The sequence below is a fragment of the Thermostichus sp. MS-CIW-15 genome (genome assembly GCF_054060575.1).
Genome location: NZ_JBSSDI010000016.1, coordinates 1 through 54785, shown reverse-complemented (window position 1 = coordinate 54785; position 54785 = coordinate 1). Strand labels below are relative to the sequence as shown.

Here is a 54785-nt window from a genome sequence, read left to right as displayed (position 1 = left end):
CCATGAGGTCGGGTTGGCTCATCAGATGGGCCGGGGATCCCTGGGCGCAAATCCGGCCTTGATCTAAGAGGATCACCCGATCGCACACTTCCAGGATCAGTTCCAGATCGTGGGAAGCGAGCAGAAAGGTGTGCGTTGCTTGCAACAAAAAGGCGATTAGCCGGCGACGGGCGCGCAGATCCAGGTTGGCAGTCGGCTCATCGTAGAGTACCAACTGCGGCTGCATTGCCAGGATCCCGGCGATCGCCACCATGCGTTTTTCACCGCCGGAGAGATGATGGGGGGGACAGTTGGCCAAATTCAGGGTGCCGGTCATCGCCAGGGTTGCTTGGACCACAGCCGCGACCTCTGTCTCAGAACGTCCCAGGTTGCGCGGCCCAAAGGCTACATCCTCGGCCACCGAGGCGGCAAACAGTTGATCGTCGGGATCCTGAAACACCAGCCCCACCTCAGGGCGAAACTGGCCAGGCTGGAGCGGCTGCCCAAACAAAGTGATCTGGCCGGAACAGGGGGGCAACAGGCCAGCGAGGGCCAGGAACAGGGTGGTTTTGCCGGCGCCATTGGGGCCAATGATTCCTAGGCGCTGCCCGGCCTCAACCCGTAGATCCAGCCCTTGCAGCACCGGCGGACAACCGGGATAGGCGACCCACAACTGTTTGACCTCCACCGCCGGCGCTGTGTTCATGGCAGCAAGCTCATCCCAGGGCTAGCGCTGCTCCCAATGCTTCCAGCGCTTCTGGGTGGCGGCAGGGGTGAGCTGCAGGGTGGGTACGCTGGGGCTGGTCAGGTCGATCTGGAGAATTTCGTCGGGTGTACACTCGCAGTGGCGGCGCAGATCCCGCATTTGGTTGAGGGTTTGAATTTGCAGAGGCAGGCGGTCAGAAATCGGCCCCAGATAGACGTTGCCCAGCTCAGTGTGGAGCGTGATTCCCTCTCCCGACTGCCAATCTACGGTCTCGATCTGGATCTCAGCCTGTTGCAGGGCTTCGAGCAACAAGGCCCATTGCTCGGGCGCGTGGTTCTCCCAGCCCAGCAACTCCAGCTCAGGCCAGGAAAGGGAGGATCCGCTGTGGCGTCGAAAGGGATCGGGGGGCAGCCAATGGCCTTGCCGATCCACCCAGCCTGTCTGGTCGCCCCGACGGGCGCGCGCGACCAGTTGCCGTTCCCGCACCTGGACGATCACCCCCACCGGCAGCAGCCGCCGCTGTACCTGGACGCTTTCGATGGGAGAAGGGCGGGCCGGGGATGCCAGCAAGGCTCTTTCCAACACAGCCGGCTGCACCTGCCAGAGGTTCATTGGATAGGTCAGAGGCAGTTGCTCCCGGATCCAGTCGGGGTCGACCCAGTAGCTGCCCTTTACCTGAATTTGCTCCGGCCGGCGAATTTGCCAGTAGGGCTGCTGCAGGCCCAACACCAGCAGCGTCAGAACGCCCATCGAGCTGGCCAAGCGCCAGGATCCCTGCCAAAAGCGCTTGCGCCGTTGCTGACGCAAAAGTCGCCTGCGTTGCAGAAGTTGGTCGCGCGTGGGAGAAGCCAGAGGTACCATTAGCCCTCCCTCAAGCCAAAGGGGAGCATTCCATGCTCCTATTCAACTCGCGATCTCCTCGACCTGATCCGCCCGCAGCCAAATTGGAGGGGTGGGAACAGCCCCAAACTTAATCTGGAGGTAGTCGTCCTTGATATCCACCACTTCTCCAGGAGTTTCGAAGACGTAGTTGGGAATCAAAGGGTCGCTGGCCTGGGCTTCCAGGCTGCCTTGCAGTTTCTCGCGGATGGCCCGCACCAAAGTGCCTCGCTTAATCGCCATTGCCCCTCCTTCGATAGCCGTTGTATCCTGTGCCGCCAATAAGCCGGGTCCAGCCTACTTGCGCTTCAGGCTGCGGGCCATGTTGCGAAACATGTCCATGTCAGATCCCCCCTGGCGGCGTGAGCCTGCTCCACTGCTGCTGTTTGAGGTGGAAGAGCTTTGCTCAGGGGCTTTGGCCTGTTCTACGGCCAACTTAACTTTGCTTAGGGAAGAAACCTGCTCCACCACCTCCACCTTCTCCGTAGAGCCGAAATCCTGGAAGGTGTGCTTCACGATCCTAGGAGTGCGCATGTATTCGATGTTGCCAAGGGTTTTGGCCTCATCTGGGTCGAGAAAGAAGGTGTTGTCTTTCTTTTTGGCCGGCTGAGCAGCCGTCCCTGATGAAGGTTTGGAATCTGCCTGACCACGAGAGCCGAAAAAGCGCCTGAAGATGCCCACCATTGGTGTCTTGCCTGCAATGCGAAGAAAGTTGAGCCGGATCCCTAGACGTCGGGTCAGCCAGCCGCAGCTAGAAAGGTGACGGCTGAGCCCGGCTATGAAATCATGTTAAGCCAACTCAGGATAACATGCTCCCTGGCTGCAGGACGGCTTTCTCGGCCACATGTTCAACTCTCGGAGGCTCTGCCAGGGGAGGACCTTCGACCCTAGGCAAGTAGTCTGGCCAAGGGCAGCGAGCACATCCTCAGTCACGGCTCTTTAGTAAGTTTGGGGATCCCAATGACTGGCCAATGTACAGTTTTTTTGCTGGAAAATCCGTGTTGGCTCCCTTTTTGAGCTATGGCTTGACTCTTCACAATCAGTATGGGCAAGCAGTGTTAAGCCCGATCCCAGGAGGGGCAAACTATGACCATTCGATCCATCGTTGAAGAAGTCTTGCAAACTCGCCACTTTACCTCAGAACACGAGAGCCTAATCTACCGCCTGTTGTGCGATCGGTGTTTTGACGAGGCCGATTTGAAGGCATTGGCTTACCTGAGCGACGCTATGGTTCAGGGAATTGTTCAGCACTAGCCTCGGGATCCCTAAATAATTACAGGCGGCACTCCGGATGCCCGTCTTACGGAGAGGGCCCAAAAACTTTTGGGATCCCTTCCTCTGCGAAACCCTTTAGGCTCAAGAAGCTTCTGAGATCATCTCCAGAAGTGCGAGCGAAATTACCTGGCAGGCGTTGGGGAGCAAGCGTTACCCCTCTGCCTGCGAGGTGTAATGTATGGCAACCCTGAGCGGACTGCCTAAATTCAAGGCTGTGCCGATGCAGCGAGCCAAGATTTGAATGTTTTGCTTTTGCTCCGCCGATTCTAAAATCCTGGTAGAGGCCTTGCTCGGGCTGGCGATGGACGAATACCGGCTGTTCATCTTAAGCAAGCTCTCAATTTTGTTCAGCGGGTTGATATCTTATACGCGACTTGGAAAGTAATTGGAGAACAGCAAAAGAAATACCGCATCGTTCTTTGCTTAAAGACTAGAGCGGCTTGTCCCTCTCCCGCATCGGCGACCCTACGGATTTTGGCCGGCAAGGCACTCCCAGTTTTTCAGAGATGGCCGGTTTTCTCTCCGAGATCCCACGGGCGAAGGATCGCCGCCTTGCGGTGAGAGCATGCCTCTAACCCCCAAAACCCTGAACTTTGCTGAATTTACTGAGCTTTAGGCGGTTTGGCAAAAGTCATTGAGAGGGATATAGTAGACCAAGTTTCCCCCTGATCCTTGAGTCCACCGCAACGGTTGCCGGGAAGTGAAGGGGGAAAGCGCTCGGGGGGTATTCCTCAGGGCTTTGCGGGATACCGCCTTCCTGCTCAGAGATAGGCAGGATGCGATCGCTTCTTTCCTGAACCATGTTCAGGAGAGTTCAGCGTGAATGTATCAGGCAACGAGAAAGGTAGAGGCTCGAGGCAATCTCGTCGCCCGATCCCTCCCTGTGGCCTTGCCGTCTGGAACAGCCCCTCGCTCTAGCAAGGGAATGGGTGTTCCTGTTCCGCCTTAAGATCCTAAGATAGGAGTTGAACGTCCCTGCTGGACTGGGTGCCTTTCCTTTACAACTTGGAAAGGGGGGGCCCAGCCGCAGAGGCGGGGGCGACGGCCGTTACGTTTTGAGAGGAATCCATGTTGTTCATTTTTAACCTAGCGAAGCGTCTGCAGCGCATCCTCCTCGCTCTCGTAGTCGGGGTGGCTGCGGTAGCTTTCCTGTCCAACCCTGCTGCTGCTGAAACCTACACGGTCAAGATGGGCTCTGACAAGGCCCAGCTCATTTATGATCCCCCCACCCTCACCATCAATCAGGGAGATACTGTTCGGTGGGTCAACAACAAGGTCTATCCTCACAACGTTGTCTTTGACAAGGTACCTGGTGGCGATGCGGCCCTGGCAGCCAAGCTGTCCCACAAGGCCCTGCTCACTGCTCCCAACCAAGTGGTGGAATCGGCCTTTGTCGATGTCCCTCTGGGTGAGTACACCTACTACTGCACTCCCCACCGGGGGGCTGGCATGGTCGGCAAGATCATCGTCAAGGGCTAGGCTGGCGCTCCAATTCCACTTCTCTGGTTGCTTTTTAAGAGGGAGATTCCGGCTCTGGCTTGCTGGCATGGGATCCCTGCCCGTAGCATAGAAAGTAGCCCTCTCGAGAGTGGGGGGGCTTTTTCGCGAATAGACGTTAGACAGGTTCCCCATGACCACCAGTGTTAAAGGCTACCTGCTCCTGGCCGTTTCCTGCATCAGTGCCATTGCCGCTGTGGGTTCGATTTTCGAGTTGGCTTCCGGTGAGCCGGATTTTGGCGTCGGCCCCACCAGCATTATCTTGATCGTCGCTGCTCCCTTGGCGGTTTGGCTGTTTCAATCGGCAGTTGGGGCGGCACGAGCCAGCGGCGCTGCCGGCAAGGGGGGCAAGAAGCGAAAGTAGGCAGGTAGATACGGGAAAACTGGGGGGAAGGGGATGGAGTCAGCGGGTTTGCTGTAAAGAAACTTGTGATTCTATCTCGGCTTCTGCTGGCTGATGAAACTCCGGCAACAGCTTTCGTTCTTGCACCGTTCCAAGGGCTGCTTCTAGCTCTGCCGTGGCTAGAGTACAACTGGAGCCAGATCCGTTCAATACGGTCTCGGTCACCTGTCCTTTTTTGTCGATCCGATATTCCACCTTGATGTACTCGGGCATCTGCACTCCACTCGCTGCTGCTCAACAACTGACTTTCTCCTACCCATTGTAGTTCTCGCTTTTTCCCCGCTCGATCTGGCTGGGCCGTATGGCTTCTGCTCGTCCCCCGTTTCCTCCTGCCAAAAGGGATCCCGGTATCCAGCGGGATCTGAGTTTGGGAGTAGGGGCGCTGCTGGGCGTTGTCCTGATCGGCACCCTTTGGTACCACGGGGTGGAGCAATGGCCTTGGGTGGAAGCTTTTTACATGAGCGTTATCACCCTAACTACTGTGGGCTTCATGGAGGTGCAGCCGCTGGGGGATCGGGGGCGCTTGTTCACGGTGGCCTTGATCCTGATGGGGGTCTTGAGCATCGGGTTCATGGTGAACCGCTTTACAGAGGCCCTCATCCAGGGGCATTTTCAGGAAGGGATCCGGCAGCGGAAGTGGAAGAAACAGATGGAAGCGCTGAACAACCACTACATCGTCTGCGGTTTTGGGCGCATTGGGCGACAGGTGGCCCAGGAGTTTCAGGCAGAGGGGGTGCCCTTTTTGGTGATCGATCAATCGGCCGAGGCAATTCAGGTGGCCCAAGAGCTGGGATATGTCGCTCTCCAGGGAGACAGCACTCTCGATGCCACCTTGCTGGCGGCGCGGGTGCAGCAGGCCGAGGGGTTGATTGCCGCCCTCTCCAGCGATGCCGAAAACCTCTATGTGGTGCTGTCGGCCCGCACCCTCAACCCTCGTATCCGCACCATTGCCCGCGCCAACACGGAAGAGGCTTTGCAAAAGCTGCAGCGAGCGGGCGTTGCCCACGCCATCTCTCCCTTCATCACCGGTGGAAAACGGATGGCAGCGGCTGCCCTGCGCCCCCGCGTGGTGGACTTTGTGGATGGGATCCTGTCGGGTCGAGATCGCACTTTTTACTTGGAAGAGTACGAGCTGGCGGCGCAAGAATGCCCCTATGTTGGCCAGACCCTGGGGAAAGCCAATCTAAGGGCGCGATCCGGCGCGTTGGTGGTGGCAATTCGGCGAGCCGATGGCCAGCTGATTGGCGGCCCCAGCGGTGACACCCTGTTGCAACCGGGGGATCTGCTGCTGTGTATGGGCACGGCCGAGCAGTTGCGCCGCCTGGGCCAGTTGCTCTATCCCCGCCCCTAGATGGGCTGGACAAGTCGGCTAGATACGCCTGAGGATGCTGGGGCCGTGGGAGTCGGTGCCGCAGGTTTTCAAAAGTCCGTAGGTCTCTGCCAGCTTTTCCCCAATCGCCGCCTCCCCTGGGCTGGGAGCCCAAATGTCGGGGTTTTTGTAGGCGTAGTAGACCTCAAGGCCATCCAGGCCCAACTCCACGGCTGCCGGCACCAGCTCTTCCGCAGGCAGCCAGTAGCGAAAGGGATGGGCCAACACCGCCAGGCCGCCTGCTGCTTGAATGGCCCCAATGGCCTCAGCGGCGGGCAGGCCGGGAACTTGCTCCCCCTGGATGTAGGGATCCAAAACAGGATCCGCCGGATCGAAGCCGTAGCCAAGAATATGCACCTCGCAGCCCAGCAGGTTGGCTGTAATCTCGATCCCCGTCCATAGCAGGGGGTCCTCGGGGCGATCCAGATAGGCTTGCGCTTGCTCGTAGCCCTTCAGGGTGTGGTGATCGGTGATGGCCAGGCCCTTGAGGCCGTGCCGGCGCGCCTGCTCCGCCAAGTCTGCCGGATCCATGCGCCCATCGGAGCAGCAGGTGTGCAGGTGAAAGTTGTACTGCAGCGGGCAGGAGAGAGGGCCGATCCCCTGCAGCACCCGCCGCAGCTCCGCCGCCGAGGCAGTTTGACAGGGATCCCGTTGCAAACTAACCAGCATGTCAACCCTTGGGTTGGGAACAGATAGCTCTCCAGAGCAGTCGACTCTGGAATTTTATCTTTTGTTAAGAACGCTCACCCATTCTAGCCAGGGCAAGGGAGGGGCGCCAGGTGTCAAGAACTACAGAATGGGCAAGGGATCCCTAGGGGCTTGCCAAGATCTCCTCGGCCGCCTTGATGGCCGCTCCAGGAGGGAAGTCGCCATAACCCAGCGTGTGCAGGGTCGACTCCAGGGCAGCCAGCGTGGTGAGAATGTCGCGGTCGCTCACAAAGCCCAGATGGCCGATGCGGAAGATCTTGCCCTTGAGGTGGTCTTGACCGGCAGCAAGGGCGATGTCGAAGCGTTTCTTCAGGGTGCTGCGGAGGGTATCGGCGTTGATCCCTTCAGGCGCCAGCACAGCAGTTACCGAGGGGCTGGCTGCCGACTCCGGGTTGACCAAAAGCTTCAGCCCCAGGGCCTTGACGCCGGCGCGGGTGGCCTGGGCCAAACGGGCGTGGCGGCGGCAGATGGCTTCCAACCCTTCGGCCCGCATCAGGCGCAGGGTTACCTGCAGGGCATAAAACAGGTTCACCGCGGGCGTAAAGGGAGTGGTGCCCTGGCGCAGGGCTTTTTGGGCCAGTTTAAAGCTCCAGTAGTACTTGGGAAAGCGAGAGCGCTCGGCAGCAGCCATGGCCCGCGGGCTCACCGCCACAAACCCCAGCCCGGGCGGGATCATGTAGCCTTTCTGGGATCCGGAGGCCACCACGTCTAGGCCCCACTCGTCCATAGGCACCGGCATGGCCCCCAAACTGGTGACCGCATCCACAATCACCAGGGCTTCTCCGTGCTCGCGGGCAGCAGCCGCGATGGCCTGCACATCGTTGGCTACGCCGCTGGAGGTTTCCGAGTGGGTGAGGATGACCGCCTTGATGGTCTTCTCCCGGTCGGCGGCCAGCTTTTCTTGGAAGACTTCGACAGGATAGGGCACGCCCCAGGGGGTCTCTATCCGCTCGCACTGCAGGCCAAACTGCTCCGACATCTCGGCCCAGCGCTCGCCAAACTTGCCGTTGACCCCCACCAAGACCTGCTCCCCGGGGCTGAGGGTGTTGAGGATCCCGGCTTCCATGGCCCCGGTGCCGCTGCAGGCAAAGACAAACACATCGGAGGTGGTCTGGTGCAGCCAGCGCAACCCCTCCGTCACCTCTTCCAGAATGGCGCTGAACTCTTGGCTGCGGTGCTCGATGGGCCCCCGCGCCATGGCCAGCAGCGCACTCTCGGGAACGGGAGTGGGGCCGGGGATCATCAACATCAACTTGTCTTTCATGCGGGTCCCGCTGGGGATGTCAGGTTTGAGAGGTGGCGGCCAGATTCGAACTGGCGCATAGAGGTTTTGCAGACCTCTGCCTTACCACTTGGCTACGCCACCCTACTCCTCAATCGGACAAAACATTGTATCCGAAAATGGGATCCCGCTTCCACTTGCTGCAGCCAACGGCAACAGCGCTCGGGTTCGCTAGGCATCGACAATAGCTTGGTAGCCCCGTACTTGAGTGCGGGGCGAAAAAGCCCTTGAGCCACTTTAGTTGCTTCATAGTTAGTACAGAGCTTCTCCAGGAAAACAACCTACTGCGGTGCAAAACCCGCGCGGCAATAACTAACCTGGAGGAACTTAAGTCCGAAGTAAGCAGAACTTTGAGGTTATGCCTCAAAGGACTGTCTAGGGGCGTCTTGACAGCGCCTTCGCGAGTCCATCTTGGGCTGCGTAAGAATCCGCTGGGTGGGAGTGTCAACTTCTTCTTGTACCCTCAGCAGGCGGGATCCCAGCAGCCGCTGCAGCCAGGGGGCGAGAAACTCGCGATTGGCCAACTGCTGCTGGGGATCCTGGGTTTCCAGAGGAAAGGGGGCAAGGGCCCGCAGGGCGGCGGTGGTAACACAGAACATGGCCTTTTGGAAGCTGAGGCAGATTTTCACCCGCAGGTCATCTTCCCCGCGCGGCTGGCGGCGGTAGTGCTCCCGCAAATAGCCAGGCAGGTGGCGCATCATATCCTGCATCAAGAGAGTAGGGGGGATCCCGGCGCTCCCCACCGGCAGCGGATCGGCATACAAAGCGCCGTAGGCGAAGTCCGCCTGCTCGGCCGGGATCTGGTGGGCCTGGGCATTGTAGGAGACGGTGCCCATGAAGGGAAAGGAGCGGAAAAACACAGCTTCCACGTAGGGCAGGGCCGTATCGGGCAGGAAGGTCAGCCCCGCCGACAGGGGGATGATCTCGTAGCGGCGGCCCCAGATGCAGGGGGCGTAGGTGATGGGCTTGTTGGCAGCTGCCACCAACCCCTGCTGAATGTGGGCTACTACGTCGGGAAGCGTGAGCTGCGGTTCGCTCTCGCGGCGCTTGGCCAAGGCCAGGAAGATATCGCTCATCACCCGCCAGAACTGGCCCAGGCCGCTGTACATGGCCAGCATGCGCACCTGTTCCAGCGCAAAGTCGGGGCAGAGGAAGTTGAGGCCCTGCAGAAGGGGGTTGAAGCGGAACTTGGCCCGGATGGCCACCTTGGCCCGCTCGACAAATTCGGGAGTATCCAGATAGCGATCGAGGCCTCCCCCTCCATGCCAGAGCATGGCTTTCATGCAGTATTCGGCAAACTCGTAGTTGATGCGGTCATGCCAGAGGTAGCGCAGCCATTTGCCCAGGGTGATTTCGCCGTTGAAGTACTTAAAAACTGGGAAGAGCTCCAAAAATTGGTGGTCGGCTATGAAGATCAAATTCTGGGAGTAGGCATCCAGCACCTGGCCGTAGCTGTGGAGGATGCCGATGACCTCCAGCCGGTTGCTGGAAGAATCCGGCACAAGGGCTCCCCCTGCTTCTAGGCGTTGGACGATGGGAGCCAGTCGCCGTTGCTCTAGAGGATCTAAGCCAGCCAGAAAGAAACAGGAAGGAGCGGGAACAAGGGTGGCCGTCATGGGAGAAGGAGGGGTTGAGACAACAACAAAAACTCAGTCGTATCACTAAATCGTCACAACGAAGAGAACCCAGGCTCGAAAGCAGTGGTCGGCCCGCCTGCTTCGGCAAGATTGAGGGCCGCCGGCTTGGCCAAATGGGCGGCGGTGGACTCCACCCAGTGGGTTGCCCAGGCAGGCTGGAGGCCAAGCACCACCACCAGCGAGGCCAAAACTACAGCAGGCAGGCGTTCTCCCGTGGCGCGTCGTTGCATGGCAATGGCCACTTCCGAGAGGCGCCCGAAAAAGACGCGGTTCACCATCAGCAAAAAGTAGGCCGCCGTCAATCCCGTCCCCACCATGCACAGCAACGTCTGCAGGGGGAAGACGGGGAAGCTGCCCCGAAAGAGGGTGAACTCGGCAATAAAGCCCACCAGGCCGGGCGTGCCGCCGCTGGCCATCACCCCCAACACCATCAAGCTGCCAACAAGTGGCAGGCCGCGTTCCGGGTTGAGCAATCCCCGCAGCCGCTTGAGATCCCGCGTGCCGGTGTTAGCGTAGACAGCACCCACCAGCAAAAACAGCAGCGAGGAAATCAGCCCATGGCTCACCATCTGGAAGACGGATCCCACCAAGGAGAGGGGGGTGGCCGCCGCCGTGCCCAGGAGAATGTAGCCCATGTGGGCAATGGAGCTGTAGGCCACCAGCTTTTTCATGTCTTGCTGCACCAAGGCGTTCAGGGATCCATACAGCACATTGGCCACCGCCCAACTGGCCAGCCACGGCCCGGCTTGCTCCCAGGCATCGGGCAAAAGCTGCAGGCCAAAGCGCACCAGGCCATAGGTGCCCAACTTGAGCAAGAGCCCCGCCAAGAGCACAGAAATGGGGGTGGAAGCCTCCACGTGGGCGTCCGGCAGCCAGGTGTGGAAGGGCACCAAGGGGATCTTGATGGCCAGCCCCAGCAGGATGGGAATGAGGATGAGAATCTGGGGCAGCAGCGGCAAGGGGTGGGCCTGCAAAACGGTGTAGGTAAAACTGTGGGCGTCGCTCAGCCAACTGAGGCCGAAAAAGCCAATCAGCAGAAGCACCCCCGAGAGGGCGGTGTAGACCAAAAACTTGGTGGCGGCATAGGTGCGCCGCGGCCCGCCCCAGATGGCAATCAGCAGATAAAGGGGAATTAGCTCGACTTCGTAGAACAAGAAAAACAGCAGCAAGTTCTGGGCCAGAAAAGCCCCCACAATGGCGGCTGCTAGCAGCAACACCAAGCTGTAGTAGAGGCGGGGCCGCTCCACCGGGCCGCTGGCCCAGAGGGCAATCAATACCAGCAAGCCGGTCATCACCACTAGCGGCAGGGAGATCCCATCCACCCCCAGCTCGTAAACCAGGCCCAACTGCGGGATCCAGGCCATCTGTTCGGCCATCTGGATCCCTTGCGCTTGGGGATCAAACTGCAGCAGCAGCCCCAAGCTCAGCCCCAACCAAGCCAGGCCGAAGCCCAAGGCCAAACTTCGGTGCAGGCCCTTCCCCGCTTGCTCGGGGATCAGCCCCACCAGCAGGCCACCCAATAGGGGGATCCCGATTAGAAGGCTGAGCATGGTTCCTGATACATTTACGCTGAACACTGCTGAACATCACTGTTCAACTATGCAGCGATAGCATTCTGCTTGTTTCCATTCGCGTTAGCGGGACGGAGTCCAAACAGAATGGCGGTATCCCGCAAAGCTTTGAGTAGAATACCCAAAGCGCAGTTTCCGTGTCGTCTTACTACCAATTTTCTGCTTTGCTTTGGCTACCATGTTGGCAGACTCGAAAGTAAACAGAAAGATCAACTGGTAGTAATCCGTACTGAACATATTATACATTATTTTCAGTATAGTTGAGCTTATTATTGACTAGAGTCATGCTCCCGTCTCAATAGGCTAATCCCACCAGGGGCGAGCGCAGCAGCCAAGCGGTAACCACCACGACCCCGATGACAATGAGCAACACGTAGAGCTGCATCCGCCCCGACAGGGTGTACTTGAGGGCTTCGCCGCTAAACCAAAAAGCCAGGCTCACTCCGTTCACCAGGCCATCCACCCCGTTGCGATCCAGCCACTCCAGTCCGCGGGAAAGGGCGCCGACCGGCTGCACCACCAAAGCCTGGTAGAGCTGCCCGGTGTAGAAATCCTGCGCCAACAGATCCTGCAGCTCCGGCCAGGGTAGGCGCAGCCGCCGCCGGCCCCCCCAGTACAGCCAAGCACCAACACCGGCCCCCAGCAAACCCGAGGCCGCCAGCAGAGCCGCCATCTGCTGCAGCTCTGGGATCCAACCGGGATAAAGCCCCCAGCGCCAAAACAGCCAGGGCATGAGCAGGTTCTGCACCGTCAGAATGACCATGGGCAGGGCCATCGGCCAGCCCACCTCAGGGGCACGGCGCGTCTTGGGCTGCGGGGATCCCAAGAAGACCAGGCCAAACACCCGCGCCAGGTTCAAAGCTGTCAGCCCATTCATCAGCAGCAACACCCCCAACAGGGCCGGCTGCAGGGCGCTGTACACCAGCGCCAGGCGGATTAGGATCCAAAAGCACCCCAGGGGCAACAGGGCCACCATCCCCAGGGATCCCACAGCAAAGGCGGCCACCGTAGCCGGCATGCGGCCCCCTAGGCCCCCCAGCTCCGTCAGATCTTGGGTAGAAGTGGTGTAGATGAGGGATCCCACCCCCATAAACAGCAGCGCCTTGGCCAGGCCGTGCAGCAGCAGCAGCTCCAGCGCCAAATCCGGCTGCCCCGTCCCCACCGCCCCAAACACCAGGCCCAGGTAGGCGCTGGTGGAATAGGAGAAGGTGCGCTTGAGATCGATTTGCGCCAAGGCCACCAGGGATCCCCCTACGGCTGTGATGGTGCCGATGGCCACCAGCACCCCATCCGTGAAAGGGGAGAGGGCCAAGACTGGCTGCAGCTTGATGAGGACAAAAGCTCCAGCGGCCACCACTGCCGAGTTGCGCAGGATCGAAGCCGGGTTGGGCGCCTCCATGGCCTCATCCAGCCACAGGTGCAGCGGGAACTGGGCGCACTTGCCCAGCGGCCCGGCAATCAAAGCCAACCCCATCAAGGCCGCCCAAGTTGGATCCAAGCTGGCCGTAGCCGCCCAATCGCGCAGGCCGGAAAAGGTCAAGGAGCCGGAGAAATTGGAAACCGCCACCACCCCCATCAACAGCAGCAGGTCTCCCACCCGTTTGGTGAGAAAAGCATCCCGCGCCGCCGTGACCACCAGCGGCTGGGCGTACCAAAAGCCCACCAATAAGTAGGTGGAAAGCGTGAGCATCTCCAGCAGCGCGTAGCTGAGAAACAGCGAATCGCTGAGGGCGATCCCCGTCATCCCCCCCTCAAAAAAGCCCATCAGGGCGGCAAAGCGGCCCAACCCCCAATCCTTGTCCAGGTACCCCAGGGCGTAGATCTGGGCCAGCAAGCTCAAGCCGCTTACCCAGACCACCGCCCCCAGCGTCAGAGGCGAGACCTCCAAAGCCAGGGACAAGTCCAAATCGGCCACCCGAAACCAGAGGTAGTTCAGGAGCTGGGGATCCCGACCCCAAACTTGTCGCAACAGCCAAAAGCTATGAGCAAGGGCCGCAAAGGTCAGCAGGATATTGAGGTAGGCTGCCGGACGTGGGCCACTGCGCTTGATCCAGCCAGCGGCCCAAGGAAGAGCCAGCGCTGTCCCTACCCAGCCATAAAAGGGGAGACACCAGGCGCTCTCTGGCCCAATTGCCCAGTCTTCAAAACCCGCCATCTGCTGCTTGCAACAAGTAGTTAAGCATTTTTTAATGAACAGCTACAGTCCAATAATATATATATATTAGGAGTTTTCCAGCGGCAGCGTCTCTCCCCACTTGGACACAGCTTCTGCCTCTGCCTAGGCAAGCAGGCGGCGCCCTTAGATTCTTTGAGCTCCCGGTTCTTTTGGACAGAAAATGGCGGCGCTCCGAAATACCTTGCCCAGACCCCGGCTGGGGCTATCGCGGATTGGCGCCAGGGGGAGTGAGACCCCTCACCGATTGATTCTCCTCTTTAGGCTGGGCAGCCCTCCTGACCACAGCCAGGACTATCGCCTGCAAGCCGAGGTGTGGCACGAGGTGGAAGCTTGGGGATCCCCCTGGTGGCTGCAGTTGGATCCCCGCCATCTCACGGTGTTTTGAATCGAAATCCAACGGCCATCAGGTGGGTTCATCACAAGCGGTAGCCGCGGGGAGTGATCAGCCGGCTGCCGTAGCGAAAGGTCTGCGAGCTGCCGATCAAGACCAGGGTAAACATGTCCACCTGCTCAGGATCCAACTCCCCTAGCGTGGTGAGGTGGATGGCCTCGCCGGGACGGTAGAGGTTGCGGGCCACCGCCACCGGGGTGTGGGTGGGGCGGGCCCGGCGAAAGATCTGCAGCGCCTTGAGGAAGGGATCCAACCGCTGCCGCGAGCGGGGGTTATACAGGGCCACCACAAAGTCGGCCTGGGCAGCCGCCTGCAGGCGTTGCTCGATGGCCGGCCAGGGGGTGAGGCGATCCGAGAGGGAAATAGCGCAAAAATCCTGCATGAGAGGGGCTCCTAGGCGAGCGGCAGCAGCTTGAAGGGCGGAGATCCCCGGCAGCACCTCCAGGGAGGGGCGGATCCCATCCCAGCCGCTGCGGGCCAAGTACTCCAGCACCAGGCCGGCCATGCCGTAGATCCCCGCATCCCCCGAAGAGATCACCGCCACCTGCAGCCCCTGCTGGGCCAGGGCGATGGCGCGCTGCGCCCGCTGCACCTCCTGGGTGATGGGAAAGGCTTCGCAAATCTGGCCGGGGTGCAGGAGGGGCGCCACCAAGTCCAGGTAAAGCTGGTAGCCAATCACCACCTCGGCTTGGGCCAGGGCCAGGCGGGCGGCCAAGGTCAATTGGGCGGGATCCCCAGGGCCGATGCCAATTAGCCACAGGTGCCCGGCGCGAGGGGAATACTCGCGGGCGGCGCGGGCAATGGCCAGGGTACAAGCTCCCTCGCTTTCTGAGGTGAAGATCTGCTTGGGGCAGACAAGGGTGGCTCTCCCCTGGGCTGGATTGTCCTCTCCCGACCAGCGCTGGGCCGCCAAAAGAGCAGCCGCCTCCGCCACCGAAGGGGTGCCCACCGCCTGCCGCACCGCCTCTGAAGGGTGGGGAACCGGGATCCCTGCCAGGGCCGCGGCGGAGAAAAACTCAATGGGCCAGCCATGGGCCTGGGCCAGCTCCAAGAGCCCCGCCTCATCCCGTTTCAGCTCCAGAGTGGCCAAGCCGGCAACGGCCTCGAGGGCCAGCCCCTGGTTTTGCAACAGGCGCCGCAGGGATCCCTCCAGCCAGGCGCGGCTGGTGCCCCGCTCGCAGCCCACCCCCACCCACAGCACCCGCGGATGCCAGTGGACGGTGGGGATGTGGGGGCAAGGCGTTGTGTATTCCCCAATCCGGATCTGGGCCACTGCTTGGTCGGGAGCCGTAGTCAAAAGAGGATGATCCGCTGGCCAGGCCCGCCGCCAGAGCTGCGTGCCGCAGGTTTGCTCTACGGCCACCGGCTCTCCCCGCGTCAGGGCAGCAGCTACTCCGTTCCAATCGCCACTGCCCCGCCGCCAGCCGTAGGGATGCCCCAACACATCCACAGGCGGGATCCCCAGCCCTTCGGAGGCAGAGGTGAGGATCGGCTCGGCTCCCAAAGCAGCCGCCACCTGCCGCGCCAGCGCATCGGCCCCGCCCACATGTCCCCCGCAGAGGCTAATGGCCCAGCGGCCTGATTCATCCACCACCACCACCGCCGGATCCCGGTATTTGTCCTGCAAGAGGGGGGCAATTAGCCGCACCACCGACCCAACTGGCAAGATGAAAAGACAGCCCTGCACCTGGGGCCAAGTTTGGGCCACCGCTGCCGCCAGGGATCTGGGCGCTGTGGGATGGCTGGGATCCCCATAGGCTTGCCAGGGCCAAGGCAGCGGCTCTCCCTGTGGATTGGCTTTGCTCCAGCAGATCCACTCCTCTGGCAGCAGCGACAGCAGAGCCTGGGCCAAGCGGCGACCGCGCGGGGTGGGGGCAAACAGGGCAAGCTTCATCAGCCTAGGGATCCTATACTGGACTACAGAGCCACCCGCAAATGGACAAGCGCCAATGCCAACCCCCCTTGGACTGATGCTGCCGCTGATCCCCCTGGAGGTTTTGCTCTCCACGAAGGGGCTGATGTTTTTGCTGCTATCGGCCTACGGCGGGGCCATGTGGACGTTTCTGAGCGGCGCACCGCGGGTTTACACCATCATCGTGCCCGATCTGGAGCAGGCGCGAGGGTTTTACGAAAAGGTCTTGAGGCTGCCGGAGGCGGAGCTGCCGCTGCAGTACTACTACGGCTATGAGCAAAGCATGGTCGGCTCCAGCCTGGGATCTGCCTACTTCCCGGCGGATATTGGCCTCAGCTCCCGCCTTGATGCCAAAGCCCGCTCCACCTCGACACCTCTCGATACCGCTGGCCTCTGGTATCAGCTCTCCGACACCGTGCAACTGCACGTGATCCCCGGTACCACGGATCCCTACGGCAGTCTCTCCAGAACTCCCTTTGTACCTGCCTACGGGGCGGCAGCCGGTCGCAGCAGCGGCGTCCGCTATCGCCACACCACCTACGAACGGGAAGCCCTCAAAGCCCTCCTGAAGCGGATCAACAAGCAAGGGATCCGCAGCAGCGTCCGCTCCGAAAAGCCTTTTGTCTTCTGGGTGCGCGACCATCAAGGGCAGATCGTCGAATTTGCCGAAATAGGATGAGGGGATCCCCTAAGATTGTTGGGGAGGCAAAAAGTCGGCACCGGGGGGACGCCAACGGATGAAACAGATGCTGCTGCTGTTGCTGGGTTTGCTGTGGATTGGGGTGTGGGCTGGACAGCCGGCCATGGCTCTGTCGCGAGCCAAAGATCACCCAGCAGTTACTGTGCAATCTCAAGCCCAGCAATTTATCACCACCGAGTCGGGTCTGCAGTACTACGACCTTGTCGAAGGTACAGGGCCTTCACCTCAGCCGGGGCAAACGGTGGTGGTGAACTACGTGGGCAAGCTGCAGGATGGCACCGTCTTCGATAGCTCCTACAAGCGCAATCAACCTTTTACCTTCACCTACGGGGTAGGGCAGGTGATCCGTGGCTGGGAGGAAGGTCTGGCCACCATGCGGGTGGGTGGCAAGCGGTATTTGCGCATTCCGCCGGAGTTGGCCTATGGCAGCCGCGGCGCCGGCGGCGTGATCCCTCCCAACGCTACTCTCGATTTTGAAGTGGAGCTCCTGGCCATCCAGTAGGTTCTGGATATCCACCCCTAAGCTTGACTGGGGGTGGGGAAAGTCAAGGCAGGGAGATGGCATGGCGCTGCGGCAACTCCCTTCTACGCTACAAACCTGTCTCCGTCTGTGGGGCCCAATTTTCTCCCCAAAGCTCGCTTGCGCCGGCACTTCCGCCAAGTGCGGCAAGGGGTGGATCGCTCTCTGGTCGAGCAGAAGATAGTGGCTCATCTGGCCTCTCAGCCCCGGCTTTTGGCGGCCAAGACCATCCTGGCCTACGTGGCCTTCGGCTCCGAGGTGGACTTGGGATCCCTGTTCGCCCTTTTCCCTGAAAAGCGCTGGGGGATCCCTCGTTGCTTGCCGCAGCGGCAGTTGCGGTGGCACCGCTACCACCCAGCTGAGCTTGTTCCCAACCGCTGGGGGTTGCTGGAGCCCTCTCCCAGCAGCGAAGTCATCGATCCCGCCGAAGCCGAGTTAATCCTTGTGCCCGCCCTGGCCTGCGATCGCTGGGGGAGGCGCCTGGGCTATGGCGGCGGCTATTACGACCGCTTTTTGGCCTCGCTGCCGGATCCCGGCGTGCCCAAGTGGGGCATTGTCCCGCAGGCCTGCCTACTGGAGCAGCCTCTGCCTCAGGATCCCTGGGATCAGCGCTTGGACGGGATCCAGACCGAGGAGGGGTTTTACCGGGCGGGGGATCCCCTAGACTAGGGGAGATGGGCCTTGGAGAAAAAACATGAGCCAAGTTTGGAAGAAGGGGCTTCGCTCCCTCTGCTGGAGCCTGGGTTGTGCAGCTTTGGCGGCGCTCTTGCTGGGTTTTGGAGCCATCCCCCTGCAACTGAAGGATTTGCACCTCACCCCCTGCCCGGATACCCCCGAATACACCAACCTGGTTACCAGCAACGGCAACCCTATACCGGCCAGGTGCCTATTCATTGAAGGCACGGTGGTCAACCGCTCCAGAAATACTGTGCTGAATGCGGATGTCTTCGGTCGCCTTTACGATGCCAACGGCAATGAGGTTCTGCCGGAGCGCACCCGCCTGGGAGCCATCGAGGAGGTTCCCCCCGGCGAAAGCCCCTTCTCCATTCGCATCTCCGTGCCCGTGACCAGCCCGCTGCCTCTGACTATGGAGCAGTTCAAAGCCAGCGGCTTCAGCGGCACCGTGCGCCGTTAAAGCTGGCGGGTGAAGTCCACCTGGGCCGGGCGCCCCGGCAAATGGAGCTGGGCAACCACCGGCGGGGTTTGGGCGATCAGCCGTCCCCGACGGAAAACGTACAGGCAAGCCGGTTGCAGGCGAATGGCTTCGACAGCATCGGCAGCCTGGAGCACCACCAAGTCGGCATAGCAGCCGGGTTCTAGTCCGTAGCCTTCTAACCCCAGAATGCGGGCCGGGTTTTCCGTAACCGCCAAGAAACACTGCCGCATCTGCTCATAGCCTGTCAGTTGGGCAGCGTGGATCCCCATGTGGGCCACCTCCAGCATGTTGCCGCTGCCCAGGGGATACCAGGGATCCATCACACAGTCCTGGCCAAAAGCCACCGTCAGCCCGGCGGCCATCAGCTCCGGCACCCGCGTCAGCCCCCGCCGCTTGGGATAGGTATCGTGGCGGCCCTGCAGCACCAGGTTCACCAGCGGGTTGGCGATCACCCCCAGCTCTGCTTCGGCCATCAGGGGAATGAGTTTGCTCACGTAGGCGTTGTCCATTGAGTGCATCGAGGTGAGGTGGGAGGCGGCCACCCGCCCCTGCAGGCCCAGCCGCAGCGTCTCATAGGCCAAGGTCTCGACGTGGCGGGAGAGGGGGTCGTCTGTTTCGTCGCAGTGCAGATCCACCCGCAGGCCGCGCGCGGCTGCAATCTCGCACAGAGCCTGCACTGAAGCAGCTCCTTCGGCCATCGTCCGCTCAAAGTGGGGGATCCCGCCCACCACCTCCACCCCCAAATCCAGAGCCTTCTCCAAAAGCTGCACCGCCTCCGGCGAGCGGTAGTAGCCATCTTGGGGAAAGGCCACCAGTTGCAAATCCAGGTAGGGGGACACTTTTTGCTTGACCTCCAGCAAGGCCCGCACCGCCACCAGGTTGGGATCGCACACGTCCACATGGGCGCGGATGGCCAGGATCCCGCGCGCCACCGCCCAATCGCAATAGGTCAAGGCCCGCTCCATCACTGCCTCCGGCGTCAGCAGCGGCTTCAACTCCCCCCAAAGGGCGATCCCTTCCAGCAAGGTGCCCGATTGGTTGACGCGCGGGATCCCGTAGGTGAGGGTGGCATCCAGGTGAAAGTGGGCATCCACAAAGGGGGGCGACACCAAGCGGCCGCTCACATCGATCTCCTGGGGAGCAGTAGCCTGCAGATTTGCCTCCAGGGCAACGATGCGCTCCCCCTCGATGCCGATGTCGATTCCCTTACGGCCATCCGGCAAATTGGCCCGGCGCAAGATTAAATCCATCCCCCTCTTCCAAACCCGGCTTGACCATTTTCTCGCCAGCGGTAGCTACCTCAATGGCAAGCTCGATACAGGGATTCCAGCTTGGGCAGGTAAGGCAGGAGTCCAGGAAGCGGCGCACGATGTCTGACCGCCCATGCAGCAACAAAAAGGCCATCACCGGCACGTTGTTGCGGATAAACACCTCGTGATGGTTGAGGTCGGGGCTGGATCCCACCACCTTCAGTTAGCCGTCTACATAGGCACGAGCCTTCTGGGGGATTGCCGCCAACGCGCCGTTCGGCTTGTCCTGGTAGTTAACCTTTGCAGAGGATCTGGGGCCCCGTCGCCACGCCCCCATTGGCCCTGGGCCGGCGGCTCTCCCTCCCAGGCGGCTCGGACAAAGCGTGTATGGTAGATAAAAGCCTGTTTTCGGGTATTTCCTCGTCCCTATGCCCAGGGTTAGCGCCTCTCGCCAGCAGACCGACCTTGGTTTGAGCCTTGCCCAGGCCAAGGGGCTAAAACCCTATCAGCGCAAGCAACTGCAACGTCTTTACCAACTGCGACTGCCTCCCAATCGGCTGGTGACGGTGGAGTTTGCCCAAAGGCTGGGAGCCCTCACTCAAGATCTGGAAAGCCAGCCCATCAGTGTCTACCTCAATCGGCGGGGCCAAGTGATTCGCGTGGGGCTGGGATCCCCTTTTGAAACGCAGATCCCGGCTTGGGAGCTGCCGCGCCAGGGGGCGGAGCGCCTGTCTGGGATCCGCTGCATCACCACCCAGGTGGGCGAGGGCGGCCCCAGCCAAAAGGCGCTGACGGCCATGGCCCTGCAGCGGCTGGACGCCCTCATTCTCCTGTCGGTATCTCCCTCAGGAGGACGGCTGCGCCGCGGCGGAGGGGCCACGGGCTTTGTCAACTACGCTTATCTGGCCCACCTAGTGCCCCAGGGAGAGAGCCGCTGGCAGGTCTCCGAGCCTCTGCCGCTGGCGACCCTGGCAGAGCAGGATCTGCAGGAGCTGGTGGCGGAGTTGGAAGATAGTTTTCGTCGCCAATTCACTGCCCGCCAGGTGGATCCCCAGCAGGAGCGGGCCATCCTCGTGGGACTGCAGGAGCCGGGACAGAGCAGCGAAGACCTCATAGACAGGCTGGCCGAGCTGGGCCGCCTGGTGGAGAGCGCCGGCGGCCAGGTGCTGCAAACCCTTTGGCAGCGGCGGGAGAGTCCCAATTCGGCCACGGCGATCGGCTCCGGTAAGGTGCAGGAGCTGGCCCTGCTGGTGCAGGATCTGGGAGCTAACCTGGTGGTGTTCGACCGCGAGCTCACCCCCAGCCAGGTGCGCACCCTGGAACAGGCAGTAGGGGTGCGGGTGGTGGATCGCAGCGAGGTGATCCTGGATATCTTTGCCCAGCGGGCCAGAACCCGGGCCGGGAAGTTGCAAGTGGAGCTGGCACAACTGCAGTATCTGCTGCCCCGCTTAGCCGGTCGCGGTCCCACCATGTCGCGGTTGGGGGGTGGGATCGGCACCCGCGGCCCTGGGGAAACCCAACTGGAAATGGAGCGGCGGGCCATCCAGCGGCGCATCGCCAAGCTGCGGCAAGAAGTGGAAGAGCTGCGCCGCCACCGGCAACGGCTGCGCCAGCGACGGGAGGGATCCCAAATTCCCGTGGTGGCCCTGGTGGGCTACACCAACGCCGGCAAGTCCACCCTTCTCAACGCCCTCACCCAGGCCCAGGTCTATGTGGCCGATCAACTCTTTGCCACCTTGGATCCCACCACGCGGCGGCTGGAGCTGCCCGGCCAGCAGGCAGTGCTGTTGACCGACACGGTGGGATTCTTAACCGAGCTGCCTGAGCAATTGGTAGAGGCCTTCCAGGCCACGCTGGAGGAGGTGACGGAGGCGGATGCCCTGCTGCACGTGGTGGATCTCTCCCACCCCAACTGGGAAGGGCACATCGAGGCGGTGGAAAAATTGCTGGACGAGATGCCCCTGGCCACCGGCCCGCGACAACTGGTGTTTAACAAAATTGACCGCCTCGATCCCGAATGGGTCGAGGACGTGCGCCTGCTCTACCCCAAGGCCCTGTTTGTGTCCGCCGCCAACGGCCAAAACTTGGATCAACTGCGCCACACCCTGGCCCAGTTTGCCGCAGCTTTTGCTCCCAGACCCTGCGGGGGTCGGCAGTTTGGGGATCCCTGAAGCATTTCATCAGAAAATCAAAACTTGGCGGCTCCTCAACATTTAGTTACATCACGGTTACGATGAGTGCAGAGGGCAGTTAGGTAAAGTTGCCATTTGGCAGAGGGGGAAAACATGGCCGTTACGGCAGTTGCACCGCGTTCAGGCCATCTTACGCTGCAGACGCTGCTCATTGGAGCCGATACCCTTGCCATCCGCTCCCAGGACTGGGATCGGGATCGGTTTGATATCGAGTTCGCCCTGGAAAACGGCACCACCTACAACTCCTTTTTAATTCGCGGGGAGAAGGTGGCCCTCATCGACACCTCCCACGAGAAGTTTCGCCAGTTGTACCTGGATCTGCTGCGAGGCCTCCTGGATCCCGCCACCCTCGACTACCTCGTGGTCAGCCACACCGAGCCGGATCACAGCGGCCTAGTCGGGGATCTGCTGGAGCTGGCGCCCCAAATGACGGTAGTGGCCTCCAAAGTGGCCGTGCAATTTTTGGAAAACCTGGTGCATCGCCCCTTCCGGCACCTGGTGGTCAAGCAGGGGGATCGCCTGGATCTGGGCAAGGGACATGTTCTGGAGTTCATCTCTGCTCCCAACCTGCACTGGCCCGACACCATCCTCACCTACGACCACGGCACGCAGATCCTCTACACCTGCGACGTCTTTGCGATGCACTACTGCGATGACTTTGCCTGGGACGAGCATCCCCACCTGCTACAGGCCGACTTCAAGCTCTACTACGACTGCCTCATGGGGCCCAACGCCCGCTCGGTACTCTCGGCCCTGAAGCGCATGGAGTCCCTGCCCCCCATCGCCGCCATTGCTACCGGCCACGGCCCCCTGCTGCGCCACCACCTGTCTGATTGGGTGGAGCACTACCGCACTTGGAGCCTGGAGCAGGCCAAAGCCGAACGAATGGTGGCGGTGTTCTACCTATCGGGCTATGGCCAGGCGGAAGCATTGGCCCAAGCCATTGCCCGCGGCATCCAAAAAACCGGCGTTGCCGTAGAGCTGGCGGATCTGCGGCTGCTGGATGCCCACGAGGTGCGCGAGCTGATGAGCTTGGCCGCTGGTGTGGTGATAGGCATGCCGCCCCAAGCGGGGCCTGATGCGGCCTCCACCCAGGTGCTGCTGAAAACCCTCCTGGCTGCTGCCCACAGCAAACAAGGCTTTGGCCTGTTCGAGTCGGGGGGAGCAGATGACGAGTCGGTCTACCTCTGCCGCAACACGCTGCAGGAGATGGGCGCCAAAGAAGTGTTCCCTCCTATTCTCCTCAAGCAACCCCTAGACGAAACCCTGCTGCAATTGGCGGAGGAAGCCGGCACCGACCTGGGGCAGTGGCTAACGCGGGATCGCACCATTCAGCAGATGAAAGCCCTGGATGCCGACTTGGATCGCGCCCTAGGCCGCATCAGCAATGGCCTTTACATCCTCACCGCCCGCAAAGGGCAGGCCACCAGCGCCATGCTCGCCTCCTGGGTGGCCCAGGCCAGCAGCGATCCGCCGGGGATCAGCGTTGCCGTGGCCAAAGACCGGGCCATCGAGTCCTTCCTGCAGGTGGGCGATACCTTTGTCCTCAACGTGTTGCAGGAAGGCCATCACCAGTCCCTAATGCGCCACTTCCTGAAGCGCTTCCCGCCGGGAGCCGACCGCTTTGCCGGCATCAAGACCTACCCCGCCGCCAACGGATCCCCCATCTTGGCTGATGCCTTGGCCTACCTGGAGTGCCGCGTGGCCAGCCGCCTAGAAACCAGCGACCACTGGGTGGTCTACAGCACCCTAGAAGCCGGGCGGGTCTCCAACCTGGAGGGCCTCACCGCCGTCCACCACCGCAAGGTGGGGAATCATTACTGATCCCTCACCCCCAGGGAGAGGAGAGGTTCAGCAGGGCTTGAAATAGCCGTCCTGCTAACGCGAAAACCTCCCCGCCTATTTCAATAGGACAGTTGGTAGACCAGCCCGTTGACATGGAGGAAAAAAGGGCTACCCTCTCCCAGAGGGATCCCGGCTGGCCGCAGTGGAAAAGGCAGCCCCTCTGGGCTCTGTTCCGCTTTCTGAGCGAGGCGGTAGAAGACCTCCCCAAACCCAGAAGAGGGAATCTCCGCGGCAGCATGCTGCTGTTGCCAGCGCTGGTAGGGGCTGAGTCGAGCTTCCCTCTGGTCGATGTTCGACGGCACAGGGAGAGAGGGCGATATAGCCGGCTGTCCGGCGGGCAAAAGAGCCGCTACCTCCGCTTGGGCCCATCCTCCCCTGGCCAAGGCCATAGCCAAAAGCCAGCCGCTTCCCCAAACCCAAATGAACTGCTGCATGACCGGATCCCTCGCTCTACCTCGACTAGCCGCTTCTCGGGCTTTTTTGTCCGGCACTGAGAAGATAGCTCCCATCTTCTCGAAGCCAGACCGAGGGAAGCATGACGGAGATCCTGCCAAGCCTGTGATCTGGATCAGAACCATTTAGATCATCAGATCAACGGAGCTCCCCTCTATCCGCTAACTGATTTGCCAGTAGGGCTTGGGCTGCTGGCTCCCACATAGGCCTGCCAAGCCAAATCCAGCAGGCCATCCAAGACCGCCGCCGCCACTGCAGGGCCGCCCTTCCGTCCCTCAGTGCGGATGTGGGGCACCATGGAATCGGCCAGCTCCTGCTTGGCTTTCACCACATCCACAAACCCAGCCGGCGTCGCGATGACCAGGGCAGGGGATACCTCTTTCTCGGCGATCAACTGCACCAGGGTGGAAAGAGCCGTCTGGGATTGGCCAATGACAAAGATTGCCTCAGGGTAGCGCTGAGCTAGGGTTTGCAGGCCCCAGGCAGAGCGGGTCTTGTCCCTCTGGGGGCGGGTGACAGCTTCGCTGCCGCAGTAGATGGGGTTGGAGAAGGTGTTCTGCACGGCCCGCGCGATGCCTACCTGCACCATCGGCTCGTCCACCACAATGGTGGTGCGCGCCGCCAAAGCCGCCGCCCCAGCCTGCAGGGCTTCGTTGCCAAAACGGATGAGGTGGAGATACTCGAAATCTGCAGTAGCGTAAATAACTCGACGAACCACCTCATACTCGGCTGGGGAAAGCTCGTGCTTGCCCACCTCCTGGTCGATGATCATCAGGCTTTCCGCATCGGTAACATGCCACTCCATCGCCTCTAAACCTCGCCTGCCAGCCACCCTCAATGGCAGCATTCTAGCTGTAGAGGCCCCACTTGGCGGCAAAACCCGAAGCTAGCCCGGCGGCCAGCCCATCGCCCGACCGCCCAGAACGTGGATGTGCAGGTGAAAGACGGTTTGACCCCCGTCTTCTCCTTGGTTGATGACCAAGCGATAACCTCTGCTTAGGCCAGCTTCAACAGCCACCCGCTGAGCCGTCAGCAGCAGGTGCCCTAGCAACGCTTCGTGTTCGGGCTTGGCCTGGGCAATGCCGGGGATAGGCTCCTTGGGCACCACCAAGATGTGGACAGGAGCCTGGGGAGCAATGTCTTTGAAGGCGATGGCTCGCTCGTCTTCGTAGACAATCTGGGCCGGGATCTCCCTGCGGATGATCTTGCTGAAAACGGTGTCGCTCATGGGTAGTTACGAAACAATTCTGCCCTTAGCCTACCCGGTTTAGGGATCTCATTGGTTGAGCAGCCACTCAAACTCCTGCTGTAGGGATTGAATGGGCCCCACCCGCGAGATCAGCAGGACATCTTCTCCGGCATCCTGAAAGCGAGACCGCCACAAACTGACCAAGTCGGGATTGTTGCACCAGAAGCGAATAACCGCTTCGATTAGCTGATCCAAATCCCAGCCCCGCCGCGCCGGCACCTCCTCCAAGGATCCCAGCAGCGCATCCAGGGTGCAAGGGCGGGTGCCCAGGTACTCTACCCGACAAGGCCGCTTTGCCAGCTCCTGCTGCTGCCAGAAAAAATCGAGGGCAGGGGCAATGCCGATGATTTCAAAAGTATAAACCATTGGATCTGGTCCTAGTTTTCTTGCCAAAATAGAGACCTTGCAAAAAGAGGTTCAGAAACTCCTCGACCGATTCAAGTTGGGATCCCTTCCCAACCCTCTTCGGCCTGAACCTGAAGGTTAGTGGATGGTAGGCACTGATTATACTCAACTTGAGCCAATTGCCAAGGTAAAGAGCAGGTGGACACAGCTCTTTTGCCGCTGGCCACTACCTGGGAATCGGCTGCTGCGGCAAACAATCTTGTGCAGATAAGGCCGAAAACTGCTAGCAAACCAAAGCAAGGACTGCCAGCACTCCTCGAGATTTTTTGTGAGTTGACTCTGCCGACAAAACAGTTGACGCCCGCCTTTCCTGGAGGCGCCAGAGAGACGGTGGAAACAACGGCTTGGTGAAAGTCTCCGGCCTAGGCCCTTTCTTCTATCCAGGTCGGTATTGGGTTTTGCAGGTTTTGCGCGGCAGGAGAGCTGGGAGCGGGGAGATGAAACTCCAGGCGCGGCTGGCCTACCCCGTAGGTGAGGGTGTAGCTCCAGCTCAGGCAGCGCAACCACAGGCGGGGGTAGCGGGACTCCAGCCAGGGCTGCAGGCGCCGCACCAGCTTGGGAAACCAACTTCCCAGGAGGGCCGAGAGCAAAGCCAGTCCGGTGTAGCTGAAGTAGGTAGGTAGCCACTGGGCAAAGCCTTCCGCTCCTACTGCCTCCCAGATCCACAGCAGCAGCCGCGGGTTCTGCAGAGCCGCTTTGATAGCCATGCGGTTAAAGGCCAGCCAGCCAGCCCGGTCTTTGATAAAGTCGTCCACCACCTCAGGCGGCTCGGTGGCGAGAATACCGAAAAAGCTGTTGAGGATGGCGTTGATGCGCTCGGGCGGCAACACCTTGCCGGTGGGCACCATCATCCCCCGCGAAAACAGCCAAGTGACGGCGGAGTTGCCCTGGTAGGCGCGGATCTGGGCTAGGTCGGCGGCTTTGAGGAGATTATGGCGCAAGGCTGTGTCCAGCAAATCGCACAGGCGAGGGCAGTTGCGCACCAGGGATCCAAACCCCGTAAAGCTCAGGGGCGATTGCAGAGCTGCCGCATCCCCAATTAAAAGGAGGCGGTCGAAGGGCTCTTGGGGAGCTGGCTGCTGGCCAAAGCGTCCGGGGATGTAGCCAAAGGTGGCTTTTTTCCACTGCAGGCGCTCCGGGTCGCAGCGGCGGTATTCCGGCAGGATGGTGAAAAAGTCTTCGTACAGCTCCAAGAGGGAGCCCGGGTTTTCCGGATGCACCTGGTGGTAGTGGAACAGGTAGAAGGTGAGATCCTCCCCCGGCCCAGGGAACAGTTCCCAGATGAGCTGCCGACCGCGGCTGATGTCGCCGTGGCTGGCCAGGATGTCGCCAAATTGGGGATCCCAAACTCCTGGCTCAAACCCCCCTGCAATGGTGGCCCCTACCGTGGGGCAAACGCTGTCGAAGGCGCGGCGGCCGTAGAGCTGCTGGGCAATGGGGGAGGCCGTCCCCATGGCATCCACCAACAGGCGGGATCCCAGAGAGAACTCTTCTTGAGTGGTTAGGTCCTTAACCACCACCGTGACGCCTTGCTCCTCGATGTAGGCCCGCTGAAACTCGCTGCGCTCGTAGATGGCACCACCCCTGGATCTCAAGATTTGACCACAGAGCTGCAGGAGCTTTTCGGCATCAATGGCCAGGTTGAGCACCGTCGGCGTGTGCAGGACGGGGGCGCGCACGGGGCTGTTGCCATCAAAAAACTTGTTAAAACCATCCGTGTATTCCCTGAGGATGAGGCTCTCCATCTCCTCAGGGCTGAGGAGGCCAAACTCCACCAGCGTCTGCAGCTCCCGCCGCGAGATGTTCCACTCCCGGTTCATGCGGCCAAAGGGCAGCCGTTCCACCAGGGCCACGCGGTAACCTAAGCGGGCCATGGCCGCGCCGTAGATAGCCCCCAACGCCCCGCCCACGATCACCAAGTCCCACTCTTGGGGGGCGGGCTCTGGGGCAGGCTGGCGAAATAGCACGGGGGGCCGGCAAGCGTGAGGGGATTGGACTTCTTCCCGCCAGCGTTTCTCCCACCAGTAAACCCGCTGCAGGTCAAACTCCCCGTTGGGGATGCGGCGGAAATACTTCACCGTCTGCGGGTAAAAGGGCTCCAGTTGCTCAAAGATGGATCCCTGGCTGAGATCGACATCTGGCAACTGCGGGTAGCGGTGGGGAAATTGGCTTTGGATAGCCCTTTCCACTTCCTTTAGCCAGCGGCCCTGCTGGGGGAAAGGCCGCTCTGACCACTGAAAAATCTTGAGATAGGTGGTGTTCAGCCCCGACCAGAGGAAAACGGCCAGCTGCGCTCCGGATCCCTCTAGGCGTAGCCCAGTGGGGGTGAGTACCTTTTGGCTGCTCGCAGGCAGAGGCAGGTGCTCCTGCAGCCAGCTCAGCACTTGAGCGGTATCTGGGCAAGGGATCTCGCGGTAGTACAGGAGCTTGAGCACAGCGCCAAGACACAAAAAAAGCCGATCTTTACCCATTGTGACACGAGGGGATGCCGGAGGTGGGGTTATCTCGACCATCCATTCCCAGAGACGAAGGGGAAGAGGCGAACTAATGCCTCAGTGACGGGATCCGACTCCAAGGCCCAAACCCGAGCCTAGGGGGCTTCCCACTCGCTCCCCTCAAGCAGGAAAAATCGGGGATCCCCTCTAGGAAGCTGCAAAACACTGCTTCATCTCCTGCAGCACCTGAGCATCCTGGGAGGCGGTTCTAGCGCCTGCCTGGGCGGCCCAGCACTTAAGGCTTTCGATCTGGTCGCGGGCAATGGAGGCCAGGGGCACAGTTTCGCGGATGGCCTGCAGGATGTCTTCCTGGGTAAAGTCTCGCCGAGCGCCGCTGCCGCTGCCTCCAAAGGCGTTGTACATAGCGTCCACGATAGCCTGCTCGATCTCGGCGCCACTGAAGTTTTGGGCGGCTGCTGCCAGCTCATCTAGGTCAAACTCCCGCAGCCGGCTGGGGCGCAGCCGCTGGAGGTGCACTCGGAAGATCTCCTTGCGCTCGGCCTGGGTGGGCAGGTTGAGAAAGAAAATCTCGTCAAAGCGGCCCTTGCGCAGCAGCTCCGGCGGCAAGAGGGGCACGTTGTTGGCGGTGGCCACGATGAAAACGGGGCTGGTCTTCTCCTGCATCCAGGTAATCAGGCTGCCGAACACCCGACGGCTGGTGCCCGAGTCCCCGTCGGCGCTGCTGGTGATGTTGCCAAAAGCTTTGTCGATTTCGTCAATCCAGAGCACACAGGGGGCCATGGCCTCCGCCAGTTGGATCATCTGGCGCACGCGGCTTTCCGATTCGCCAACAATGCCGGCAAACAGCCGCCCAACGTCCAGCCGCAACAGCGGCAGCCGCCACTCGTTGGCGATGGTTTTGGCGGAGAGGGACTTGCCGGTACCCTGGATCCCCACCAGCAGCACGCCCTTGGGGTTGGGCAGGCCGTAGCGCCGCGCCTCTTCGGTAAAGGCTTCCTGGCGCACCCGCACCCAAGCTTTGAGGTTGTCCAGCCCGCCCACGCTTTTCAGGGTCTCGCGGGCGGTGAAAAACTCCAGGATGCCGGTCTGGCGGATGGCCTGCTTTTTCTCCTCCAACACCAGGTCGATGTCGGCCTCGTTCACCTCCTGCTTGGCGGCCAGGGCGCGAGCCAAGACGCGGCGGATGCGCTCCCGGCTCAGCCCCTGACAGGCTTTGACCAGTTGCTCGCGGGCCAGGGGGGTGAGCTTGAGTTTTTCCGGGGCCACATAGAGCTGGATGAGGCGGCTGATCTCTTCGCTGTTGGGCAGGGGAATGTCGACGACGGTGATCTCCTCGGCCAGGTCGCTGGGCACTTCTAGAATGTGGCTGAGCAGGATCAGCGTCTTGCGGGTGCGCTTGAGCTCGCGGCTGAGGTTTTTCAGCTCCCGCAGGATAGGGGCGTTTTTGTCGCTGCTGGCGTTGCGCAGCACAAAGTGCAGATCCCGCAACACAAACAGGGTGTCTTCCTGAGGAGCCGAGCGCCACACCCGCCCCAGGGCGGCCATGATGGAGCCGCGATCTTCGCCGCTATCTTGCCAGCCCCGCACCACGTCCCAAAACAGCAGCCGCCGCGGCGGATCGGTTCTCTTGGCTACTTGCACGAGCACAGCATCCGCTGGCTCCTCTTCTGGAGAAACCAAGTAGATCAGGGGGTAGCGAGCCCGGATCATCAGATCCAGCTCCCGCACCAGTTCCCCTTGCACTTCGGTGGCGATCCCGCTCAGGATGGGATCCCCGCCGCTTTGCCGAGTGGGGTCAGTGAGATCTTTTACGGCTTCTGCCATCGGGAGTTAGGAGGGTTTTGAGAAGATTCTGTGTCTAACTTCAGGATAGAGCAGGGATCCGTTGCAGTTCGGCCAGCATGGCACGGGCGGTCTGGGTGGGATCCGCCGCCTCCATGAGAGCCCGCACCACGGCTACGCGGCTGGCGCCTGCCTGGCGCACCTCGGCCAGGTTGTGGAGGTCGATGCCGCCGATGGCAAACCAGGGCAAGTGGGCCTTCTCAGCGGCCAGGCGCACGTACTCCAGGCCGGCGGGGGGTTTTTCCGCTTTGGTGGGGGTGGCATAGACGGGGCCGACACCGATATAGTCCACGCCGCTATTGAGGGCTTGGGCCAGCTCTTCGGCATTGGTGGTCGACAGGCCAATCAGGCGCTGGGATCCCAGCAGGTGCCGCGCCTGGGCAACCGGCAGATCCGTCTGGCCCAGGTGCACCCCATCCGCTTGGCTGACCAAGGCCAAGTCCACCCGGTCGTTGACGATCATCAACGCCTGGTAGCGGTCGCACACTTGCCGCAACTGTTTGAGATCCCAGAGCATCTCCCTATCGGTGAGGTTCTTGCGGCGGTACTGCACCAGCGTCACCCCTCCCCGCAGCGCCTTTTCCACCACCTCCAGCCAGTGGGGCACCGGGCTGGTGACCAGGTAGAGATGGGCCGCCAACAGCCGTTGGCGCAGGGATCCCCCCAGCAGCTCGCTTTCTAGAACATAGAGCCGATAACGCATGTCTTTGGCCAGCTTGGCCAGGCCGGGTGCTACCCAATGACTGGACTCGGCCAACTTGCCGTATTCTTCCAAGACCCGCAGCGCTTCTTGCACACGGCTGCAATTGGCCTGCAGCAGGTGGCCGAGATCCCGCCGTTGCTCCTCTTGCGGATGGGAGATCTGGGTGCCCGGATCGGCAGGGGTGTCGCGGGCCAACCGCAGCGGGTCGCTGTGCCAGCGGGCCAGGGCTTGGCGCATGGCCTTGCATTCGCTGGCCAGCTCGCCGTTTTCTAGGCCAAAGCGAAACCACTCCTCTAGCACCCGTAATCCCTCACGAGCTCGGTCGAGGTTGGCATCCAGGATACGGGCGACGGCCTGCGGTTTCATGTCCCCTGCGCGTGGGAGTTTTAATCTTTTTTTTACTGTAAGTTGAAACGGTTTCTCTGGCACCTGTCCTAGCCTTTGTCCGAAAAGGAGGCAGGCTGTTGCCAAAGGGCGTTGAGGAAAGCTTGCTGTGGCGTGTGTCCCCAGGCAAACTCACGGGGGCCGATCCCTTCCGGCAGGTAGGCCCAAGCATAGCACTCGCAGGCAGGAAAGTAGCGGATCTCCCACCAGGGCTGGCCGGCGGCCACATCCTTCACCGCCCGCCAAAAATACCCCCGCTGACGGGTAAGACGGGTCTCGACGAAGTAAGGGCCTTCCAGGCGCAAAGCTTCCACCGCTGCAATAAACTCGGCTCGTTGTCGCTCATTTCGGATCATTACCCTGGCTTCCCCTCGCAGGTTGGCTCTATTTTAAGAAGAGATTTTTGGTAAGCTACAGGGTTCTGCTCGTTTAGCTCGAATGGAGGCGGCAACACCCCAGAGTTGAACTCCCATCCTCTACCCAATGAATCCACAGAATTTGTCGCGGGTGCTGTGCCTGAGCAATGGCCACGGGGAAGATGAGGTGGGCAGTCGCATCGCCCTGGCCCTGACCGGCCTGGGGATCTCGGTGCAAGCCCTGCCGATTGTGGGGGAAGGCACCGCCTATTGCCGCCGCGGCATCCCGCTGCTGCCCCTGACCCAGGTGATGCCTTCAGGGGGATTTATCTATCAAGATTGGCGGCAGTTGTGGCGGGATCTGCGCGCTGGCTTGCTGGGCCTGACGGGGCGGCAACTGGCTTTGGTTCGCCGGGCGGCGGCTCAGGTCGAGCTGGTGCTGGCGGTGGGGGACATTGTGCCTTTGTTAATGGCCTGGTGGAGCGGCAGCCCCTACGTCTTCGTGGGCACAGCCAAGTCGGACTATTATTGGCGGGACGAACAAGGGCCCTACCGACGCGCTTGGCTGGGACAGCCGGTTTCCGATTACCTGCCCTGGGAGCGCTGGCTCATGGCCCGCAGGCGCTGTCGCGGCTCCTTCTTGCGAGATGAGCTGACGGCCACCGCTCTGCAAAAACGGGGCCTCCGGGCTTTCTACCTGGGCAACCCGATGATGGATGACCTGGAGCCGCGGGGAGAATTGCCTTTGGATCCCGACCGGCCCGCGGTGCTGCTGCTGCCGGGATCCCGCCCGCCGGAAGCCTACCGCAACTGGGCCTTGATGATGCAGGTGGTAGAGCAACTGCCGCCGGAAATCCAAGTTTACGCCGCCCTCAGCCCTAACCTGGAGCGGAACCCCCTTCAAGAGCGGATCCCTGCTCGACGCCGCGACCTGCTCCTGGTGTGGGGAGATTTTGGCACCTGTGCTCACCGGGCAACAGCGGTGCTGGCCATGGCGGGGACGGCCACGGAACAATGCGTGGGCCTAGGGAAGCCGGTGGTCACCCTGCCGGGGGAGGGGCCGCAATTTACCCCCCGCTTTGCCGAAGCTCAAACCCGTCTCCTGGGATCCGCAGTCCACCTCACTTCACCCCAGCAGGCCCCTGCCGTGCTCTGCCGGATTCTGAGCCGCCTGGCCAGCGATCCCGCTTACGCCGACCAACTGCGAGCCCACGGGCAGCGGCGTATGGGATCCCCTGGCGCTGCTCAGCGCATTGCCGCCCAGATTAAAGCCTGGCTCCCCAACCCCGCTGGCTAAGTCCGCCCCACCCTCTCCATCAAGTCGTCCAGCTCTGCGTAGTCCGGCAGCGCCGTGTCGATGGGCTGACCTTGGCGCAGCACCACCCGGTCGTGCTGGGGTCGGGAAAGCAGCTCGTCAAACCCCCGCCCCTTGAACAGCACCAAGTCTGCCGGCAGGCCCACCCCAATCGCCCCGGCCTCTACCAAGCCCATCATGCGGGCCGGGGTGGCAGTGATGGCCTGCGGCCAATCCCCATAGGGGGTGTCCAGGTGCAGGATGCGGGTGGACTCCCGAAACACTTCTAGGCCATCGTGATCTCCAAAGCCGTAGAAGGGATCCCGGCAGTTGTCGCTGGCGATCATCACCGGCACGCCCAAGGCTTTGAGCTCGTGCAGCAGCGTCACCCCCCGCCAGCGGGGCGTGTTGCCGGGGCGGCGGTCTTGCAAATAGAGATTGCACAGGGGCAGGCTGACCACGGCGATCCCCGCCTCCTTCACCAGGGCCATGGTCTGGTGGGCCACCTGCGGCGGCTGCACCGCCAAACTGCAGCAGTGGCCGCACACCACCTGGCCTGCAAACCCATGGCGCAGGGCTGCCGCTGCCACATGCCGCAACGTCAGGGATTCAGGGTCGTCTGTCTCATCGGTATGAAAATCCAGATCCAGCCCCCGCTCCTGGGCCAGGGCAAACACCCGCTCCAACTGCTTATCCAGCTCCGGCCCCATCGCCGCCACTCCGCCCAGGATCCCGCCCAGCTCCGCCACCTTGTCCGCCAGCTTCTCCCCTGCCGGTGTGAGAAAAACATCCAAGTAGGTCAGCGTCACCGCCTGCAGCTCTAGCCTGCCCGCCCACTCTCGGCGCAACTGGGCAAAGACTTCCCAGCTCACCTCGGCTTGAGGGCCCTCGCAAACCAGGTGGGTGCGCACCGCCTGGGATCCATGGGCGTAGCTGCAGCGCAGGCCAAAGTTGCAGCGGCGGTAGACATCCTGCCAAAGTTTTTCTCGCCTGCCGGCGTAGGCCCGCTCCATCTTGGCCCAGTCTTCCTGCTCGGCCCGGGTGGCCCCGGCAAAGGTGCCGTCGGGGTTGGGGCTGCGCGGCCACACATGTCCCTTGTCCAGGTGGGTATGGATGTCCACAAAACACGGCCACACTTGGCCCCGCCTTAGATCCACGCTGGGGATCCCCTGGGGCGGGATCCCTGTTGCCGCCTGGATTTGGCGGATCTGCCCCCCTTCGATTTCCAGATCCAGCAACACCAGGTTATCGCGGTTGGGAACAGCTCCTGGCACCGCCTCCTTCAGTACCGACAGGGGAACCTGAGCATTCAGCAGCCAGTAGTGGGCAACGCCGGGGATCTGCATGGCGGGCAACGAAAAAGTGACTCCCAATCTTAAGGGGATCCGAGCCCCTCAGGAGGAATCCAGTGCTACAGCGGCTAGGCAAACTGGCCCACCACCTGCATGGCAAAGCTCAGCAAAATAAAGGCCAACCAGGGGGAGAAGTCCAGGCCGCCGATGGGGGGGATGAGGCCGCGGAAGAGGTTGAGATAGGGATCCGTGAGCTGGCTGAGCACCGACAGAATGGGGTTAGACCAGTTCAGTTGCGGGAACCAGCTCAGCAAAATCCGCACAATCAACAGCGCGTTGTAAATGACGATGAACTGGTAAAGGGAGCGAAACAGCAAAGACGCGGCACTGCCGTAGACCAGCCCCAGAGAGAGGCCGTCTGTCCAAGGGAGAGGGAGCAACAAAGGGCTGAGCATCATGGTTAGAAACAGCGAGGGAACAACTCTTCAACAACTTAAGCGCTGTCGGCAGAGGCAGACCTGATCCAGGAGAGCAACTCAGCCGAGAGGCGAGAACGCTGGCACTCCCCAGAGGAGAAAGCCAGTGCCGCCTCTAGTTTGGCATGGACAGGGGTCCCCTGCTTAAGGCTTTTCCTCGACAGCGCTAGAAGATATCTCCTTGACGAGCAGTTGTGCGCGGGTGGCCTGGATCGCCTCGTTCAACTCGGCAATCTTGGCTTCGAGGGTGCGGCGGGCCTGGGCAATCCGCTCTGTTTCCTGTTCCCACTCCCTCCAGTCGCCGGAGCTGGGCACAGCCGGCTCACCCGAGGCTCGGAGGCGCGGTCGTTCAGGAGGGACAGAGGTGCCGTTGAGACGGTCGGGATCCCGGCGCTGGCCTTCGGCGGATCCCTTTCTGAGTCGAGGGGCAAGCACAAACCCAATGACCCCGCCGATGATCCCTCCCAACAGGGCGCCAGTCACTACACCCGCAATGAAGTCACCTTTCTGATCTGCCACGCTTTTGTCCAGCTCAATAACAATAAACTTGAGTCATCTTCTTCCGTTCTACCTTTCCTGTCCCACTCCTGCCAGCAAATCCGACCAAGGTTGAGGTAGCCGCCAGCGGCTGAGATGTTCCAGATGGGCTTGCACCTGATCCCTCAACTCGGCCAAAGTATGTTGCAGATCGCTGGTTGAGGGCAGGGATCCCAGTGCCGCCTGCCAGAGGTGAGTTGGAGACAAGTCGGGGCTGATCACATGCCACAGCCGCTGCAGCTCCTCAAAGTGAAGGCGGTCATCTTCCGTGAGAGAAAGCACCAACTGGCGGCGCAGTTCACGGGCCTCCTCCGACATCAGGTAGCGCAAACCCATGCGGGCGGTGGGTACCCAATCCAGCCCCCCATCGCTGCGGGCAATTTGGATCAGGTTCTCCAAGCGGTTCCAGCGGAACTTGCCATCTTTAATTAGCACTTGCAGCAGCCGCTGGCGAATGCGGGGCGATTCGTCCGTCAGCAGGCGCTTGGCCACATAGGGATAGGCCACGCCGACAATGCGAAACTGCGGATAGAGGCTGAGGGCCACCCCCTCTTGGGTAACCAAAGAGCGGATGACCAACGCAAAGTGGGAGGGCACCTGAAAGGGGTAGCGGTACATCAAATCGGAGAACTGGTCGGTGGCGGTTTTGAAGTTAAAGTTGCCCACCTCCTGGTTCAACACATCCGCCAACACCGTCTCCAAAGCAGGGATCAGCTCTTGACGGTTGACATCCGGCTGTAAAAAGCCCAAGTGAATAAAATCGTCGAACAAGGCGTCGTAGTCGCGATCCACCAGGTGAACCAGCGCGTCCACCAGGTACTCCTTCATTTCTTCGGTGAGCTGATCCATCATGCCAAAGTCGATGTAGGCCAGGCGGCCATCGGGGAGGGCAAACAGGTTGCCCGGATGGGGATCGGCGTGGAAAAAGCCGTATTCCAGCAACTGCTTCAGTCCGGCCACCACGCCGATGCGCACCAATCGTTTCACCTCCAAGTTGGCGGCCCGAATGCGCTCCACATCGGTGAGCTTGATGCCGTCAATCCACTCCAGGGTCAACACGCGGCGGGTGCTGTAGGCCCAAAAGATGCGCGGCACATACACATCGGGATCGCCGCGAAAGTATTCGGCAAAGCGCTCGCAGTTCCGTCCCTCCTGCAGGTAGTCGATCTCCTCAAACAGCTTGCGACCAAACTCATCCACCACCGCCGTCAAGGTGTTGCCCAGGTTCAGGGGCAGCCAAGGCCCCAGCCAGGTGGAGGCCCAGCGGATGAGGTACAGATCCAGGCTCAGCCGCTCCCGCAGGTGGGGCCGTTGCACCTTCACCGCCACCCATTCGCCACTGTGCAGTTGCGCTTTGTAAACTTGGCCCAAGCTGGCGGCAGCCACCGGCTCGGGCGAGATCTGGGCGTAGATCTCGGTGATCGGACGGCCCAACTCTGACTCAATGCGGGCAAACGCCTCCTGGGAAGGAAAGCTGGGCAATTGATCCTGCAGCTTGGTGAGCTCTTCCAAGTAGTCTTTGCGCACCAAGTCCGGTCGCGTCGAGAGGGCCTGCCCCACCTTGATGAAGGTAGGCCCTAGGTCAGTGAGCAGCTTGCGCAACTGCTCTGCCCGCTGGGGCACTTTGCGATCGCCCTGTCCCCAAAGCTGATCCCAGCGTAGACAGAGAACAAACCAGAGGAGGGGCCAGAGAATGGCCAGCGCCCGACCCATCACCCGGAGCAGGCGCCAGCGGTAGTAACGAGTGATGAATTGCGGATCGTAAACTTCTAGGTCGGCAATGGAGGAAATCCTGTTAACCACGCTCAAGGGATCTCACAATCTGTTTTTAAAGCTCTTAATATCTATCGTAATCTATCGTAATGGCAAAAGCCTCTTGTTTTCTCTTATCTTGCTTAACAGCGCCTCCTCAGCGTTCGCCAGCCAGGTTCTCGGCCAAAGCCGGCTTCCCCCGATCAAATGACGGTGTTGTCCGGGATCACCGAGTCCTTGATGATGGTGACGATGCCGTTGCTGATCCAGATCCCTTCCTCTTCCCGCTGCGCTTCGCTGACGTGATCCTTGTTGAGGATGCGGACATTGCGCCCGATGCGGGCGTTTTTGTCCACGATGGCGTTGACGATGTGGGAGTTGGCGCCGATGCCCACCGGTGGGATCCCAGCCTCCAGCTTGGCCTGCCGCTCTTCTGCCGACTCGTAGTAATCGGCCCCCATGACCAGGGTATTCTCTACAATGGTATTGGCCTCCAGGCGGCTGCGAATGCCGATGATGGAATTGCGAATTTGAGCATTTTTGATGATGCAACCGTCGGCAATCATGGAGTTGACGATCTGGGAATCGAGGATTTTGTTGGGGGGCAAAAAGCGTGGGCGGGTGTAGATGGGCATTTCGCTGTCAAAGAAGCTGAAGGGAGGGTTGGGCTGCTGCACCAGCGCCAGGTTGGCTCGATAAAAAGCCTCGATGGTGCCGATGTCCTCCCAGTAGCCCTTGAACGGGTAGGCCTGCAGATGGTACTTGCCGATGGCTGACGGCAGCACCTCTTTGCCGAAGTCGGTGTGCTCCTTCACCTTCAGCATCTCGATGAGGGCCTCCCGCCTGAATACATAGATGCCCATCGAGGCGATGTAGGGCTTGGCTTTGGCCTCTTCCGGGCTGAGGCCGAGGGCTTGGGTATCCACCTGACAGGCTTTCAGCAGCTCCCCTTGCGGCTTTTCTTTGAAATCGACGATCCGTCCATCGGCGTCGATCTTGAGCAAGCCAAAACCCGAAGCCACTTTTTCTTCGCAGGGGAGCACCGCCAGCGTCACATCGGCTCCGGTTTGCCGGTGATAGTGAATAAAGGGGCGGTAGTCCATGCGGTAGAGGTGATCCCCCGATAGGATGAGGAAGTCCCGCGGCTTCCAGGAGTCCATCAGCCAGAGATATTGGCGCACAGCGTCGGCGGTGCCCTGAAACCAATCTGGGTTATCGGGCGTCTGTTGGGCCGCTAAAATATCCACAAAGCCGCCTGTGAAGGGAGACATGCGGTAGGTGTTGATGATGTGGCGGTTGAGGGAGGCGGAGTTGAACTGGGTGAGGACGTAGATTTTATCAATATCAGAATTGATGCAGTTGCTGACCGGGATGTCGATGAGGCGATACTTGCCTGCCAGAGGCACAGCAGGTTTAGCACGGCGCTTGGTCAGGGGATAAAGTCGGGTGCCACGCCCACCGCCCAGGATAATCGCCAGTACATCGCGCATGGTTGTCCTCCACCAGGCTACACCCAATAGCATAGACTGCTGCGGCGGCACCTGACCCAATCTGGCCAAGGGGAATCGGGAAATCGGAAGCGCCTGAAACAAACCCTGGGGAAGCTGATGGCACGCGTCCTGGCTTTTACCAACAACAAAGGGGGCACCGGCAAGTCCACCCTCTGCGTCCACGCGGCTCAGTTAACGGCTCAACGGGGCTACCGAGTTCTGCTCATCGATCTCACCTCCCAAGCCACCGCCAGCAGCCTTTACCTGGAAGAGGCCGGATCCCTGCCCCCCGAGGAAACGGTTTGGGCCAGCCTGCACCCGCAGTACCGACGTCCTTTGGAAGAGGTGATCTATTGCACCGACAAGGGGGTAGATGTGGCGCCCTCCCACAGCACCATGGCGGAAGTGGCGGCCCAACTGGCGGCTGCTGGCGACTCCGGGCAAGACCTGTTGCAGCATCAGCTCGCTCCCCTGCTGCCGGATTACGACTTTGTCTTTCTCGATACGCCAGGGGAACTGAACGCCCTCACCGCCAACGCCCTGCGGGCGGCCCGGCGCGTGTTGATCCCGACACGGCTCAACCGCGTCGACTTCTCTTGTACAGAGGTGACCCTGCGCTATGTCGAGTCCCTGAAGGGCGAGTTGAGCCAAGTCCGCGCCATCTTGACCATGCTGGACGACCGCTACTTGCCAGGGGGCATCTGGTCCGGATCCCATACCGGGCAATTGTATGTGCAAGCGCAACAGATTTTTGCGGATGTGCTTTCACCCGTTACCATTCCAGATAGCAGCGATTTGCGCACCGCTTTTGACTACGGCTTGACGGTCATGGACTATCGGCCTGGCTCGGTGGTGTGTCAGCGATTGGAGCAGTTTGTCGAACATGAGGTGCTCTTGTGACTGGATCGGACCGTAGCCTCTTTCCTTCTTCGGGAGAAACTTCCCGCACTCGGCGCAAGGCCAGTGCTAAAACCAGTTCAGAGCCCACCCCTGCAGAATCTACTCCCACGGGCGAGGAGCCGACAACGATGTCTTCTCAGTCTCCTACAGAACCAGCCCCAGAATCGCCGGACCTTGAAACCCTCAAAAGCCAACTGGCCGAAGCTCAACAACTTTTGCAGGACTACCAAAACAAAGTCTCTGCCCTGCAAGCTCAGCTACAGCAAGTCACTGCCCACCGCGACGAATTGCAGAAGGCGCTGGCCCAGTTACAGGCGGTGGCCGAGGAGCGGGCCAAGACCATTCAGGAACTGCAAAGCCGCCGAGGGCAAGTCGCACCTTTACCCAAGCCGCAACCCCAGCCTTCGCCTCTGCACGCGCAAAAGAAGATCATGAATCGGCCCATCTTTGACAACGTGTCGCCCACCGACGAAGATATGCCCCCCTACATGCTGGACTAGGCAGTTGGTACTAGTCTGGATTGCGCCGGAGGAAAGGAGGGTGTAGGGTTAGGGATCCCTGTCTGCTCGGTTGCCGTTCCGGTCTGCACGCTATGACTCCATCCCAGGCGAAGATGACTGTTTCTGGCGATGCCATTCCGCCCCACGGGGGCACCTTGGTCAACCGCATTGCCTCCCCTGAGCAGGCGCAGGAGCTGCGCTCCAAAGCTGAACACTGCCCCATCCTCCACCTCGACGAGCGGGCCCAGTCGGATCTGGAGATGATCGCCATCGGGGGCTTCAGCCCGCTCACCGGCTTCATGGGGCGGGAAGATTACCAGTCGGTTCTGGAGACGATGCACCTGGCCAACGGCCTGGCTTGGTCGCTGCCGGTAACGCTGCCGGTCTCTGCCGAGATAGCTGCCGATCTCAAGGAAGGGCAGACCATTGCCTTGGCCAATGCCGAGGGCAGGCTCTTGGGCCTGTTGGAATTGACCGAGAAGTTCACCTACGACAAAACCCGCGAAGCGCAGCAGGTCTACCGCACTACCGATGAGCAGCATCCGGGGGTGAAGGTGCTCTACCAACAGGGATCCGTCTATTTGGCCGGCCCTGTAACTCTCTTGCAGCGGGATCCCCATCCCCTTTTCCCGGCCTACCAGATCGACCCGGCCCAGTCGCGGCAACTGTTTCGGGAAAGAGGCTGGAAAACCATTGTCGGCTTTCAAACCCGCAACCCCATCCACCGCGCCCACGAGTACATTCAAAAGTGCGCTCTGGAAATCGTGGACGGGCTGTTTCTCCACCCGCTGGTGGGGGCCACCAAAAACGACGACATCCCCGCCGAGGTGCGCATGCGCTGCTACGAGGTGCTGATCGAAAAGTACTTCCCCAAGGAGCGGGTGATCCTGGCCATCAACCCTGCGGCCATGCGCTACGCCGGCCCGCGCGAGGCCATCTTCCACGCCCTCGTTCGCAAAAACTACGGCTGCACCCATTTTATTGTGGGCCGGGATCACGCCGGGGTGGGCAACTACTACGGCCCTTATGATGCCCAGCACATTTTCGATGAGTTCCGTCCCGAGGAACTGGGCATCATCCCCCTCAAGTTTGAACATGCCTTCTATTGCACCGTCACCGGCACCATGGCCACGGCCAAGACCAGCCCCAGCCAGCCCCACCAGCGCATCCACCTCTCGGGCACCAAGGTGCGGGAAATGCTGCGCCGCGGCGAGATCCCCCCGCCGGAGTTCTCCCGCCCCGAGGTAGCCCAACTGCTGGCCGAAGCTATGCGTGAGCGGGGACAGCCTGAGTAGGGGCAAAAAGAGCCTGCTCCAGCCCAGGCCCTCTGTGTTCTTGGGGAGTCGGCCAAGCTGAAATAGGGCGCTGCCTCCTTGCCTAGGCTGACTCCGCTAGATTGATCGTTGGGTTGCGGTCGCAGAGCCCCCAGGTATCAGCTTAAAACCGGTTCTGTACATGGGCATCACCGGCCAGTCCTCTGGCGCAGCCTCAGGGATACCAAACCATAAACAAACCCACGCCCAAAAGCAGGGGAAGGATGCTGCTCTCCTAGGAAACTCTCGCCAGGAAGCCCTCCATGGGCAGCAACAGACCTCATCCCGCCTCAAAGCGGAGCTGGTCGGGATCCACATAATAGCAGCGGGCATTGTCAACACAGATCAACGCCCAGCCATTTTGGTCAACATCGACCAACGTATACTCGGATTGAGGGATGAAGTGGCCCTGGTGGTTGCGGGTCTCGCCTTTAACCCAAACGGTCTGACGGTTCATCTTCAAGTTCCTCCAATTTACAGTCAAAGAAAATCAAAAGCAGAACTCAATTTCAATGCAAGTCGATGCAAGAAGTGTCACACCAAACAGAAACCCTTGCATCTCCTCAAAGCCCAACAAATCCACAGGCTTGCGTGGGATGCAAGCTAACTCACAGCGGTGCCCGAATACCGTCTTGCGATTTGGTAAGAGAAGTCTAGCACCAACTCTATGAGAATATTGTTAAAAGTTGCGGATTAAGTTGACAAGCTCTAGATTTTCCTAAATTCTTGTTGCAAAATCGGGTTAAGCCTGCTTAACCTGCTTGGTCTACTTCAAATAGCCATTGGTGCATCTTGCTCAACTGAGGCCAATTGGGACGGCGGTTCCCTCCCTCTGCCAAGTTAGATTTGACCCCCTCGATCTGCTCGGGATCCCGCGCCAAGATTTGCTTGATGATCTCCACCTGCTGGCGTACCCCTGTTTTTTTCAGCTCCAGCATCGCCAAAGTCAAGTTCACCCGCGGCTGGGCGTCCACCGGGTCTAGCTTCACAGCAGTTTGGGCAGCTTTCAGGGCTTTTTCCGCTTGCCCCTCCAAAAGATAGAGCCAGGACAAGCAAGTCCAGGCTGCTGCCGCCTTCGGGGATCCCTTACAAATGGCCTCGAAGGAAGGGATCAGCGTCTTGGCCGCTTCCCCCGCCTCGTAGCGCCGGATCCCTTCCTGAAACAATTCTTCAATGGCTGCGCTCATCGTTCTCAACTCGGCATAATGACGTATTGACAAGTGCACTACTTTATGGGTGTAAGGCTGCTCTTGCCTGCTCGCTCATCTGCTGAAGTGCACCGAGGTCGGGGAGAGGGATCCCTTCTCCTTCCGCCAGCCAGAGCCAGTACTCGATGTTGCCGGCAGGGCCAGTGATAGGCGACCAAGTATAGCCCTGCACCTGCCAGCCGCGGGCCACCGCCGCCTGCATTACTGTCTGCAGCACGCGGGCATGGACGGCCGGATCCCGCACTACCCCCCTTTTGCCCACCTGGCCTCGGCCCGCCTCAAACTGCGGCTTGACTAGCAGCAAGGCTTCCCGCGGCGAGCGCAACAGCTTCCACAGAGGATCCAACACCTTAGTCAGGGAAATAAAGGAGAGATCCACCACTGCCAGATCCGGCCAGTTGGGAGTGGGCACCTCGGTTCCGTAGAGATCGGCTGGCTGAAGATAGCGCAAGTTGGTTCGTTCCTTAAGGATTACCCGCGGGTCAGTTCGCAAAGACCAGGCCAATTGGCCATAGCCCACATCCACCCCATAGACCCGCTGCGCCCCTCGTCGCAGGAGGCAATCGGTGAAGCCCCCAGTGGAGATGCCAGCATCCAAACAGATGCGACCCTGGACTTGAATGGGAAAAGCTTGCAGTGCCCCCTGAAGCTTTTCTCCTCCTCGCGAGACAAAAGCAGACTTGGCCTGGATGTGGACTACAGGATCTCCGCTTACCCACGTCCCGGCTTTTTCCGCCCGTACTCCGTTGAGGAAGACTTCTCCCGCCAAGATAGCCCGCTGCGCCTGCTGGCGCGAAGAAAAATACCCTTGCTCCACCAGCCAGGTATCCAGGCGGACTCGATCGGCCATGCCCTAGCCACTGGCCTTCCACTCCATCAAGATAGACGACCGGGATCCCTTCTGTCAGCCGCGACTTAGCCAAAGCGCCCGCTCACATACTCTTCCGTCTCGCGGTTGGCGGGAGAGTTGAAGATCTTCTCGGTGCGGTCAAACTCTACCATTCGTCCGTAGCGGATCCCTCTCTCGTCAAGTTCAGTGTTGAAGAAGGCAGTGAAGTCGGACACGCGAGCTGCCTGCTGCATGTTGTGGGTGACGATGATGATCGTGTAGCGACGGCCCAATTCCTTAAGCAGCTCCTCAATGCGCAGCGTAGAAATCGGATCCAGCGAGGCGCAAGGCTCGTCCATTAGAATTACCTCCGGCTGAATGGCCAGGGTGCGGGCAATGCAGAGGCGCTGCTGTTGTCCACCGGAGAGGGAAAGGGCGCTCATCCTCAACTTATCTTTCACCTCATCCCAGAGAACGGCCTGGCGCAGTGCCCGCTCCACGAGCTCGTCCAGATCCCCCTGGTAGCCATTAATCCGGGGCCCAAAGGCAATGTTGTCGTAGACGGATTTGGGGAAGGGGTTGGGCTTCTGAAACACTAGGCCAACCCGCCGCCGCACCTCAGAGGGATCCACATCCGGGTCGTAGATGTTTTTCCCGTGGAAGATAACGGAGCCTTCTACCCTTGCCCCTGGGATTAAGTCATTCATGCGGTTGAAGCAGCGCAAAATAGTGCTCTTGCCGCAACCTGAGGGTCCAATAAAGGCTGTGATGTGATTTTTCGGGATCTTCAGGGAAACCTGCTTAACCGCCAGGTGGGAGCCGTAGTAGACGCTCAGATCCCGCGTCTCTAGTTCAACCTCCAACCGGGTGGGTTGCTCAGGAGAGCCCGACTTGTCAGAGAGTGGAGAGCGCATAGGCGTGTTGAAAAGAAGATAACGTCGCTGCAAGGCTTAGATAGTGATGGCTTCTTGGCGACGACTCACAAGGAGCCGGAAACTGACGGTGGTAATCAGGACCAAAATCACCAGAGCCAAAGCCCCTCCCCAGGCAAGCTTCTGCTGGTTTTCAAAGGGGACAAGGGCAAAGTTGTAGATCAACACAGCCAGCGAGGCCACTGGCTTCAACAAACCGCTGGGCCAGAGAAAGCTAAACAAAGCCGTGAAGATCAGGGGCGCCGTCTCACCTGCAGCGCGGGCAATGGCCAACGTCACCCCCGTCAGGATCACCGGCAGAGCCGCTGGCAACACCACGCGAAACACCGTCTGCACTCGCGAAGCCCCCAACGCATAGGCAGCAGCCCGCGTATCGGCCGGCACCAGGCGCATCGCCTCTTCACTGGACAAAATGATGATAGGCAGGGTCAGCACCGATAGAGCCATCCCGCCGGCAAGGGCCGAGAAGGTTTTGGAGGAAAGCACCAGCACCCCATAGGCAAACACCCCGGCAATGATGGAGGGAACCCCCGTCAACACCTTGATAACGAAGCGCAGAAAGGAGGCCGTGGGGCTGTTTTTGCCAAACTCCGAGAGATAGATGGCTGCGAATAGACCAATGGGGAATGTGATGGAGATAGCAATCGACACCACAATAATCGTCCCCAGCACCGCATTGCCAAATCCGCCCACCTGATCGCCCGGAGGAGGGGGAAGCTGGGTCAGCGTCTGCCAGTTCAGGCGCTCGATGCCCCTGGTGAAAACGTAGTAGAGGATGAGAGCCAGCACAAAAATGGCGAAGATGCTGGAGATAGTTGTCAGCGCTGTCATTCCTACATCCAAGAAGATGCGCTGCCAGGGCTTCGCTCTGCGCTTAAACAAATTGCCTTGCTCTACCGCCTGCACTTGCGCTGTCATGTTCCTCTACTCCCACGAAGCTGTTAGCGCAAACTTGACACGGCGTATCATCAGCTCCGCCGCAATGTTAACCACCAGAGTGATGGCTAACAGAATCAAGGCCAAATACATAAGTGCTGCAACCTGCTCGGGGCCCGCTTCCGCAAACTCGTTGGCCAATAGGGCTGGGATGTTGCTGGCAGGAGCCAGAACCGAGATGCTAATGCCGCGGGCATTCCCAATCAGCATCGCTACTGCCATCGTCTCCCCCATGGCGCGTCCCAAACCCAAAACCACCGCTCCCAGGAGGCCGCCAATTGCTGCCGGCAGCACGACACCAAAGATGGCTTCCCAGCGAGTGGCTCCCATCGCATAGGCAGCCGCCCGCAACTCTGGCGGAACGGACACCAGCATTTCCCTGGCGATGGCAGTAATGATGGGGATGATCATGATCCCCAAGACAACCCCCGATGTCAACATCCCAGGCCCTACTGGTGGTGTGCTGAAAATGGGCAGCCAGTTGAAGTGCTGGAACAAAAACATCTGTATAGGGCGGAAGAAGGGGATGAAGATAAACAACCCCCAAATGCCGTAGACCACACTGGGAATGGCTGCCAGCAGCTCCACCACGATGATCAAGGCTGTGCGCAAAGGCTTGGGCAAAAAGTCCTCGCTCAAAAAGATGGAGATGCCAAAGCTTAAGGGAACGCCCACGATCAGAGCAATCAGAGAAGTTACCAGCGTGCCGTAGATCTGGGGCCAAGCACTGTAAATGTTCTCAACAGGATCCCAGGTGGTGCCCCAGAAAAAGCCCAGCCCGAACTTCCGAATGGCAGGTAGCGCCTGAATCCCAATCTCCAGGGCAATCCACAACAGTAGGAAAGCCGAGAAAAAGACGGCGATCCGCGTTGCCCAAATAAATAGCCAGTCGCGCCGGCGCTGGAAGACGGGCCGGGGCCGAAATAGAGAACTGCTCTCCGAAAAGGTAGTGGTCATCTGCTGGGTAGGGGGTACAAACCTCTACAAAGTGATGCTTTCCAGGGCAGCCAGAGCTTTCTTCCAAACCTCTACGGAGTGATTTTTTCCAGGGCAGCCAGAGATTTCTTTCGCGTTTCCTCCGGCAAAGGCACATAGCCCAGCGGCTCCGCAAAGGATTGCCCCTCGGTGAGGGCGTAGCGAAGAAACTCTCTGACAGCCTTGGAGGTTTCAGCTTTGGGGTAGACTTGGTAAGCCAGGATCCACGTGTAGCCCACAATGGGGTAGGAGTCTTCCCCTTCGGGATCTGGGTCAACCCCCAGCAGCCGCTCGTCGAGCTTGATTCTCGCCAGCGCTGCCTGCTCCGTCTCAACTTTGGGGACGACGAACTTGCCTGCCCGGTTTTCCAGGCGAGCGAAATTTAGGTTGTTGAGCTTAGCAAAGCCGTACTCCACATAGCCGATTGAGCCAGGAATCTGCTTGATTTGTTCAGAAACGCCTTCGTTACCGCGAGCTCCCACGCCAGTTGGCCAGTTCACGGAAGAGCCACGGCCCACTTTTTGCCGCCATTCGGGGCTAATGGCGTTGAGGTGGGTGGTAAAGATGTCGGTGGTGCCACTGCCATCAGAGCGGTGCACAACAGTAATCGGCAGATCTGGGAGAGTCACGCCTGGGTTAAGGCCAGCCAGCAGCGGATCGTTCCATTTCTTGATCTTGCCCAGGAAGATATTGGCCAGCGCCAGGCGAGAGAGGCGAAGTTCAGGACCTACGCCGGGGACGTTATAGGCTGCCACCAATGCCCCGCCCACCGTAGGCACGGCCACCATGCCCTTGGGAGGGTTGGCTTCACCCTCAATCTTGCTAATCTCCTCAGGACGCGGCACGCTATCACTGGCGCCGAAGTTGACAGTGCGGGCCACAAATTGCTGACGGCCAGCGCCGCTCCCCACCGATTGGTAGTTGACTTGGATGTTGGGGTTTTTCTTGCCAAATTCTTGGGCCCACGTTTGGTAGAGGGGGGCCGGGAAGGTAGCTCCAGCGCCATTGATGGTTATCGTCTTCTGCTGGGCAAACACTCGCTGCCAGCCGGCCTGACTTGCCGCAAACCAGCAGCAACTGCCGACAAGGACTTGAGGAAAGAACGACGACCCAAGGAATGCGACATCAACATACAGAGATCTCTCCACTGAAGAGCGTGTCCTAGCCTCGGTCAAAAAGCTGCAACTGTGAAACCTAACTCCAAGAGTTCAGTCCACCGGGCCGAAGAGAGCACAGGATCTCGTTGAGACCGCAGCCCTTGCAACTCAGTCGCTAATCGGTTGTTAAGTGTAACGTAAGGTCAACCCTTTTTGGGTCAACAAGAGGTTAAATTCAGGTTATTTCTAGGCCCAGCAGCCGAGGTCGCGACTGTCGGGCTTAATCAGGGTAGAGACCCCAGGGGGAGGCTGGGGCTGGGCTGACATTGGTCGGGGGAATGCCTAGAATAGAGGTCTGTCAAGAGAGTGGGTGCCTTCCTCCTATGGCAAAAGATGTGCAGGTGATGCTGCGCCAGGCGGTTCCTGGGCTCGGCAAGCCGGGAGAGGTGGTGAGTGTCAGGCCGGGCTATGCCCGCAACTACCTTTTCCCGCGGCAGATGGCGGTGCGGCTTACGCCTGGACTTCTCAAGGAGCAGCAGATGCGGCGGGAGCAGGAAGCAGCCCGCAAGCTGGCTGAGAAGCAACAGGCGGAAAACTACAAAAAGGCTTTGGAGACGATTGGCCGTTTTGTCATCCGCAAGAAGGTGGGCGAAAAAGATCTGCTCTTTGGACAGGTAACTGCCAGCGATATTGCCGAGGTGGTGCTGGCTACCAGTGGCCTCGATATCGACCGCCGCAATGTCCTACTCGATGAGGAGATCAAGAAAACTGGGGTTTACCTGGTGCAGGTGAAGTTACACCCCGAGGTTACCGCTACGCTGCGCATTCAGGTCACGCCTGAGTAGAAAAGAGGTTCTGGTTCAGACGGCTATGCCCACTTGGCTCGCTGCGCTAGGGTGTGCAGCCTAGCAGTCGGAGAGCGGGGGAGAGCTTGGTTTTTCTACCCTGGCTGGTGGTGATTAGCGATTACGACCTGACCGGTGGGGATCGGCTTCCGCCTCAGAACATCGAAGCTGAGGAGGAGATCTTGGGCGGCATCCTCCTTGACCCTGAAGCGATGGCGCGGGTGGCGGAGCTCTTGCGGCCTGAGATGTTCTACCTCTCCGCCCACCAGGAGATCTACCGGGCTGCTCTGCAGTTGTACAGCCAGGGCCAGCCCACTGACCTGACCACTGTTTCTGCCTGGTTGGCAGATCACCAGCTCTTGGAGCGGGTGGGAGGAACGGCGGCAATTCGCCGCCTAGTGGAGCAGACGGTTAGCAGTGTCAACATTGACCAGTATGCCCGTCTGGTGGTGGACAAATACATGCGCCGCCGGCTGATTCAAGTCAGCAACACCTTGGCGCGTCTGGCCTACGACACTAGCCAGCCTCTCCCTCAGCTCCTGGATCGAGCCGAGCAAGAGGTGTTCAGCCTCACCCAGGAACGGGTGCAGCGCAGCCTTGTTCCAGCCTCGGAAGTTTTGGTAAACATCTTCTCAGAGTTGGAGGAGAGGTTCCAGAGCGGGGCTCAGATCCCTGGGATCCCGACCAAATTCATTGACCTCGACAACCTGACCCAGGGCTTGCAGCGGTCGGATTTGGTCATCCTAGCCGGCCGTCCCTCGATGGGAAAGACCAGCCTGGCTCTTAACATTGCCCAAAATGTGGCTGCCTACGTCAAGCAACCGGTGGCCATCTTCAGCCTGGAGATGTCGCGGGAGCAACTGGTGCAGCGGCTCTTGGCCAGCGAGGCGCGCATTGATAGTAGCCGTCTGCGATCCGGGCGCATCAGCGAGAATGAGTGGCAACGCCTGGGGCAGGCGATTGGCTTTTTGTCGCAACTGCCTTTGTTTATCGACGACACGCCCAACTGCACGGTTACAGAAATTCGCTCTAAGGCGCGGCGTCTGCAGGTGGAGCAAGGAGGGACGTTGGGGTTGGTGTTGATCGACTACTTGCAGCTAATCCAGGGATCTGAGTCCGACAACCGGGTGCAGGAATTGTCGCGCATTACCCGCGGCCTCAAGGCGCTAGCCAAAGAGCTGATGGTGCCGGTGCTGGTGCTATCTCAGCTCAGCCGGGCAGTGGAGTCGCGCTCAGACAAGCGTCCGCAACTGGCAGATTTGCGGGAGTCGGGTTGTCTAGCCGGCGATACCCGCGTGAGGGACGTGGATCGCGGCAAGATCTGGCGGCTGGAGCAACTGGCAGCCCTGCCGCCTTCAGCAGAACTGCCGCGCCTGCTCAGCCTCAATGGGCGCGGGCGGCTGGTGCCCCAACAGCCAGTGAGGGTATTTTGCAGTGGGCGGCAGCCCACATGTCTTCTAAAAACCCGCCTCAACTTTTCCATTCGTGCCACTGGCAACCACCCTTTCCTAACTCGGGACGGCTGGAAAACCCTCGACGAGCTGCAACTGGAGGAGGAGGTGGCGGTGGCGGTGCAGGAGGGGTTGATCTGGGATCCCGTCGTCTTCATTAGCGAGCCGGGGGAGCCGCAACCGGTTTACGACATCGAGATGCCCCGCCACCACAACTTTGTGGCCAACGGCCTGCTGGTGCACAACAGCATCGAGCAGGATGCCGACGTGGTGATGATGATCTACCGGCCCGAGTACTACGATCCCAACACCAGCGATCGCGGAATTGCGGAGGTAATTGTTGCCAAACACCGCAACGGCCCCACGGGCACCGTACGCCTTTTGTTTGAAAGCCAGTACACCCAGTTTCGCAACTTGGCGGATCCCTATCGGTGAGCGAAAGCGGCAGCAGAAGTAGATCGGGACTCCTTTCAAGGACAGGTCCGGGGTGCGAGGTGTTAGCCTGAGATTGCCCCCCTAGGGCAGGTCGCTGTTGCTGGCTACCTCCCTCTGTCTAAAGCCATATGTTCAAAAGCCTGTTGATCGCCACCGATTGCCGCGATGGACTGCAGCGTTTTGGCAAATGCCTAGAAGAGCTTTACCTGAATGGGATTGAGCGCGTTGCTTTTGTGCATGGCGTTGCTCGGCAGGACGACGACATTGGCCTTCCCGAAGACCTCACCCCCAAAGTGCAGGCGCAACAGGCTCGCTTACACGAGGTGTTGAGCGCCGTTCCTGCAGGGCTGGAAGTCAAAGTCTTGGTGCAGGCGGGCAAGGCGGTGGATCTGATTTTAAGAGGGATCCAAACCTGCAGCTCCGACTTGCTAATCACAGGCATGGGGATCCACAATCTGCTCACCGAAAAACTGTTTGGAAGCACCACCTTGGAGCTGCTGCCGAAGCTGACCATCCCGGTAATGGTGATGCGTCCGCAACTCATCGCCGCCTTTACTCTGGAAGAATTGCGCCTGCGCAGCCGCCACCTATTTCGCTCCCTCCTAGTGCCTTTTGACTTTGAGGAGCCCCGCCGGCAGCTCCTCAGCCGTCTTGGCCAACTGCTGCCAGGAACTTCCCAGTGTCAGGCCATTACGCTGCTCTATGTGGTGGATCCCAGCGCCCGCCGCAACCAGGGATCGCCGGCAGAAGAGCTCAAGCGCAGGGCCGAGGCCGACTTGGCCCGGTTAGTCGAACCGCTGGTCGAGCAGGTAAAACCGGTGCAGTTGCGGGCCTTGGTGCGGGTGGGATCCCCGCTTCAGGAAATCCTAGCCACCGCTGCTGAGGAGGACATGACCGCCATTGCCACCGCCTCCCCACGGGTGGGGACCTTTTGGGAGTGGTCAATCCGTAGCCTCACCGGCGAGATTCTACGGCAAAGTTGGCATCCGGTGTTGTTTTTCCCGCGCGGTTCCTTAGCGTAGTAGAGCTGCCCAACCCCCCTTCTATGCCGCTTGACCAAACCTTGAAGGAACTGTTCCAGGCGGTGGCTCAGGGGAAGCTCTCTCCCGAGCAGGCCCTGCAAGCCTGTCGCTTCCTGCCTTTTGAGGCGGTAGGAGACTTCGCCCGTGTGGATCACCATCGCCTTCTGCGCACCGGCTTTCCCGAAGCCGTGTGGGGGCCGGGCAAAACTCCTGAGCAGATTGCCCAGATCCTGGAACGGCTCCACTGGCAGGGATCCCTAGCTTTGGCCACCCGCGTCGATCCCTCGGTCTATGCCCAAGTTCGCTGCCGCTTGCCCCAGGCCCAGTATTCTCCTGTAGCGCGCTTGTGCTGGATCCCTCCCCAAAAGGTGCATAGCTATCCCGGCCAGATTAGCGTGATCTCCGCCGGCACCGCCGATGTGCCGGTGGCCGAGGAGGCCGCTCTCACCGCCGAGCTGGCTGGGTTTCAGGTCAAGCGCCTCTGGGATGTGGGAGTGGCCGGGATCCATCGCCTGCTGCACCACCGCGCCGCCCTGGAAGCCGATGTGCTGATCGTGGTGGCGGGCATGGAGGGGGCCTTGGCCAGCGTGGTGGCGGGCCTGGCCGATTGCCCGGTGATCGCCGTGCCCACCAGCGTTGGCTACGGGGCCAGCTTCCAGGGCTTGGCTGCCCTGCTGACCATGCTCAACTCCTGTGCTCCTGGGGTGGGGGTAGTGAACATCGACAACGGCTTTGGGGCTGCGATTCTGGCCGGCCAGATCCTGCGCTGTGGCCAGCGGCTGGCGTCGCGATTGCCCTCGCCTGCATCCCCTGGAGAGGGAGAAGGTTAAGAAATGTAAAACAATCCTAAGCCAGACAGGCTATACTCAGGCCATGGCTAGGCCGGGATTTTGGCTGTCTCCGCTGGGAGGTTGTTTCCAAGAATTGAGGGGTGGGTTCTTTCCTCAGGTATCATTCTTGGGGCGCTCCCTAACGACCATAAAAACGACCATAAAAATGAAAGCAAATGAAAGGAGTTGTCGATTATAGGATAGCAGTCTGGGGTTGGCTGCACTGAACGAACGATTTTTTAGCCGGGGTACATGAAGCTTGCTGCTATGTCCATCGAGGCAATAAATACCGCTGTGGCTCTTGTTCAGGGGATCGTTCAGTCCTTCACTTGGACGGATCTCTTTTTGGTGGTGGCTCTGGTGTTTTTGGAAGCAGCCCTCTCTGCTGATAACGCCGTCGCTCTAGCTGCTTTGGTCAAGCATTTGCCCACCCCCCAGCAACAGAACCGGGCTTTGCGCTGGGGCATCATTGGCGCCTATGGTTTTCGCATCGCCATTGTGTTTGCAGCGGTTTGGCTGGTGGAGTATCCGCCCGCTCAGTTTCTTGGGGCCTGTTACTTGCTCTGGCTGGCCTGGCAGCATTTTCGCGGGGAAGAAGAAGGACCCGAGCAAGACATCACTCGCCAGGCCAATTTTTGGCAAACTCTGGTGATGGTAGAGCTGACGGATCTAGTCTTTTCTTTCGACAGCATCGCCGCTTCGGTGGGCGTCTCCCGCAAGGCTTGGGTGATCATCCTCGGCGGCATTCTCGGCATCACCCTGATGCGCTACATGGCCTCTTTGTTCTTGCGCTGGCTGGATGAGTTTTCCCGCCTGGAAGATGCTGCCTTTGCCATCATCGCCCTGGTGGGAAGCCTCATGCTGCTGGAGGTGTTTTTCCCCCAAATTGAGCTCCCGGAATGGGGGATGGTGCTGGCTGTGCTGCCTTTGTTTGTCTGGGGCTTTTCGCAGCGCCGCAGTCCTTCTCCTCCAGCCGTGGCCCAGCCAGATTCGACTCTGCCCAGTTCGACGGAAGGGATCCCTGCCGGCTTAGCCGCTCTTGCTGAGGTTGAGTCTGCCGCTGAGCTGGACTAAGGGAGCCCAGGGAGGAATTTCGGATCCCTGGGGCCGGTGAACGCCGGCAGGTTGTTCGGGCAACGGGAGGGCCTTGTAGACTAGTAGTGGAGGCAAGCCACCGGAGGAAGGTATCCTGATTCCGCAGTTTTGCCAGAAGTGGTGGGCAAAGTGCTGCCAGCAAGCCACTGCCACAAGCAGGGACAGCCAGCAGAAGCCGCCAGCAGGGGTAGAGAATGGTCAACCTCAGCCCCTTTCCTCTCCAGCCAAGGTAAACGATCCGATCCCTCTGGTAGAGCTGCGGCAGGTCTCTAAGCGCTTTGGGGCTACGGTGGTGCTGGATGGGATTGACCTCAAAGTGTACCGGGGCGATGCCCTAGGACTGGTGGGGCCTTCCGGCACTGGCAAGTCGACCCTGTTGCGCATCATCGCGGGCCTAACGGAGCCCGACGCTGGCGAAGTGCTCTGGTGCGGTATTCCTTTGCCAGAGATTCAGGCCGGCCACTGCACTCCTCCTTTGCGGCTGGGCATGGTATTTCAGCAAGCGGCCCTGTTCGACTCCCTGACGGTGGAGGAAAACGTCGGGTTTTTGCTCTACGAGCACTCGCGGCTGCCGCGAGCCCGCATTCGGGAACTGGTAGCGGCCAAGCTGGAGGCAGTGGGGCTGGCGGGTAAGGGGAACAGCCTGCCGGAAGAGCTCTCTGGGGGAATGCGCAAACGGGCTAGCTTTGCGCGCGCCATCATAGAGGATCCCTCTCTGCCCCAAGACGAGCCGCAACTGCTACTTTACGACGAGCCCACAGCGGGCCTGGATCCCATTGCTTCCACCGTAATCGAAGACCTCATCCGGGATCTGCAACAGGTGAAAAAAGCTTGCGAGAGCTACATCGTCGTAACCCACCAGCACAGCACCATCTACCGTGCCACCGACCGCGTTGTGCTCTTGGCCCAGGGGCGGGTGCAGTGGGAGGGATCCGTGCAAGAGATCGAAACGTGCGACAACCCCTTTGTGCGGCAATTTTTCAGCGGTAGCGTAGAAGGGCCAATTCAAGTGGCAGGGCAGGTGTGATGCGTTCGCGAGCAATCCGAGAAGGGGCGGTGGGCCTGTTGATCTTGGCGGGGGCACTGGGCTTTGCCGGGCTGTTTTTGTGGATCTACAACTTGCGCTTCGGCAGCCGCGGCTTTCGGTTCACCGTCACCTATCCCAATGTGGCCGGCCTGGCGGAAGGCTCCAGCGTGCGGCTGCGGGGAGTAGCTGTGGGCCGGGTGGAGCGCATCCTGCCCCAGGCAGCCCAGGTGGAGGTGCAGGTGGCTATCGACCAGCCGCTGGTCATCCCGCGCGACGCCCTGTTTGTTACCACCCAGACGGGGCTGGTGGGGGAGACGGTGATGGATATCCTGCCGCAGGCGGCTGTGCAGCTAACAGGATCTCCCTTGGCAGCCGATTGCGACCGCAGCCAGATCATCTGCGATGGGGATAGGGTGGAGGGCGAGCCGGGCGTGGGTTTCGGCCAGTTGCTGGTTCAGGTGGATCGGCTGGTGACGCGCATCAACAACGATGAGTTCTTCGATACCCTCAACGCCACCTTAGAAGGGATCACCCGTGTTGCCAACAGCGTGGCCGACCTCTCGGAAACTGTGGAGAAGCAGGTGGCAGCCCTGCGCACCGAAGATCTGGACTTGTCGCAATTTACCTCGGCTGCTGTGGCTATCCAAGACGCGGCTGGAGCTGTGAGGGAAACGGCCCGCAGTTTTCAAGCGGCTGCCGATCGGTTCACCGTTCTGGTGGAACAGAACCGCACCTCCCTCCAGGCTGCCCTGGAAAACATCCAGCAGGTGAGCGCTGATCTGCAAGCCATGTCGAGCGCGGTTCGCCCGCTGCTTACCGATCCGCAACTGCAGGCGGATGTGCGCCAGATCCTGGCCGAGGTGCGAGCGGCGGCGGAGAACGTGTCCCAAGCTACCGACGATCTGCGGCAGCTTGCCGCCAGCCTCAACGATCCGGGCACCCTGGCGACCTTGCGCCAAACTCTGGACTCGGCCCGCATCACCTTTCAAAACGCGCAAAAGATCACTGCCGATATCGACGAGCTGACCGGGGATCCCCAGTTTCGTCGCGCTCTCCGGGAACTGGTGTTGGGGCTGAGCAACTTGGTCTCCAGCGCCCCTTCAGAGGAAGGGATCCGGCCTGCTGGGGCTCAGGATTATCGCTTCCATCAGAACCTCTGGGGTACTCCCGCCACAGCGCAGCTTGGCGGGATGGGGGATAGGCGGTGAGACGAAGGGGTTCAATGCCCCTGAGTCTCACAATCTGGGCGTTGC

At 60.4% G+C, this 54785-nt stretch carries 55 protein-coding genes and 1 tRNA gene (1 of these 56 running past the window's edge); 22 read left to right on the top strand and 34 right to left on the bottom strand.

Annotated features, from left to right (window positions below; genetic code table 11):
• The 4 genes in view from ACVW0R_RS07705 to ACVW0R_RS07690 are tightly spaced (at most 54 nt apart) and all read right to left on the bottom strand, a layout consistent with a single transcriptional unit that may run on beyond the window.
• Positions 1 to 685, bottom strand: partial view of an energy-coupling factor ABC transporter ATP-binding protein gene (locus tag ACVW0R_RS07705; protein ID WP_011430448.1) — the 5' portion only. It extends 41 nt beyond the left edge of the window; 685 of the gene's 726 nt are visible here — the first part of the coding sequence; it begins with the start codon at positions 683 to 685; its stop codon lies off the left edge, out of view.
• Between the two features lie 21 nt (positions 686 to 706).
• Entirely contained in the window at positions 707 to 1546 is an 840-nt protein-coding gene (locus tag ACVW0R_RS07700; RefSeq protein WP_011430447.1) for a cell division protein FtsQ/DivIB, read from the bottom strand.
• A gap of 42 nt (positions 1547 to 1588) precedes the next feature.
• Positions 1589 to 1807: an NAD(P)H-quinone oxidoreductase subunit O gene (gene ndhO / locus ACVW0R_RS07695; RefSeq protein ID WP_011430446.1), complete on the bottom strand. Its 219-nt coding sequence runs from the start codon at positions 1805 to 1807 to the stop codon at positions 1589 to 1591.
• A gap of 54 nt (positions 1808 to 1861) precedes the next feature.
• Positions 1862 to 2248, bottom strand: a complete 387-nt coding sequence (locus ACVW0R_RS07690; RefSeq protein ID WP_011430445.1) for a hypothetical protein — start codon at positions 2246 to 2248, stop codon at positions 1862 to 1864.
• Between the two features lie 402 nt (positions 2249 to 2650).
• Between ACVW0R_RS07690 and ACVW0R_RS07685 the strand changes: the two genes are divergently transcribed.
• The 3 genes from ACVW0R_RS07685 (at position 2651) to ACVW0R_RS07675 (ending at position 4700) form a co-directional block, all read left to right on the top strand.
• On the top strand, positions 2651 to 2818 hold the full coding sequence (locus ACVW0R_RS07685) for a hypothetical protein (protein ID WP_011430444.1): 168 nt from the start codon (positions 2651 to 2653) through the stop codon (positions 2816 to 2818).
• Positions 2819 to 3907: 1089 nt separating this feature from the next.
• Entirely contained in the window at positions 3908 to 4318 is a 411-nt protein-coding gene (gene petE / locus ACVW0R_RS07680; RefSeq protein WP_011430443.1) for a plastocyanin, read from the top strand.
• 151 nt (positions 4319 to 4469) lie between these two features.
• Entirely contained in the window at positions 4470 to 4700 is a 231-nt protein-coding gene (locus ACVW0R_RS07675) for a hypothetical protein (RefSeq protein WP_011430442.1), read from the top strand.
• A gap of 39 nt (positions 4701 to 4739) precedes the next feature.
• Here ACVW0R_RS07675 and ACVW0R_RS07670 read toward each other — a convergent pair whose 3' ends face one another.
• Entirely contained in the window at positions 4740 to 4952 is a 213-nt protein-coding gene (locus ACVW0R_RS07670) for a DUF2997 domain-containing protein (RefSeq protein WP_011430441.1), read from the bottom strand.
• A gap of 88 nt (positions 4953 to 5040) precedes the next feature.
• Here ACVW0R_RS07670 and ACVW0R_RS07665 point away from each other — a divergent pair, with 88 nt between their 5' ends.
• Positions 5041 to 6090, top strand: a complete 1050-nt coding sequence (locus tag ACVW0R_RS07665) for a potassium channel family protein (RefSeq protein ID WP_011430440.1) — start codon at positions 5041 to 5043, stop codon at positions 6088 to 6090.
• Positions 6091 to 6108: 18 nt separating this feature from the next.
• On the opposite strand, the gene ACVW0R_RS07660 is transcribed toward ACVW0R_RS07665, so the two are convergent.
• The 6 genes from ACVW0R_RS07660 to ACVW0R_RS07635 form a co-directional block, all read right to left on the bottom strand.
• Positions 6109 to 6777 carry a PHP domain-containing protein gene (locus ACVW0R_RS07660; protein WP_457501891.1) on the bottom strand — a complete coding sequence of 223 codons (669 nt, stop codon included), beginning with the start codon at positions 6775 to 6777 and terminating at the stop codon, positions 6109 to 6111.
• A 142-nt stretch (positions 6778 to 6919) separates the two neighbouring features.
• A complete protein-coding gene (locus tag ACVW0R_RS07655; protein ID WP_414388568.1) occupies positions 6920 to 8080 on the bottom strand; it encodes a pyridoxal-phosphate-dependent aminotransferase family protein in 1161 nt (386 codons plus the stop codon).
• A 30-nt stretch (positions 8081 to 8110) separates the two neighbouring features.
• A tRNA-Cys gene (locus ACVW0R_RS07650) sits at positions 8111 to 8182 on the bottom strand.
• Positions 8183 to 8454: 272 nt separating this feature from the next.
• Positions 8455 to 9714: a CO2 hydration protein gene (locus ACVW0R_RS07645; protein WP_011430437.1), complete on the bottom strand. Its 1260-nt coding sequence runs from the start codon at positions 9712 to 9714 to the stop codon at positions 8455 to 8457.
• A gap of 53 nt (positions 9715 to 9767) precedes the next feature.
• On the bottom strand, positions 9768 to 11285 hold the full coding sequence (locus ACVW0R_RS07640; RefSeq protein WP_011430436.1) for an NADH-quinone oxidoreductase subunit M: 1518 nt from the start codon (positions 11283 to 11285) through the stop codon (positions 9768 to 9770).
• Between the two features lie 316 nt (positions 11286 to 11601).
• The gene (locus ACVW0R_RS07635) at positions 11602 to 13461 is read right to left on the bottom strand and encodes an NAD(P)H-quinone oxidoreductase subunit F (protein WP_011430435.1); all 1860 of its coding nucleotides are present in this window, start codon (positions 13459 to 13461) and stop codon (positions 11602 to 11604) included.
• A 181-nt stretch (positions 13462 to 13642) separates the two neighbouring features.
• Between ACVW0R_RS07635 and ACVW0R_RS07630 the strand changes: the two genes are divergently transcribed.
• Entirely contained in the window at positions 13643 to 13867 is a 225-nt protein-coding gene (locus tag ACVW0R_RS07630; protein ID WP_457501890.1) for a hypothetical protein, read from the top strand.
• A gap of 31 nt (positions 13868 to 13898) precedes the next feature.
• On the opposite strand, the gene cobJ is transcribed toward ACVW0R_RS07630, so the two are convergent.
• The gene (cobJ, locus tag ACVW0R_RS07625; RefSeq protein ID WP_457501889.1) at positions 13899 to 15767 is read right to left on the bottom strand and encodes a precorrin-3B C(17)-methyltransferase; all 1869 of its coding nucleotides are present in this window, start codon (positions 15765 to 15767) and stop codon (positions 13899 to 13901) included.
• A gap of 55 nt (positions 15768 to 15822) precedes the next feature.
• On the opposite strand from cobJ, the gene ACVW0R_RS07620 reads away from it, so the two are divergent.
• From ACVW0R_RS07620 to ACVW0R_RS07605, 4 genes are all read left to right on the top strand, one after another.
• Positions 15823 to 16464 (top strand): hypothetical protein, encoded by a 642-nt coding sequence (locus ACVW0R_RS07620; RefSeq protein ID WP_011430432.1) that lies wholly within the window; start codon positions 15823 to 15825, stop codon positions 16462 to 16464.
• Between the two features lie 58 nt (positions 16465 to 16522).
• Positions 16523 to 16987, top strand: coding sequence for an FKBP-type peptidyl-prolyl cis-trans isomerase (locus tag ACVW0R_RS07615; protein WP_041438366.1), 465 nt, complete (start codon positions 16523 to 16525; stop codon positions 16985 to 16987).
• Positions 16988 to 17095: 108 nt separating this feature from the next.
• Positions 17096 to 17674 (top strand): 5-formyltetrahydrofolate cyclo-ligase, encoded by a 579-nt coding sequence (locus ACVW0R_RS07610; protein WP_240527650.1) that lies wholly within the window; start codon positions 17096 to 17098, stop codon positions 17672 to 17674.
• Between the two features lie 25 nt (positions 17675 to 17699).
• Complete coding sequence (locus tag ACVW0R_RS07605; protein ID WP_011430429.1) at positions 17700 to 18140, top strand: FxLYD domain-containing protein; 441 nt, start codon at positions 17700 to 17702, stop codon at positions 18138 to 18140.
• Here the strand turns inward: ACVW0R_RS07605 and ACVW0R_RS07600 are convergent.
• Together ACVW0R_RS07600 and ACVW0R_RS07595 are read right to left on the bottom strand one after the other, a co-directional pair.
• Positions 18137 to 19411, bottom strand: a complete 1275-nt coding sequence (locus tag ACVW0R_RS07600) for an amidohydrolase family protein (RefSeq protein ID WP_457501888.1) — start codon at positions 19409 to 19411, stop codon at positions 18137 to 18139. The genes ACVW0R_RS07605 and ACVW0R_RS07600 overlap by 4 nt on opposite strands.
• Complete coding sequence (locus tag ACVW0R_RS07595; protein ID WP_457501887.1) at positions 19368 to 19628, bottom strand: glycoside hydrolase 100 family protein; 261 nt, start codon at positions 19626 to 19628, stop codon at positions 19368 to 19370. The genes ACVW0R_RS07600 and ACVW0R_RS07595 overlap by 44 nt, the downstream gene beginning before the upstream one ends.
• Before the next feature lie 211 nt (positions 19629 to 19839).
• On the opposite strand from ACVW0R_RS07595, the gene hflX reads away from it, so the two are divergent.
• A complete protein-coding gene (hflX, locus tag ACVW0R_RS07590; protein ID WP_457501886.1) occupies positions 19840 to 21582 on the top strand; it encodes a GTPase HflX in 1743 nt (580 codons plus the stop codon).
• A 114-nt stretch (positions 21583 to 21696) separates the two neighbouring features.
• A complete protein-coding gene (locus ACVW0R_RS07585) occupies positions 21697 to 23427 on the top strand; it encodes a diflavin flavoprotein (protein WP_457501885.1) in 1731 nt (576 codons plus the stop codon).
• Positions 23428 to 23507: 80 nt separating this feature from the next.
• On the opposite strand, the gene ACVW0R_RS07580 is transcribed toward ACVW0R_RS07585, so the two are convergent.
• The 8 genes from ACVW0R_RS07580 to ACVW0R_RS07545 all read right to left on the bottom strand — a co-directional run bounded on the left by ACVW0R_RS07580 (position 23508) and on the right by ACVW0R_RS07545 (position 31296).
• Positions 23508 to 23882, bottom strand: coding sequence for a hypothetical protein (locus ACVW0R_RS07580; protein WP_041438360.1), 375 nt, complete (start codon positions 23880 to 23882; stop codon positions 23508 to 23510).
• A gap of 173 nt (positions 23883 to 24055) precedes the next feature.
• Positions 24056 to 24706, bottom strand: a complete 651-nt coding sequence (locus tag ACVW0R_RS07575) for a precorrin-8X methylmutase (protein WP_011430416.1) — start codon at positions 24704 to 24706, stop codon at positions 24056 to 24058.
• Positions 24707 to 24787: 81 nt separating this feature from the next.
• Complete coding sequence (locus tag ACVW0R_RS07570; protein ID WP_011430415.1) at positions 24788 to 25129, bottom strand: histidine triad nucleotide-binding protein; 342 nt, start codon at positions 25127 to 25129, stop codon at positions 24788 to 24790.
• Between the two features lie 48 nt (positions 25130 to 25177).
• The gene (locus ACVW0R_RS07565) at positions 25178 to 25516 is read right to left on the bottom strand and encodes a hypothetical protein (protein ID WP_011430414.1); all 339 of its coding nucleotides are present in this window, start codon (positions 25514 to 25516) and stop codon (positions 25178 to 25180) included.
• 401 nt (positions 25517 to 25917) lie between these two features.
• A complete protein-coding gene (locus tag ACVW0R_RS07560; protein ID WP_049749753.1) occupies positions 25918 to 28026 on the bottom strand; it encodes an NAD(P)/FAD-dependent oxidoreductase in 2109 nt (702 codons plus the stop codon).
• Positions 28027 to 28197: 171 nt separating this feature from the next.
• A complete protein-coding gene (locus tag ACVW0R_RS07555; protein WP_240527872.1) occupies positions 28198 to 29721 on the bottom strand; it encodes an AAA family ATPase in 1524 nt (507 codons plus the stop codon).
• A 154-nt stretch (positions 29722 to 29875) separates the two neighbouring features.
• Positions 29876 to 30922, bottom strand: coding sequence for a thiamine phosphate synthase (locus ACVW0R_RS07550; protein ID WP_011430411.1), 1047 nt, complete (start codon positions 30920 to 30922; stop codon positions 29876 to 29878).
• Positions 30923 to 30990: 68 nt separating this feature from the next.
• On the bottom strand, positions 30991 to 31296 hold the full coding sequence (locus tag ACVW0R_RS07545; protein ID WP_011430410.1) for a hypothetical protein: 306 nt from the start codon (positions 31294 to 31296) through the stop codon (positions 30991 to 30993).
• Positions 31297 to 31423: 127 nt separating this feature from the next.
• On the opposite strand from ACVW0R_RS07545, the gene ACVW0R_RS07540 reads away from it, so the two are divergent.
• Entirely contained in the window at positions 31424 to 32593 is a 1170-nt protein-coding gene (locus ACVW0R_RS07540; protein ID WP_011430409.1) for a lipid-A-disaccharide synthase-related protein, read from the top strand.
• Here ACVW0R_RS07540 and ACVW0R_RS07535 read toward each other — a convergent pair.
• The 5 genes from ACVW0R_RS07535 to ACVW0R_RS07515 form a co-directional block, all read right to left on the bottom strand.
• Positions 32590 to 33936 carry a cytosine deaminase gene (locus ACVW0R_RS07535; protein ID WP_457501894.1) on the bottom strand — a complete coding sequence of 449 codons (1347 nt, stop codon included), beginning with the start codon at positions 33934 to 33936 and terminating at the stop codon, positions 32590 to 32592. The two genes, ACVW0R_RS07540 and ACVW0R_RS07535, sit on opposite strands and share 4 nt — an antisense overlap.
• A gap of 74 nt (positions 33937 to 34010) precedes the next feature.
• Positions 34011 to 34340, bottom strand: coding sequence for a YggT family protein (locus ACVW0R_RS07530; RefSeq protein ID WP_011430407.1), 330 nt, complete (start codon positions 34338 to 34340; stop codon positions 34011 to 34013).
• Positions 34341 to 34502: 162 nt separating this feature from the next.
• Positions 34503 to 34877 (bottom strand): hypothetical protein, encoded by a 375-nt coding sequence (locus ACVW0R_RS07525; RefSeq protein WP_457501884.1) that lies wholly within the window; start codon positions 34875 to 34877, stop codon positions 34503 to 34505.
• Between the two features lie 48 nt (positions 34878 to 34925).
• Complete coding sequence (locus ACVW0R_RS07520) at positions 34926 to 36698, bottom strand: ABC1 kinase family protein (RefSeq protein WP_457501883.1); 1773 nt, start codon at positions 36696 to 36698, stop codon at positions 34926 to 34928.
• A gap of 152 nt (positions 36699 to 36850) precedes the next feature.
• Positions 36851 to 38137, bottom strand: a complete 1287-nt coding sequence (locus tag ACVW0R_RS07515) for a glucose-1-phosphate adenylyltransferase (protein WP_011430404.1) — start codon at positions 38135 to 38137, stop codon at positions 36851 to 36853.
• 117 nt (positions 38138 to 38254) lie between these two features.
• On the opposite strand from ACVW0R_RS07515, the gene ACVW0R_RS07510 reads away from it, so the two are divergent.
• The 3 genes from ACVW0R_RS07510 to sat all read left to right on the top strand — a co-directional run bounded on the left by ACVW0R_RS07510 (position 38255) and on the right by sat (position 40832).
• Entirely contained in the window at positions 38255 to 39037 is a 783-nt protein-coding gene (locus ACVW0R_RS07510; RefSeq protein WP_011430403.1) for a ParA family protein, read from the top strand.
• Positions 39038 to 39165: 128 nt separating this feature from the next.
• Positions 39166 to 39537, top strand: coding sequence for a hypothetical protein (locus ACVW0R_RS07505; RefSeq protein WP_011430402.1), 372 nt, complete (start codon positions 39166 to 39168; stop codon positions 39535 to 39537).
• A gap of 113 nt (positions 39538 to 39650) precedes the next feature.
• A complete protein-coding gene (gene sat / locus ACVW0R_RS07500; protein ID WP_168173349.1) occupies positions 39651 to 40832 on the top strand; it encodes a sulfate adenylyltransferase in 1182 nt (393 codons plus the stop codon).
• 298 nt (positions 40833 to 41130) lie between these two features.
• Here sat and ACVW0R_RS07495 read toward each other — a convergent pair whose 3' ends face one another.
• The 7 genes from ACVW0R_RS07495 to pstS all read right to left on the bottom strand — a co-directional run bounded on the left by ACVW0R_RS07495 (position 41131) and on the right by pstS (position 46767).
• The gene (locus ACVW0R_RS07495; RefSeq protein WP_168173350.1) at positions 41131 to 41307 is read right to left on the bottom strand and encodes a hypothetical protein; all 177 of its coding nucleotides are present in this window, start codon (positions 41305 to 41307) and stop codon (positions 41131 to 41133) included.
• A 295-nt stretch (positions 41308 to 41602) separates the two neighbouring features.
• A complete protein-coding gene (locus ACVW0R_RS07490) occupies positions 41603 to 42037 on the bottom strand; it encodes a hypothetical protein (RefSeq protein WP_011430399.1) in 435 nt (144 codons plus the stop codon).
• A gap of 43 nt (positions 42038 to 42080) precedes the next feature.
• Positions 42081 to 42908, bottom strand: coding sequence for a TlyA family RNA methyltransferase (locus ACVW0R_RS07485; protein WP_457501882.1), 828 nt, complete (start codon positions 42906 to 42908; stop codon positions 42081 to 42083).
• A gap of 65 nt (positions 42909 to 42973) precedes the next feature.
• Complete coding sequence (gene pstB, locus ACVW0R_RS07480) at positions 42974 to 43801, bottom strand: phosphate ABC transporter ATP-binding protein PstB (RefSeq protein ID WP_099812076.1); 828 nt, start codon at positions 43799 to 43801, stop codon at positions 42974 to 42976.
• Positions 43802 to 43837: 36 nt separating this feature from the next.
• Positions 43838 to 44737: a phosphate ABC transporter permease PstA gene (gene pstA / locus ACVW0R_RS07475; RefSeq protein ID WP_457501881.1), complete on the bottom strand. Its 900-nt coding sequence runs from the start codon at positions 44735 to 44737 to the stop codon at positions 43838 to 43840.
• 6 nt (positions 44738 to 44743) lie between these two features.
• Positions 44744 to 45712 (bottom strand): phosphate ABC transporter permease subunit PstC, encoded by a 969-nt coding sequence (gene pstC, locus ACVW0R_RS07470; RefSeq protein ID WP_457501880.1) that lies wholly within the window; start codon positions 45710 to 45712, stop codon positions 44744 to 44746.
• A 71-nt stretch (positions 45713 to 45783) separates the two neighbouring features.
• Positions 45784 to 46767, bottom strand: a complete 984-nt coding sequence (gene pstS, locus ACVW0R_RS07465; RefSeq protein ID WP_457501879.1) for a phosphate ABC transporter substrate-binding protein PstS — start codon at positions 46765 to 46767, stop codon at positions 45784 to 45786.
• Between the two features lie 443 nt (positions 46768 to 47210).
• On the opposite strand from pstS, the gene rplI reads away from it, so the two are divergent.
• From rplI to ACVW0R_RS07430, 7 genes are all read left to right on the top strand, one after another.
• Entirely contained in the window at positions 47211 to 47672 is a 462-nt protein-coding gene (gene rplI / locus ACVW0R_RS07460; RefSeq protein ID WP_011430393.1) for a 50S ribosomal protein L9, read from the top strand.
• Positions 47673 to 47782: 110 nt separating this feature from the next.
• Complete coding sequence (gene dnaB, locus ACVW0R_RS07455; RefSeq protein ID WP_457501893.1) at positions 47783 to 49558, top strand: replicative DNA helicase; 1776 nt, start codon at positions 47783 to 47785, stop codon at positions 49556 to 49558.
• Positions 49559 to 49686: 128 nt separating this feature from the next.
• Positions 49687 to 50580: a universal stress protein gene (locus ACVW0R_RS07450; protein WP_457501878.1), complete on the top strand. Its 894-nt coding sequence runs from the start codon at positions 49687 to 49689 to the stop codon at positions 50578 to 50580.
• A gap of 23 nt (positions 50581 to 50603) precedes the next feature.
• A complete protein-coding gene (gene larB, locus ACVW0R_RS07445; RefSeq protein WP_457501877.1) occupies positions 50604 to 51410 on the top strand; it encodes a nickel pincer cofactor biosynthesis protein LarB in 807 nt (268 codons plus the stop codon).
• Between the two features lie 252 nt (positions 51411 to 51662).
• The gene (locus ACVW0R_RS07440; protein WP_228375215.1) at positions 51663 to 52484 is read left to right on the top strand and encodes a TerC family protein; all 822 of its coding nucleotides are present in this window, start codon (positions 51663 to 51665) and stop codon (positions 52482 to 52484) included.
• Positions 52485 to 52794: 310 nt separating this feature from the next.
• Positions 52795 to 53532 (top strand): ABC transporter ATP-binding protein, encoded by a 738-nt coding sequence (locus tag ACVW0R_RS07435; RefSeq protein ID WP_457501876.1) that lies wholly within the window; start codon positions 52795 to 52797, stop codon positions 53530 to 53532.
• Complete coding sequence (locus ACVW0R_RS07430; protein ID WP_099812083.1) at positions 53532 to 54740, top strand: MlaD family protein; 1209 nt, start codon at positions 53532 to 53534, stop codon at positions 54738 to 54740. The genes ACVW0R_RS07435 and ACVW0R_RS07430 overlap by 1 nt, the downstream gene beginning before the upstream one ends.
• Positions 54741 to 54785: the final 45 nt, after the last annotated feature.

Coding starts and splice junctions, on each gene's coding strand:
- ACVW0R_RS07700 (WP_011430447.1), bottom strand. CDS start 1,546: ATGGTACCTCTGGCTTCTCCCACGCGCGACCAACTTCTGCAACGCAGG.
- ndhO (WP_011430446.1), bottom strand. CDS start 1,807: ATGGCGATTAAGCGAGGCACTTTGGTGCGGGCCATCCGCGAGAAACTG.
- ACVW0R_RS07690 (WP_011430445.1), bottom strand. CDS start 2,248: ATGGTGGGCATCTTCAGGCGCTTTTTCGGCTCTCGTGGTCAGGCAGAT.
- ACVW0R_RS07685 (WP_011430444.1), top strand. CDS start 2,651: ATGACCATTCGATCCATCGTTGAAGAAGTCTTGCAAACTCGCCACTTT.
- petE (WP_011430443.1), top strand. CDS start 3,908: ATGTTGTTCATTTTTAACCTAGCGAAGCGTCTGCAGCGCATCCTCCTC.
- ACVW0R_RS07675 (WP_011430442.1), top strand. CDS start 4,470: ATGACCACCAGTGTTAAAGGCTACCTGCTCCTGGCCGTTTCCTGCATC.
- ACVW0R_RS07670 (WP_011430441.1), bottom strand. CDS start 4,952: ATGCCCGAGTACATCAAGGTGGAATATCGGATCGACAAAAAAGGACAG.
- ACVW0R_RS07665 (WP_011430440.1), top strand. CDS start 5,041: ATGGCTTCTGCTCGTCCCCCGTTTCCTCCTGCCAAAAGGGATCCCGGT.
- ACVW0R_RS07660 (WP_457501891.1), bottom strand. CDS start 6,777: ATGCTGGTTAGTTTGCAACGGGATCCCTGTCAAACTGCCTCGGCGGCG.
- ACVW0R_RS07655 (WP_414388568.1), bottom strand. CDS start 8,080: ATGAAAGACAAGTTGATGTTGATGATCCCCGGCCCCACTCCCGTTCCC.
- ACVW0R_RS07645 (WP_011430437.1), bottom strand. CDS start 9,714: ATGACGGCCACCCTTGTTCCCGCTCCTTCCTGTTTCTTTCTGGCTGGC.
- ACVW0R_RS07640 (WP_011430436.1), bottom strand. CDS start 11,285: ATGCTCAGCCTTCTAATCGGGATCCCCCTATTGGGTGGCCTGCTGGTG.
- ACVW0R_RS07635 (WP_011430435.1), bottom strand. CDS start 13,461: ATGGCGGGTTTTGAAGACTGGGCAATTGGGCCAGAGAGCGCCTGGTGT.
- ACVW0R_RS07630 (WP_457501890.1), top strand. CDS start 13,643: ATGGCGGCGCTCCGAAATACCTTGCCCAGACCCCGGCTGGGGCTATCG.
- cobJ (WP_457501889.1), bottom strand. CDS start 15,767: ATGAAGCTTGCCCTGTTTGCCCCCACCCCGCGCGGTCGCCGCTTGGCC.
- ACVW0R_RS07620 (WP_011430432.1), top strand. CDS start 15,823: ATGCCAACCCCCCTTGGACTGATGCTGCCGCTGATCCCCCTGGAGGTT.
- ACVW0R_RS07615 (WP_041438366.1), top strand. CDS start 16,523: ATGAAACAGATGCTGCTGCTGTTGCTGGGTTTGCTGTGGATTGGGGTG.
- ACVW0R_RS07605 (WP_011430429.1), top strand. CDS start 17,700: ATGAGCCAAGTTTGGAAGAAGGGGCTTCGCTCCCTCTGCTGGAGCCTG.
- ACVW0R_RS07600 (WP_457501888.1), bottom strand. CDS start 19,411: ATGGATTTAATCTTGCGCCGGGCCAATTTGCCGGATGGCCGTAAGGGA.
- hflX (WP_457501886.1), top strand. CDS start 19,840: ATGCCCAGGGTTAGCGCCTCTCGCCAGCAGACCGACCTTGGTTTGAGC.
- ACVW0R_RS07585 (WP_457501885.1), top strand. CDS start 21,697: ATGGCCGTTACGGCAGTTGCACCGCGTTCAGGCCATCTTACGCTGCAG.
- ACVW0R_RS07580 (WP_041438360.1), bottom strand. CDS start 23,882: ATGCAGCAGTTCATTTGGGTTTGGGGAAGCGGCTGGCTTTTGGCTATG.
- ACVW0R_RS07575 (WP_011430416.1), bottom strand. CDS start 24,706: ATGGAGTGGCATGTTACCGATGCGGAAAGCCTGATGATCATCGACCAG.
- ACVW0R_RS07570 (WP_011430415.1), bottom strand. CDS start 25,129: ATGAGCGACACCGTTTTCAGCAAGATCATCCGCAGGGAGATCCCGGCC.
- ACVW0R_RS07565 (WP_011430414.1), bottom strand. CDS start 25,516: ATGGTTTATACTTTTGAAATCATCGGCATTGCCCCTGCCCTCGATTTT.
- ACVW0R_RS07560 (WP_049749753.1), bottom strand. CDS start 28,026: ATGGGTAAAGATCGGCTTTTTTTGTGTCTTGGCGCTGTGCTCAAGCTC.
- ACVW0R_RS07555 (WP_240527872.1), bottom strand. CDS start 29,721: ATGATCCGGGCTCGCTACCCCCTGATCTACTTGGTTTCTCCAGAAGAG.
- ACVW0R_RS07550 (WP_011430411.1), bottom strand. CDS start 30,922: ATGAAACCGCAGGCCGTCGCCCGTATCCTGGATGCCAACCTCGACCGA.
- ACVW0R_RS07545 (WP_011430410.1), bottom strand. CDS start 31,296: ATGATCCGAAATGAGCGACAACGAGCCGAGTTTATTGCAGCGGTGGAA.
- ACVW0R_RS07540 (WP_011430409.1), top strand. CDS start 31,424: ATGAATCCACAGAATTTGTCGCGGGTGCTGTGCCTGAGCAATGGCCAC.
- ACVW0R_RS07535 (WP_457501894.1), bottom strand. CDS start 33,936: ATGCAGATCCCCGGCGTTGCCCACTACTGGCTGCTGAATGCTCAGGTT.
- ACVW0R_RS07530 (WP_011430407.1), bottom strand. CDS start 34,340: ATGATGCTCAGCCCTTTGTTGCTCCCTCTCCCTTGGACAGACGGCCTC.
- ACVW0R_RS07515 (WP_011430404.1), bottom strand. CDS start 38,137: ATGCGCGATGTACTGGCGATTATCCTGGGCGGTGGGCGTGGCACCCGA.
- ACVW0R_RS07510 (WP_011430403.1), top strand. CDS start 38,255: ATGGCACGCGTCCTGGCTTTTACCAACAACAAAGGGGGCACCGGCAAG.
- ACVW0R_RS07505 (WP_011430402.1), top strand. CDS start 39,166: ATGTCTTCTCAGTCTCCTACAGAACCAGCCCCAGAATCGCCGGACCTT.
- sat (WP_168173349.1), top strand. CDS start 39,651: ATGACTGTTTCTGGCGATGCCATTCCGCCCCACGGGGGCACCTTGGTC.
- ACVW0R_RS07495 (WP_168173350.1), bottom strand. CDS start 41,307: ATGAACCGTCAGACCGTTTGGGTTAAAGGCGAGACCCGCAACCACCAG.
- ACVW0R_RS07490 (WP_011430399.1), bottom strand. CDS start 42,037: ATGAGCGCAGCCATTGAAGAATTGTTTCAGGAAGGGATCCGGCGCTAC.
- ACVW0R_RS07485 (WP_457501882.1), bottom strand. CDS start 42,908: ATGGCCGATCGAGTCCGCCTGGATACCTGGCTGGTGGAGCAAGGGTAT.
- pstB (WP_099812076.1), bottom strand. CDS start 43,801: ATGCGCTCTCCACTCTCTGACAAGTCGGGCTCTCCTGAGCAACCCACC.
- pstA (WP_457501881.1), bottom strand. CDS start 44,737: ATGACAGCGCAAGTGCAGGCGGTAGAGCAAGGCAATTTGTTTAAGCGC.
- pstC (WP_457501880.1), bottom strand. CDS start 45,712: ATGACCACTACCTTTTCGGAGAGCAGTTCTCTATTTCGGCCCCGGCCC.
- rplI (WP_011430393.1), top strand. CDS start 47,211: ATGGCAAAAGATGTGCAGGTGATGCTGCGCCAGGCGGTTCCTGGGCTC.
- ACVW0R_RS07450 (WP_457501878.1), top strand. CDS start 49,687: ATGTTCAAAAGCCTGTTGATCGCCACCGATTGCCGCGATGGACTGCAG.
- larB (WP_457501877.1), top strand. CDS start 50,604: ATGCCGCTTGACCAAACCTTGAAGGAACTGTTCCAGGCGGTGGCTCAG.
- ACVW0R_RS07440 (WP_228375215.1), top strand. CDS start 51,663: ATGAAGCTTGCTGCTATGTCCATCGAGGCAATAAATACCGCTGTGGCT.
- ACVW0R_RS07430 (WP_099812083.1), top strand. CDS start 53,532: ATGCGTTCGCGAGCAATCCGAGAAGGGGCGGTGGGCCTGTTGATCTTG.